The organism is Vibrio sp. 1727 (genome assembly GCF_033344415.1).
Classification (GTDB): domain Bacteria; phylum Pseudomonadota; class Gammaproteobacteria; order Enterobacterales; family Vibrionaceae; genus Vibrio; species Vibrio alginolyticus.
The window spans coordinates 1-57,351 of sequence record NZ_JAWPOT010000013.1 but is presented as its reverse complement, the minus strand read 5'-3'; the positions used below and the strand labels follow the sequence as shown (position 1 = coordinate 57,351).

Below are 57,351 nucleotides of genomic sequence, written 5' to 3'. Positions count from 1 at the left end.
AGCTTCAAAAGCTTCTGTTGAAGAACTACAAGCACAATTCGAAGACGCACGTGTAGCTCTAGTAGCTAAAATCGGTGAAAACATCACTATCCGTCGCGTAGAATACGTTCAAGGCACTGCAATCGCTTCTTACCGTCACGGTGAGAAAATCGGTGTTGTTGTTGCTGGTGAAGGCGACGCAGAAACTCTTAAGCACGTTGCAATGCACGTTGCTGCTTCTAAGCCAGAGTTCGTTAACCCAGAAGACGTACCAGCTGACGTAGTAGAAAAAGAGAAAGCGGTTCAAGTTGAAATCGCAATGAACGAAGGCAAGCCTGCTGAAATCGCTGAGAAGATGGTTGTTGGCCGCATGAAGAAATTCACTGGCGAGATCTCTCTAACAGGTCAAGCTTTCATCATGGAGCCTAAGAAAACTGTAGGCGAAATGCTGAAAGAAAAAGGCGCTTCAGTTTCTACGTTCGTTCGCCTAGAAGTAGGTGAAGGTATCGAGAAGAAAGAAGAAATGAGCTTCGCTGAAGAAGTTGCAGCAGCTCAAAAAGGTTAATCCTTAGAGACTGTATAAAGATTAGACCGTAGCCAAGGCTGCGGTCTTTTTATGAGCAGTGAACGATTAGCCGTGATGAATAGCCATAACTGAAGTTGTGTCTATTCATGACTGTTAATCAACAACTCTCTTTGGAAGGTAAACTCCATGACTACGAACCCTAAACCAGCGTATCAACGTATTCTATTAAAACTGAGTGGTGAAGCTCTTCAAGGTGAAGACGGTTTTGGTATTGATCCTGCGGTCCTTGATCGTATGGCACAAGAAGTTAAAGAACTGGTTGAACTGGGTGTTCAGGTTGGTGTAGTTATCGGTGGCGGTAACTTGTTCCGTGGTGCAGGCCTAGCTGAAGCTGGTATGAACCGCGTAGTTGGTGACCACATGGGTATGCTTGCTACAGTAATGAATGGCCTAGCGATGCGTGATGCTCTTCACCGTGCATACGTAAATGCGCGCGTTATGTCTGCAATCCCTCTAAAAGGCGTATGTGACGACTATAATTGGGCTGATGCGATCCGTGAGCTTCGCCAAGGCCGAGTTGTCATCTTCTCTGCTGGTACTGGTAACCCGTTCTTTACAACGGATTCTGCTGCTTGTTTACGTGGTATCGAAATTGAAGCGGATGTTGTACTAAAAGCGACGAAAGTTGATGGTGTATTTACTGCTGACCCTGTAGCAAACCCAGACGCAGAGCTGTATGATAAGCTATCTTATGCAGAAGTTCTGGATAAAGAGCTGAAAGTTATGGACTTGGCGGCGTTTACGCTAGCTCGTGACCACAAAATGCCAATCCGCGTATTTAATATGAACAAGCCAGGCGCACTACGTCGCGTGGTTATGGGCGAAGCAGAAGGCACGCTCATCAACGAATAAGCTTGGCTTAAGGTGCCACTCCAAAGCGTTAGGGTGGTGCTTGCTTTGCTCAACCGTTTTAGGCTTTCTTCAGGAAAGATGACATTTTTAAGGTGAAACTGTGATTAACGAAATCAAAAAAGACGCGCAAGAGCGCATGGATAAAAGCGTTGAAGCGCTTAAGAACAACCTTTCTAAAATTCGTACAGGTCGTGCACACCCAAGCCTACTATCTGGTATTTCTGTAGAATACTACGGTGCAGCAACACCTCTAAACCAAGTAGCAAACGTTATTGCTGAAGATGCGCGTACACTTGCAATCACGGTTTTTGATAAAGAGCTGACGCCGAAAGTAGAAAAAGCGATCATGACGTCTGACCTTGGTCTAAACCCTATGTCAGCTGGCACTATCATCCGCGTTCCACTTCCACCGCTAACGGAAGAGCGTCGTAAAGACCTAGTTAAGATCGTTCGTGGTGAAGCTGAAGGTGGTCGTGTTGCTGTTCGTAACATCCGTCGTGACGCAAACAACGATCTTAAAGCGCTTCTAAAAGATAAAGAAATCTCTGAAGATGAAGACCGTAAAGCACAAGACGAAATTCAAAAGCTAACTGACGTTGCAGTTAAGAAGATCGATGAAGTTCTTGCTGCAAAAGAAAAAGAGTTGATGGAAGTTTAATACTCCCACACACATCACTGTTGGAAAACGCTGTGCTCACAGCTCAGCGTTTTTTTATGTTAGTCTATCCAACTGATGGAACTCAATTAACTCCCTATGCAAAATTCTCAAGCCTTCTCTGATTCCCTTCCTAAGCATATTGCCATCATTATGGACGGTAATGGCCGTTGGGCTAAGTCCAAAGGAAAACCTCGCGTATTTGGTCATAAAAAAGGCGTTAGTGCCGTTCGTAAGACCGTGGCTGCTGCTTCAAAACTAGGCATTAGAGCCATGACGCTGTTTGCTTTTAGTAGTGAAAACTGGCGTCGTCCGGAGGAAGAAGTGGGTCTTTTGATGGAACTGTTTATCACGGTCCTGTCTAGTGAAGTAAAAAAACTACACAAAAATAACTTACGGTTGCGCGTGATCGGTGATACCAGTCGATTTAGTGAGCGTCTACAAAAGAAAATTGTAGAAGCAGAAAACCTAACGGCAGATAACACGGGTATGGTGATCAACATTGCAGCCAACTATGGCGGTAAATGGGACATCACAGAAGCTGCTAAAACGTTAGCGCTAAAAGCACGTAACGGTGAAATTCGTGTAGAGGATATCAATGAGCAGCTAATCACTGAGCATTTGACCATGGCAGACCTACCGGAAGTGGATCTTTTAATTCGCACCAGTGGAGAGTGCCGCATCAGCAACTTTATGTTGTGGCAAATGGCTTATGCAGAAATGTACTTTACACCAGAGTACTGGCCAGAATTCGATGAAGACAGTTTGGTAGAAGCTGTGACTTGGTTTATCAACCGAGAACGTCGTTTTGGCTGTACAGGTGAACAAATAAAGGCATTGATGGCAGCTCAATAAGGACTAGTTAGTTTGAAACAGAGAATAATAACAGCACTAATTTTAGCTCCCCTGGTTATTTTAGGCATTTTTAAATTACCGCTAATGGGCTTTATTGCCGCTTTAACTGCAATAACGCTATTAGGTTTTTGGGAGTGGACTCAGTTTACAGGAAGCAACTCTCGCATTGCTGCCCTTGTGCCGGCAATCATTATTACCGGACTTAGTTTTCTATACATCTCGCCTGATGCATATAGCCTCAATCACTTAACGACACCTCATTATGTCGTCTTGGGTATTGGTTTTGTTTGGTGGATTATTGCTAGCTTAATGGCGATTACTTACCCCAAAACGACGAAATCTTGGCAAAGTAATTTTGTTTTACGTCATGTATTTGGTTTTCTGACATTAATCCCATTCCTTTGGAGTGTGATTATTCTCAGAGCGTATGACATCACTGTAGATCCATACCACGGCGCAAAGCTTGTGTTGTACGTTTGTTTCTTGGTATGGGCTGCAGATAGCGGCGCCTACTTTGCAGGCAAAAGCTTAGGCAAACGTAAGATGGCTCCTCATGTAAGCCCCAATAAAACCATTGAAGGGTTAATTGGTGGCATTATCACGGCATTAATCGTAGCGTGGGCATTTGCTGATTGGTTCGATATCCAGTTCACTAGCCCTGTCCATATGGTGCTGATTACGCTGGTTACTGTCGTTGTTTCAGTGCTTGGTGATCTGGTTGAAAGTATGTTCAAACGTGTCTCAGGCATTAAAGACAGCAGTAACATTATCCCAGGGCACGGTGGTGTGCTAGATCGTATCGACAGCCTAACCGCAGCATTCCCAGTTTTTGCTCTTCTTTACTACGTATTCTAATTTATCAGGAGCGGCGTCGTCGCTCCTGAGCTTTCTAACGGTCTTACAACATGCAAAAGTTAACGATTCTTGGTGCTACTGGATCAATTGGTGCAAGCACGCTTAAAGTGGTCGAACAAAACCCAGATCTGTTTTCTGTCGTTGCCTTAGCGGCAAGCACTAACGTTGAAAAGATGATCGGTTTATGTCGTCAGTGGCAACCTAAGTATGCGGTCATGGCAGATAAAGCTGCGGCGTCTCAACTTCAAGCTGAGCTACACTCGGTTTCGCCAGGTACCGAAGTGCTAGGTGGTGTTGATGCGCTATGCCATATTGCTTCGCTGGACGAGGTCGACAGTGTAATGGCTGCTATTGTAGGAGCCGCTGGCTTATTGCCTACCATGGCTGCCGTGAAAGCAGGTAAGCGAGTCTTGTTGGCAAATAAAGAAGCACTTGTAATGTCAGGCCAGCTATTTATTGATGCCGTTGAAGAATTTGGCGCAGAGCTACTTCCCGTCGACAGTGAACACAACGCCATTTTCCAATGTTTACCACAGCAAGTACAAACCAATCTGGGTCGTTGCAATTTACAAGAACATGGCATTTCTCATATTTTGTTGACTGGATCTGGTGGCCCTTTCCGTTACACTGACATCGCAGAACTGGAGCAGGTGACACCCGCGCAGGCGATTGCTCATCCAAACTGGTCGATGGGGCCAAAAATTTCTGTTGATTCTGCCACGATGATGAATAAAGGCCTTGAGTATATCGAAGCTAAGTGGCTATTTAATGCTGCTCGCGAACAACTGAAGGTGATTATTCATCCTCAATCTGTGATTCATTCTATGGTTCAGTATCGTGATGGTTCGGTCTTGGCACAAATGGGAGAAGCGGATATGGCGACGCCAATTGCGCTCACCATGTCATACCCGTCAAGAGTAGAAGCTGGGGTTAAGCCGCTAGACTTCACGAAAGTTGGTGAGCTGACGTTTTTGCAGCCTGACTTTGCTCGTTACCCATGTTTAAAACTCGCAATTGATGCTTGTTATGAAGGTCAACACGCAACAACGGCATTGAATGCAGTTAATGAAGTCGCTGTTGATGCATTTTTAAATAACAGACTAGGTTTTACCGATATTGCTCGCATCAATGAGTCTGTGTTGAATAAAATCAACGCAAGCTGCAAAGCTGAGAATGCGAATAGCTTGGAAAGCTTGCTCGAGCTAGATAGAATGGCACGAACTATTGCCCTAGAAACCATACGCGAGCGTAGCTGATGACTGGTATATTGTGGAATCTCATTTCTTTTATCGTCGCACTGGGCATTCTTGTTGCCGTGCACGAATTTGGGCATTTTTGGGTTGCTCGCCGTTGCGGCGTTAAAGTTGAAAAGTTTTCAATCGGTTTCGGCAAGTCTATTTGGAGTAAAGTAGGCAAAGACGGAACGGAGTACAGCATCTCAATGATCCCTCTCGGTGGCTATGTGAAAATGGTTGATAGCCGTGTCGATGAGGTGCCAGAACATGAGAAGCACCTAGCGTTTGATAAGAAGCCGTTATGGAAGCGAACCTCTATTGTTGCGGCTGGCCCCATCTTTAATTTTCTTTTCGCAATTTTTGCCTATTGGCTGGTATTTCTAATTGGTATCCCGGCTGTTAAGCCTGTAATTGGTGAAGTTACGCCCAATTCGATTGTTGCGGAAGCTGGAATTGAATCTGGAATGGAACTTAAATCGATATCTGGTATCAAAACTCCGGATTGGGAATCAGTAAATATGGGATTGATTTCTCATATTGGCGATGATTTGATGACGGTAACACTAACGTCAGCGAATGAAGTTGGTTCAGAAGTAACGAAAACGCTCGATTTACGTGAGTGGAAGTTCGACCCAGAAACTCAGTCAGCGATGCAGTCGTTAGGTTTTGCTCCGTATACACCGGAGGTGTATCGAGTTATCGAGCAGGTCTCGCAAGGTGGAGCGGCGGAAAAAGCCGGTGTGCTTCCAGGTGATGAGGTTGTCGCAATTGGTCAACAACGCGTAACCGAATGGAAGCAAGTGGTTGAAGCGGTTCGTTCTAATCCTGATACACCCCTTGAATTGACGGTGTTGCGTCAGGGTTATGAGCAAACATTGACGCTGACGCCCGGTAGCCGTGAGCTAGCTAACAAAGAAGTCGTTGGTTTTGCAGGTATTGCACCTAAAGTCGCAGAATGGCCAGAAAGTTATCGCTTCGATCTTCAGTTTGGTGTATTCGAGTCAATAGGTAAAGCAGTAGACAAAACTGGCCAAGTCATTGGTTTGACAATCAGCATGCTTAAGAAGCTGATTGTTGGAGACGTTGGTCTGAATAATCTGAGTGGACCAATATCAATAGCCAAAGGCGCAGGCGCGACAGCAGATTATGGTTTGGTCTACTTTTTAGGTTTTCTCGCTCTAATTAGTGTTAACCTAGGTATTATTAATCTCGTTCCTTTACCAATGTTGGATGGCGGTCATTTGTTGTTTTTTGCAATTGAAGCAGTCATTCGACGTCCTGTTCCTGAGAAAGTGCAGGAAATGGGCTTTAGAATTGGTGGTGCGATCATCTTCTCGCTCATGGCGTTAGCGCTATTTAATGATTTTACTCGTCTGTGATAGTTCAGAGACAAAAGCAGTAGCAAGGAATAATTAGAACAAGTATGGCGATTAAGCGAATTCTATTTGCAAGTTTACTGGCGACCAGTGTATCTGCAAATGGAGCAGAGAACTTCGTAGTTCAAGATATTGAAATCGATGGATTGCAGCGTGTAGCACTGGGTGCTGCATTGTTGAAAATGCCTGTACGTGTCGGTGATACCATTGGCCAAGGCGATGTTGCAGAAATTATCCGCGCCCTGTATGCATCTGGTAACTTTGAAGATGTGAAAGTGTTGCGTGACGGTGGTGTTCTGATGGTTCAAGTCAAAGAACGTCCTACCATTGCAAGCATCTCTTTTTCAGGTAACAAAGCAATCAAGGACGAGCAGCTACAAGAAAACCTGAACGCGTCTGGCGTTCGTGAAGGTGAAGCGCTTGACCGCACCACGCTAAGCAACATTGAAAAAGGCTTAGAAGACTTTTACTACAGCGTAGGTAAATACAACGCAACAGTAAAAGCGGTGGTGACTCCACTACCACGTAATCGTTCTGATCTTAAGTTTGTCTTTACTGAAGGTGTGTCGGCAAAAATTCAGCAAATCAACTTTATCGGTAATGAAGTGTTCAGTGATGAAGAACTGCTTTCGCGCTTTAACTTAAATGTTGATGTGCCGTGGTGGAATTTCCTTTCTGATGAAAAGTATCAAAAGCAAGTTCTTGCAGGTGATATTGAAGCACTCAAATCATTCTACCTGGATCGTGGTTACTTAAAATTTAACGTTGATTCGACACAAGTTGCAATCTCTCCTGACAAGAAAGGGGTATACATTACTCTTGGTCTAGAAGAGGGCGAGGTTTACACCGTTAAGGACGTGAAGTTCCGTGGTGATTTGATTGGTGAGGAAGCGACGTTCGAAAGACTTGTGCCATTTGAAGACAATGAGACATACAACGGCTCGTTGGTGACTTCAATGGAAGAAGGGATTAAGCGTGTGCTTGGTGAGTCCGGTTATGCTTATCCTCAAGTGAATACCATTCCAGAGTTTGACGACGAGAATCAAGAAGTTTCTTTGGTCGTTAACGTAGACCCGGGTAACCGAATTTATGTTCGTGATATTCGCTTCACGGGTAATAACTCAACCAAAGATGAAGTCCTTCGTCGTGAAATGCGTCAGATGGAAGGCAGTTGGTTGAACTCGAAATCGATTGAAACGGGTAAAACTCGTCTAAATCGTTTGGGCTACTTTGAAAATGTTGAAGTACAGACGGTTCGAGTTCCTGGTAGTGATGATCAAGTTGACCTAGTTTACTCTGTCAAAGAAGCGAACTCTGGTAGCGTTAACTTCGGTGTTGGCTACGGTACAGAATCGGGTGTGAGCTTCCAGGTTGGCCTGCAACAAGATAACTTTATTGGTAGCGGTAACCGTGTTGGTATCAATGCGATGATGAATGACTACCAGAAAAACATCAGTCTAGATTACCGTGATCCGTACTGGAACTTAGACGGTGTAAGCTTAGGTGGTAAGGTTTTCTATAACGAATTTGAAGCGAAAGAAGCCAATATCGTTGACTATACCAACGAAAGCTATGGCGCGAGCTTAACGTGGGGCTTCCCATTCGATGAGTTGAACCGTTTTGAATTCGGTGTCGGTTATACGCACAACAAGATCGGTAACTTATCGCCTTACTTGCAGGTAGAGCAGTTCTTACGAGCACAAGCAGACAACATTGATTCTAGTGGGGCGTTGAACACAAACGACTTCGACTTCAATATCTCTTGGACACGTAATAACTTAAACCGTGGTTACTTCCCAACGGCAGGTAACCATCAGCGTGCATTCTATAAAATGACCGTACCTGGCTCTGACGTTCAATACTTCAAAATGCAGTACGATGTTCGCCAGTATGTGCCATTGACTAAAAAGCACGAGTTTACCCTCTTGTTCCGTGGCCGCTTAGGTTACGGTAATGGTTACGGTCAAACGGATGGTAACGATAACTTGTTCCCATTCTACGAAAACTACTACGCAGGTGGCTTTACATCGCTTCGTGGCTTTGGCTCAAACTCTGTTGGTCCTAAAGCGGTTTACCGTGATACATCTGGTTCAAACAATGGCGCAGATACAGCAACAGATGACTCTGTTGGTGGTAACGCCGTAGCGCTAGCAAGTGTTGAGTTGATTGTCCCAACACCATTTGCATCAGAAGAAGTACAAAACCAAATTCGTACCAGTATCTTCTTTGATATGGCAAGTGTTTGGGATACGGAGTTTGACTACCGCGATTCAGGTGCGGAATATGGTGACCGTTACTACTACGATTACTCAGATCCAACCAACTACCGCTCTTCTTACGGTGCGGCGTTGCAGTGGATGTCTCCAATGGGGCCACTAGTATTCTCACTAGCGAAACCAATTAAGAAATTTGATGGCGATGATGAAGAGTTCTTCACATTCACTATCGGTAGAACTTTCTAAAGAGGAAAATATTTTGAATAAAATGATCAAAGCGGCTGGGATTGGCCTTCTTGTACTGAGCTCTTCAATGTTTGCAAATGCGGCAGAAGCTGCACAGAAAATTGCTTACGTAAATACAGCTCAAGTTTTTCAAGCTCTTCCTCAACGTGAAGTTGTACTACAAAAAATGCAGAAAGACTTCAAAAGCAAAGCTGATGAACTGAAGTCAATCCAAGCACAAGCTAAAACAAAGATTGAGAAGCTACAACGTGACGGCGAGCTTTTGGGTCAAGACGAAGTTGAAAAGCTACGTATCGATATCGCGAAGCTAGACAGCGAGTACAAAGTGAAAGCACAAGCACTTGAAAAAGCAAGTGCGCGTCGTGAAGCTGAAGAAAAAGCGAAGCTTTTCAAAACGATTCAAGATGCAGTTAAGAAAGTCGCAGACAAAAATGGTTACGATCTTGTGATTGATATCTCTGCTTTGCAGTACGGCAAGCCAGAATACAATATCTCTGAAGACGTAATTAAAGCTCTAAAATAAGAAGTTATGAAGACATTGACATTAGCCGAATTGGCGACAATTACCGGGGGTGAGCTGTTTGGTGACGAGTCTCTCGTTGTAAGCCGTGTTGCCCCAATGGATAAAGCACGAGAAGGTGACGTAACCTTCTTGTCTAACCCAAAATACGCAAAACACCTTTCTGAGTGCCAAGCTACCGTTGTTATGGTAAAGGCTGAGCATAAAGATCAATGCGTTGGAAATGCGCTAGTGGTTTCAGACCCTTATGTCGCATTTGCTCGTGTGGTCCAAGCGATGGATACCACACCAAAACCGGCAGACGATATTGCACCAAGTGCTGTGATTGCCGCTGACGTTAAAATGGGTGAGAACGTTACAATCGGCGCTAACGCCGTGATTGAAACGGGCGTGGAACTCGGCGACAACGTAAGCGTTGGTGCTGGTTGTTTTATCGGTAAGAACGCCAAGCTAGGGAATAACACCAAGCTTTGGGCTAATGTCACTATCTACCATGAAGTGTCATTGGGTGATGACTGTCTCGTTCAATCGGGTACCGTCATTGGCTCTGATGGCTTCGGTTATGCGAATGACAAAGGCGAGTGGATCAAAATCCCTCAGCTTGGTTCAGTGCGTATCGGTAACCGCGTTGAGATTGGTGCTTGTACTACGATTGACCGCGGTGCACTCGAAGATACTATCATTGAAGACAATGTCATTCTGGATAACCAACTTCAAATCGCGCACAACGTGCAGATCGGATATGGTACCGTGATGCCTGGTGGTACTATTGTCGCGGGCAGTACAAAAATTGGTAAGTACTGCCAGATTGGCGGCGCGTCTGTTCTGAATGGCCATATCACTATCGCAGATGGTGTGGCGATTACAGGTATGGGCATGGTAATGCGCAGTATCGAAGAAAAAGGCCTTTACTCATCAGGTATTCCACTACAAACGAACAGAGAGTGGCGTAAAACTGCAACTCGAGTTCACCGTATTGATGAGATGAATAAGCGCCTGAAAGCGGTTGAAAAACAGCTGGAACAGAAAGAAGAAATTTAGAACAAGTTATCTTTCGCTCTGTATTTAACGTGAAAGCTAACAGGCTCTAGTTCCATATTCTGTACGAAGACTCGCGAAATGCGGGTCTTTTTCTTCTATAATGACGCGCTCTAAGTAGATTTAACTCCAAGATGGTGCGTATTTTGCTAGTATATTGCAAAGCGATTCGGCTTTACGACCTGTTGCCACGTTTGCCATCTTGGCGGCAAAAAATTGATATAGGAAGACGACTTTGACTACTGAAAAGAAAACGATGAACATCTCTGAAATTCAAGAGCTACTACCTCATCGCTACCCATTCTTATTGATCGACCGAGTGATAGACTTCCAAGAAGAGAAGTACCTTCACGCGATTAAAAACGTGTCGGTTAACGAACCTCAGTTCACAGGTCACTTTCCTCAACTACCAGTATTCCCAGGTGTTTTGATTTTAGAAGCAATGGCTCAGGCAACAGGCTTACTTGCATTTAAATCATTTGGTGCACCAACAGAAAATGAACTGTACTACTTTGCAAGCGTAGACGGCGCGAAATTCCGTAAACCAGTGGTTCCGGGCGACCAATTGGTTATTGAGGTAGAATTTCTGAAAGAACGTCGCGGCATTGCTGCATTTAGCGGTGTAGCAAAAGTTGACGGCGAAGTGGTATGTTCTGCAGAACTGAAGTGTGCTCGTCGAGAGTTTTAATATGATTCATGAAACCGCTAAAATCCACCCGGCAGCGGTGGTAGAAGAGGGCGCCAAAATTGGTGCTAACGTAACAGTAGGTCCTTTTACGTACATCACCTCTACGGTTGAAATTGGTGAAGGCACAGAAGTGATGTCTCACGTTGTGATCAAAGGTCACACGACTATTGGCAAAGATAACCGTATTTTCCCACATGCTGTCATCGGCGAAGAAAACCAAGACAAAAAATACGGTGGTGAAGACACAACTGTGGTTATCGGTGACCGTAACGTCATTCGTGAAGCGGTCCAAGTTCACCGCGGCACAGTGCAGGACAAAGCAACCACGATCATTGGTGATGACAACTTATTGTGTGTGAATGCACACGTTGCGCATGATGTTGTTATTGGTAACCACACTCATATCGGTAATAACTCGATTCTTGGTGGTCACGTTACTGTTGATGATTATGCCGGTGTGATGGCACTGTCTGCGATTCATCCGTTTTGTACAGTGGGCGCTTACGCTTACATTGGCGGCTGTTCAGCTGTGGTGCAAGATGTCCCAGCTTATGTACTCGCGCAAGGTAACCACGCTACTCCATTCGGCTTGAACCTTGTTGGCTTGAAGCGTAATGGCTTTGAGAAACCAGAGATTCGTGCGCTACAAAAAGCGTATAAAGAAATCTACCGTTCAGGTAAGACGCTAGAAGAAGTGAAGCCTATTCTGGCTGAAATGGCTCAAGAGTGGCCGGCTGTGAAGCGTTTCTCAGATATTCTGGAAACGACGGAACGTGGCATTATTCGTTAATTGGCGAATGAACCAATAAATAAAAAGATCGTGACCGAATTTGAGGTTACGATCTTTTTGTGTTTTATGGATAAGGCAAACCGTTATCCATAGCGCACAGGAAAAATAGCGAAGTAGATATGGAAAGACCATTACGTATTGGCATCATTGCCGGAGAATTGTCTGGCGATACGCTAGGTGAAGGCTTTATCAAAGCAGTAAAGCAGCAATATCCAGACGCAGAGTTCGTAGGCATTGGCGGTCCGAAAATGATAGCCCAAGGTTGCGAGTCTCTGTTTGATATGGAAGAGCTTGCGGTGATGGGATTAGTCGAGGTTTTAGGCCGCTTACCGAGACTTCTTAAAGTGAAAGCTGAGCTCGTTCAGTATTTTACTCAGAATCCGCCTGATGTTTTCATCGGGATCGATGCTCCTGACTTCAACTTACGCTTGGAGCTTGACCTCAAGCAAGCGGGCATTAAAACCGTTCATTACGTGAGTCCGTCTGTTTGGGCTTGGCGTCAGAAGCGCATCTTTAAAATAGAAGCGGCAACGAACTTGGTGCTAGCATTTCTTCCGTTTGAGAAAGCGTTTTACGACAAATTTAATGTACCTTGCGAGTTCATTGGTCATACCTTGGCTGATGCCATCCCACTAGAATCAGAACAAGCGCCTGCACGTGAGTTGCTTGGTTTAGAACAAGATAAAAAGTGGCTTGCTGTCCTGCCAGGCAGTCGTGGTAGCGAGTTAAAAATGCTCTCAGAGCCATTTATTGAAACCTGCAAGTTACTCCATAACAAATTTCCAGAACTGGGGTTTGTTGTCGCGCTTGTTAATCAAAAACGCCGTGAGCAGTTTGAACAAGCATGGAAAGAGCTAGCGCCAGAGTTGGACTTCAAGTTAGTTGATGACACCGCACGCAACGTCATCACCGCATCCGATGCTGTGATGTTGGCCTCCGGTACCGTAGCGTTGGAGTGTATGCTTCTCAAGCGTCCAATGGTGGTGGGTTATCGTGTGAATGCATTTACTGCTTTCTTAGCTAAACGTCTATTGAAAACGAAGTATGTGTCATTGCCGAATATCTTGGCGGATGATGAGCTCGTCAAAGAATATCTACAAGATGAGTGCACACCAGACAATTTGTTTACTGAGGTTTCTCGCTTATTGGAAAGCGACAATAAACCGATGTTAGATAAGTTTACGGAAATGCATCATTGGATCCGTAAAGATGCGGATCAACAAGCCGCAAACGCGGTTCTAAAACTGATTGAAAAATAGAGATTTATCATGGCTGTTAAACCAAAAGCGACCAAAACCAAAGTTGAACTCCCTCCGTTTGAATATCCGCAAGGTTACCAGCTTGTGGCCGGAGTCGACGAGGTAGGACGTGGTCCTTTGGTGGGAGACGTCGTCACCGCTGCGGTTATCCTTGATCCTAACAATCCTATTGAAGGGTTGAACGATTCGAAAAAATTGACCGAAAAGAAACGCATGGCGTTGCTTCCTGAAATCAAAGAAAAAGCATTGGCGTGGGCGGTCGGGCGTTGTTCTCCTGAAGAAATCGATCAACTGAATATTTTGCAGGCGACTATGGTTGCGATGCAGCGTGCAGTGGCGGGGTTACAGGTTCAACCTGATTTGGTGTTGATTGATGGTAACCGTTGTCCGGAGCTGCCAATGGATGCTCAAGCTGTAGTAAAAGGCGATCTACGTGTTGCCGAAATCAGTGCGGCTTCAATTATTGCCAAAGTCGTGCGTGACCAAGAGATGGAAGAGTTGGATAAACTTCATCCACAATTTGGCTTCGCGAAGCACAAAGGTTACCCAACTAAAGCGCACTTTGAAGCGATTGAGCAACACGGAGTGATCAGTGAACACCGCAAGAGTTTCAAGCCAGTAAAAAAAGCGTTAGGCATAGAATAATCAAACGATCTAATTGGTGTTATAAACCCAACCTCTTTAGGTTAGAATCCCCAACAAAATAGAGTTACACGGTACCTGTTAATGTCAGATCCCAAATTCATCCACCTGCGTGTTCATAGTGACTTCTCGATGGTGGATGGCCTCAACAAAGTTCCGCCAATCGTAAAGAAAGTTGCTGAGCTCGGTATGCCCGCAATGGCGTTGACCGACTTTACCAACCTATGTGGTTTGGTGAAGTTTTACGGTACGGCGCATGGCAGTGGTGTTAAACCGATCATCGGTGCTGACTTTAAAATGCAGTCGGACGAGTTTGGTGAAGAGCTGACTCAAGTGACTTTGCTTGCGGCGGATAATGTGGGTTATAAGAACCTGACGTTATTGATATCAAAAGCGTACTTACGTGGACATGTTCAACACCACCCTGTGATTGATAAAGCCTGGTTGGCTGAAATGTCTGAAGGCTTGATTGTATTATCCGGCGGTAAAAGCGGGGAAATTGGCCGCGGCCTTTTGAAAGGCAACCGTCAAATAGTGCAGGGGTGTGTTGATTTTTATAAACAGCATTTTCCAGATCGCTTTTATCTTGAGCTACTTCGTACCGGTCGTCCAGATGAAGAAACTTATCTTCACTTTGCGGTTGAATTGGCAGAGCAGCAAGACTTGCCAGTAGTGGCGACCAATGAAGTTGTATTCCTGAGTCCAGACCTATTTGATGCTCATGAAATACGCGTAGCGATTCACGATGGTTACACATTAGAAGATCCGCGTAGGCCAAAAAACTACAGTCCGCAGCAATATCTTCGTACAGAAGAAGAAATGTGTGAGCTGTTTGCTGATATTCCTGAAGCGTTAGAAAACAGTGTCGAGATAGCGAAGCGTTGTAACGTGACTGTGCGCTTAGGTGAGTACTTCCTACCAGCTTTCCCAACCGAAGGGATGAAAGAGACTGAGTTCCTAGTCATGAAATCCCGAGAGGGGTTGGAAGAGCGTTTAGAGTTCCTATTTCCAGATGAGGAAGAGAGAAAACGTCGCCGACCTGAATATGATGAACGTCTTCAGATAGAGCTAGATGTTATCAACCAAATGGGATTTCCTGGTTACTTCTTGATCGTAATGGAGTTCATCCAGTGGTCAAAAGATAATGGAATTCCTGTCGGTCCTGGACGTGGTTCCGGTGCTGGTTCTTTGGTGGCTTACGCACTAAAAATCACCGATCTGGATCCACTAGAATATGACTTGCTGTTCGAACGTTTCTTGAACCCAGAACGTGTTTCGATGCCCGATTTCGACGTCGATTTCTGTATGGATAAACGTGACCAGGTTATTGACCACGTTGCGGAAATGTACGGTCGCGACGCGGTATCTCAGATCATCACGTTTGGTACCATGGCGGCAAAAGCGGTAATCCGTGACGTTGGCCGCGTATTAGGCCACCCATTTGGTTTTGTTGATCGTATTTCAAAGCTGATCCCGCCCGATCCAGGCATGACGCTAGATAAAGCGTTTAAGGCTGAACCTGCACTACCTGAATTGTATGAGGCCGATGAGGAAGTTAAAGAACTCATCGACATGTGTCATATTTTGGAAGGCTGTACGCGAAACGCCGGTAAACACGCTGGTGGTGTTGTAATTTCACCTACAACAATTACCGATTTTGCGCCAATTTATGCAGACGCTGAAGGTCACTTTCCGGTTACTCAATTTGATAAAAACGATGTTGAGACCGCTGGCCTAGTTAAGTTTGACTTCTTGGGTTTACGTACCTTAACCATTATTGACTGGGCGTTAGGACTGATTAACCCACGCCTAGAGCGAGAAGGGAAAGAACCGGTTCAAATTGAATCCATACCGTTAGAAGACCCTGCCTCTTTCCGTTTGTTGCAAAACTCTGAAACGACAGCAGTATTCCAGCTTGAATCTCGAGGCATGAAAGAGCTGATCAAACGACTTCAGCCAGACTGTTTCGAAGACATTATCGCATTGGTAGCACTCTTCCGTCCGGGTCCTTTGCAATCGGGCATGGTAGATAACTTTATCGACCGTAAACATGGTCGAGAAGCGATCTCTTATCCAGATGAAAAGTGGCAACACGAGTCGCTAAAAGAGACGCTTGATCCAACCTACGGCATCATCCTGTACCAAGAGCAGGTAATGCAGATTGCGCAGATCTTAGCAGGTTACACGCTAGGTGGTGCGGACATGCTTCGTCGTGCAATGGGTAAGAAAAAGCCAGAAGAGATGGCAAAACAACGTGCTATCTTTGAAGAAGGTGCGATAAAGAACGGTATCGATGGCGAGTTGGCGATGAAAATCTTCGACTTGGTAGAGAAGTTCGCCGGTTATGGTTTTAACAAATCGCACTCTGCTGCTTATGCATTGGTTTCTTATCAGACTCTTTGGCTGAAAACACATTACCCTGCCGAATTTATGGCTGCGGTAATGACAGCCGATATGGATAACACGGAAAAAGTCGTTGGCTTGGTCGATGAGTGTTTCCGTATGAAGCTCACCGTGCTGCCACCAGACATCAACTCTGGCTTATATCGCTTTAATGTTGATGAAAATGGCGCAATTGTTTACGGTATTGGTGCGATAAAAGGGGTAGGTGAGGGTCCTATCGATGCGATTCTTGAGGCGAGAAATAAAGGTGGTCACTTTAAAGACCTATTTGATTTCTGTGCTCGAGTTGATCTAAAACGCGTCAATAAACGAGTGATAGAGAAGCTGATTTACGCGGGCGCGTTGGATCGACTAGGCCCACACCGCGCGGCGATGATGGCGTCACTCAATGATGCGGTAAAAGCAGCAAGTCAACATCACCAAGCTGAAGCGTTTGGTCAAACGGATATGTTTGGTGTGCTAACGGATGCACCTGAAGAAGTAGAGCATAAGTATACGCAGGTTCCGCCTTGGCCAGAAAAAGTGTGGTTAGAGGGCGAGCGTGATACCCTAGGTCTATATTTGACAGGGCACCCAATTAACGCCTACGTAAAGGAACTAAACAAATACACCAGTTGTCGACTAAAAGACGCAACGCCCACTCGCCGCGACCAATCTGTCACGGTGGCAGGTCTGGTTATTGCCGCTCGTGTAATGACGACTAAGCGTGGTACACGAATTGGCATTATGACACTGGATGACCGAAGTGGTCGCATGGAAGTGATGTTGTTCTCAGATGCACTGGATCGATACGCTGAACTTCTCGAAAAAGACAGAATTTTGGTCGTTTCTGGACAGGTCAGCTTTGATGACTTCAACGGTGGCCTTAAAATGTCGGCGCGTGAAGTTATGGATCTCGGCAGTGCGCGCGAGAAATACGCTCGTGGTTTGTCGGTATCGATAGATGCAAATCAGATCAACGATCAGTTTTTTGAGCAGTTCAGCCGTATTTTAGAACCGCACAAAGCCGGAACCGTACCCGTCAATGTATACTACCAGCGTGCCGACGCCAGAGCGCGGTTAACATTGGGCACCGAGTGGCGAGTTACGCCAAGTGATACATTACTCGACGATTTAAAACAGTTGCTTGGCAAAAGCCAGGTAGAACTCGAATTTAACTAAAAATTCAGCGCAATATGTTAGACGCTGGTAAACAAGGATTCATAGATGAGCCTAAACTTTCTTGAATTTGAAAAGCCAATTGCAGAACTAGAAGCGAAAATTGAAGCATTACGTGATGTCTCTCGTCACGGTGGTGATTCTGCGATTGACCTGGATAAAGAAATCGAACAGCTTGAGAAGAAAAGCTTAGAGCTGAAGAAAAAAACCTTCAGTGACCTAGGTGCATGGGAAACAGCTCAACTGGCTCGTCACCCACTACGTCCTTACACGCTGGATTACATCCAACACGCTTTTGAGGAGTTTGATGAATTAGCGGGTGACCGCGCGTTTGCAGACGACAAAGCGATTGTGGGTGGCATGGCTCGCCTTGAAGGCCGCCCTGTGATGATCATTGGTCACCAAAAAGGTCGTGAGACCAAAGAAAAGGTGAAACGTAACTTTGGTATGCCGAAACCAGAAGGCTACCGTAAGGCTCTACGCTTGATGGAAATGGCAGAGCGTTTCAACATGCCGATCATCACATTTATTGACACGGCTGGCGCATACCCAGGTGTGGGCGCAGAAGAACGTGGTCAATCTGAAGCTATCGCGAAAAACCTAAAAGTGATGTCTGGTCTTAAAGTACCAGTAATCTGTAACGTTGTTGGTGAAGGCGGTTCTGGTGGTGCACTAGCAATCGGTGTAGGCGACTACGTGAACATGCTTCAGTACTCTACGTACTCAGTAATTTCTCCTGAGGGTTGTGCTTCAATCTTATGGCGTGATTCAGACAAAGCGCCACAAGCGGCAGAGGCAATGGGCCTAACTGCTCCGCGTCTTAAAGAGCTTGAACTGATCGACGAAATCATCGAAGAGCCACTAGGCGGCGCTCATCGCGATCATGTTCAAATGGCAGCGAATATGAAAGCGACACTACTTCGTCAGTTAGAAGATCTAGAACAATTGGATGAAGAGGCGCTACGTGAACGTCGTTACCAGCGCCTAATGAGCTACGGTTACTGTTAATTTCGGTGATTGCTTTTAAGCGTTAGCTGATATCTCAATTGATAACAGTTAAAATAGAAAGGGTTGGATGAGAGTCCAGCCCTTTTTTGCACCTATCGGATCGTTTATGGAATCGCTTTACCTGCATTTTGCTCAAGTTCTCGGCCGCTACTATCAATCAGGCACTAAGGTTGTCTTGGCGTTTAGCGGAGGAGTGGATTCACGTCTTTTACTCGAATTACTCAGTCGCTACCAACAAGCGCACTCTGTAGAGTGTCACGCTGTGTATGTGCACCATGGTTTAAGCTCGAATGCCGATAATTGGGCCGATAAATGCTTACTTTGGGCACAACAAGTGGGGATATCGTGCTCGATCGAGCGAGTGAGCTTAGACATCAGCAATGGTGAAAGTATTGAACTTCTTGCTCGTGAAGCTCGCTACCAAGCCTTAACTAAGTACATTCAAGAAGGCGATATACTGTTGACTGGTCAACATGCCGACGATCAAATAGAGACTTTTCTCCTTGCGCTTAAGCGCGGTAGCGGGCCAAAAGGGTTATCTTCGATGGCGGAGAGTATGCCGTTTTCTTGCGGATCTCTAGTTCGACCATTGCTTACTATCAAGCGGAAGACCATCGAAGACGCCGCTACTAAATTAGGCTTGGAGTGGGTGGAAGACGAAAGCAATCAAGATACCCGTTATGATCGTAACTTTCTTCGTCATTGTGTTGTTCCTGAATTGTCTGGTCGTTGGCCGAGTATCCATCAAGCGGTTCAGCGCAGTGCAAGCTTATGTGCTCAACAAGAAGCACTATTGGATGAACTATTGAGCGCGGTGTTTGAACGCGCTTTACAAACGGATCTAAGTTTGAGTATTGAAGAACTGGCTAAGCACAGTGAATTAGCACGTGCGCGCTTGATTCGTATGTGGCTAGCTAAGCTTAATACTAGTATGCCGACTCAGGTACAACTCAATCTTATCTGGAATGAAGTGGCATTAGCTCAGCAAGATGCCAACCCCAAACTACAACTTAAACAAGGTGAAGTGCGCCGTTTTCGAAATCGTCTCTATTGGGTAAAGGAAACGGCTGATGTCACTAAGTGGCAAAGTACGATTCAAGTTGATGCGACTTTGTCGCTGCCTGAGGGACTCGGGGAGCTGACCTTAACGACGAGTTCTAGCAACGCAACGATTGCGCTTCCGAGTCAGCCAGAATTGCTTCGCGTGACCTTTAATCCGGAAGGCTTATCAGCGCATCCAACCACGCGTAATCACAGTCGAAAACTGAAGAAGTTGTTCCAAGAATACAATGTGCCAAGCTGGCTGCGTCGTCAAATTCCGATTTTGATGTATCAAGACCGAGTCGTTGCTGTGGCAGATCTGTTCGTTGATCAGGCATTTAATGGTCAAGATTGTGAACTTATTTGGCGCAGGTAATGAAAATTCATGCCACAATGTCGATTATAAAATATAAAAATCCTTAAATAATAATTGATTAGGTGAAGCAATGAAGAAAACAATCATGGGTGCAATGGTGGCGTTAACCATGTTCAGTGGGCAGGCTCTAGCTGCGGGAGATGCTGCAGCAGGTCAAGCAAAGTCGGGAGTATGCGCGGCGTGTCATGGCGCTGATGGTATTGCTGTCATTCCGGGTTACCCAAATCTGAAAGGGCAAAATGAGCAATATATTATCAGTTCAATTAAAGCTTATAAAAATAAAGAGCGAACAGGTGGGCTTGCTGCTGTGATGCAAGCTCAAGCTTCATTGTTGTCTGATGAAGATATCGCTAACCTAGCGGCTTACTACGCAAGTTTGAAGTAAACGCGAGTCTGAAAAAGCTTGGACGATTGGGCATTGAGCAGTCCTCATTGGGTTTTATCAACTCACGATATTCGCTATGTTAATTTGCTCAGCCTGGATTTTCGCTGGTGGATCAGAGACAAACATTGAATGTTGCGAAACGCTAAACGATAATAAGCGCAATCGATTGAAGCTTAAGGGATGAACATGAAAAAAATTGAAGCGATTATCAAGCCATTTAAACTGGATGATGTTCGAGAAGCGCTAGCTGAAGTTGGCATTACAGGGATGACCGTCTCTGAAGTGAAAGGCTTTGGTCGCCAAAAAGGTCACACCGAGCTTTACCGTGGTGCAGAGTACATGGTGGACTTTCTACCTAAAGTGAAGCTCGAAATCGTTGTAACGGAAGATGTGGCTGATAAATGCGTAGAGACAATCATTGAAACCGCGCAAACTGGTAAGATTGGTGATGGTAAAATATTCGTCACTGATATTGAGCGTGTGGTTCGTATTCGTACTGGTGAAGAAGACGAAGACGCGATCTAAGGTTTCTTGTCACTTGTTTCGTATTTATTATGCTAAAAGGGAGCCAAGTGGCTCCTTTTTTGTTGTTTGCTTATTAGTGAAATCATTTAACCCGAGATTGGTTGTTCTAGATTTCGGGTGCCTACATTCAGGTTTGTCGTATGTTTAAGCGTTTTTTTCTGGCGTTAGCTTTTCTCGTAATGGCGGTATTGGTTGGCTTCCAGGTTATTTTCACCGTACCAGATCAGCCGCAAATTATTACTCAAACAGGTACCGAGCTGACACAAGATATCAGGTGCATCGAATTTAGCGATTCAAAAGCTCTCGATCATGACGGCAAAATCAATGTGCTTGTCTGGAATATCTACAAACAGAACCGGGCTAATTGGCAACGTGCACTCGATGAGTTTTCTGCTGATAAGCAGTTACTGTTATTGCAAGAAGCCAGCATGACACCATCATTTAAACAGTGGTTGGTGGATGGTCGCTGGGTTAGTAATCAAGTGAGTGCTTTTAAGGCGCTGGGTAGCGGTGCCGGTGTAATTAGTATTGCTCAAGGGCAACCAGAAAAAGCCTGCGCTTACACCTCTAAAGAGCCGTGGCTTCGCTTACCTAAGTCTGCATTATATAGCCAGTATCACTTGAGTAATGGCGAGAAACTCGCAGTGGTGAATGTACATGCGATTAACTTCACCGTGGGTACAAAAGAGTATGTATCGCAGTTAACGGCGCTTGAAATGCTTTTAAAGCATCATGTGGGGCCAATTCTATTTGCTGGAGACTTCAATAGCTGGAGTGAATCTCGCGTTAATGCGATGAGGCAGGCCTTAAAGGCTGCGGACTTACAAGAGGTGACGTTCTTGCCGGATCATCGAGTCCAATTTATAACAGGGTTACCACTGGACCATGTGTTTTACCGAGGTCTGACGCTTAAGTACGCAAAAGCGCCGCAGAGCGACGCTTCCGATCATAACCCATTGTTATTGTCATTTACGTTAAATAACTAGCTTAGGTTACCACAATATAAAGTGCCCAAATAACGTAGAAGAATACCCATGGCAGGCTTGCTATCACCAAAGCTTGGCCACGTTCAAACTCCGTCCACGTCAGTACAACGCCGTAGCCGAGCACAATGTACCAAGGCAGAAGCAAAGGTAACGAGCTAGCGAAATGAGACCATTCGTTAGTAAGAGGCAGCTTTAATAGACCATTGAGGCTATTTAAATCGGCAGCGTAAGTCATTACCTGACCATGCTTGAGTAGCAAGCTCGCGTAGCTTGCTACATCGCCCAATACTGCTGGGAATAAGATAGCACACGATGCGGCAAACCATTTCCAGTAACCGTATTGTTGTTTGCTTGCCTTTGTTGCAAGAAAGAACCAAAGCGCGAGCAATAGTAAGGTGGCAAAGCGGTTGAATACATCATTGATGATCGCGCTTGCCATTAGCGTGTTTGGTTCTAATAGCTCAATCTGCTTCGGGTCGATTTGCTGAAATTGCGCAGCAAGTTGGTCACTGAGCCACGTGAAATCGACATTCGAAAAGTAAGCACCCCAGAATAAAAACGGACTAAGCATCAGGAAGATGAACGGTTGCCATCCCCATCCACCGCGTTGATAAAGCGCAAGAAAACAAGATGTTGGAGAACGAAAAATGTCCAACAGCATCACAAGTGGATTGCTTGATGGGTTCATACACTTACCTTCGTTACGTCAACGTACAACTTAAGCTTTTGACCTGGTTGTAAGTATTTTTTCTTGTGTAGCGAGTTCCATTTCACGATGTCGTTCGTTTTTACTTTGAACTTGCTTGCAATGCCGCTAATGGTGTCGCCAGAGCGAACGTTGTAGAAAACGGTACGGATCACAGAACCTTTGTCTGAGTCTTTCCAAATCACTAGCTTTTGACCCACACGCAATGGATCTTTAGGGCCCATACCATTCCATTTAGCTAACGATTTATACGACACTTTATTGTTACGTGCGATTGACCACAAACTTTCTCCAGACTGAACGACATGGGTGAGCTTGAGTTGACCACGAGCACGAGATTGAGTCTTGTTTAATCGGTTTTGTGCCGTTAATGCATATTTTGCATCGTCTTTTGTTGATGTCGGAATCAATAGGTATTGACCAATACGAATGTTGTTATTCGATAGGCCGTTGGCACGTCGAATGACTTTCGTGGTTGTGCCGTATTTATTAGCTAGCACGCTTAAAGAGTCACCAGATTTCACCTTGTAGCGAGCGACCTTCATCCCTTTACCGCGATTTTTCTCCACCTTGGTGAGAAAAGTCTCTTTTTTCTCTACGGGAATCAAAAGTTGGTGCGGCCCCTCAGGCGCTGTCGACCACTGGTTGTATGCTGGGTTGTAACTCTGCAACTCTTTTACGCTAATGCCGGCATAATCTGCGGCAATAGCCAGATCTAACTGCTCTTCTGGATCAACAAGCGTTAGAACAGGCTTGTTTGGAATTGCAGGAATATTAAGTCCGTACTTGTCTTGGTTTGCGATAACGTCAGCCAAGGCCAATAGCTTAGGAACGTAACTGCTGGTCTCTTTTGGTAAGTCTAATGAGAAGAAATCGATAGGTTTACCGAGCTTTTTATTCTTACGAATTGCGCTAGAAACTCGGCCTCCACCGCTGTTATAAGCGGCGATTGCATGTTCCCAGTTACCATCAAAACGCTCGTTTAGTTGTACTAGGTAGTCCAGCGCTGCATCCGTTGCTGCTGCCACATCTCTGCGACCGTCATACCAGTAGTTTTGCTCTAATCCCATCATTTTTCCGGTGCCTGGGACAAATTGCCACAACCCAGCCGCGCTACCATGTGAGTAGGCAAAGGCATCGAATGAACTTTCCACTACAGGAAGTAATGCAAGCTCCATTGGGAGTCCGCGCTCTTCGATACGTTTTGTGATCATGTATAGAAAAGGAGTCGCACGCTTAGATACCGTGTAAAGGTGATTTGGGTGCTTTAAATACCACGTACGGTAGTAGTCCACTTTCTTGTGGTTTGGGATATCCATGTCCAGCTGCATGGCGATACGTTGCCACACATCTTCTTGTTCTTGGGGGGAGAGAACTTTAGGCGCGTCGTTAGCGGATTTTTTTGCTAGTGACGATTTATTGCCCGGTTGAGCTTTTACTGCATTTTGCTTTGCAGTCTGCTCAGATTTATTGGTTTCTGGTGTAGAAGACGTTGAATCTGACTGAGTCAATTGACAGCCAGATAATAACAACGCCAACGCCCAAGTATACTTCAAACGCATGGATTCAGCCTATTTAGGGCCTGTTTATCTTCACCTGCCTGTCGCGCAACGTAATGTGCGTGGCAGTCGCAAGATAATAGACATCTTTTAAACACTAACTAATTTATAGAGGCAAAGAGCTTCTAATTATGCAATGGGGAGAAATTCAAATAGATTTATATCAACCCCAAACGTAAGAGAAGCGCCAGTGGCGCTTCTCGAAAAATCAGTCCCTGATAATACTGGGGTCTTGCAAACTTACAAGCAGAAAATGGTTAAAATTCGTTCTTCCACTCGCGTAAAGCAGTAAAAACCGAGCATGGATCGCTATTTTTAATGCGACTAGCAACAGATTGAACCACGTCAGGGTTAGAGGTTCGCAAGAACGGATTAATCCACTTTTCTTTGCGTATTGTTGTTGGAAGTGTCGGAATGTTGAGTGCTCGCAGTCGGTTTACATCGTCGCGATATTGGCGAAGTTGCTCATTGTCAGGTTCAACCGCTAGAGCAAACGCCACGTTACTCGCGGTGTATTCATGCGCGCAGAAGACTTGAGTTTCTTCTGGTAGAGACGTTAGTTTGCTCAGTGATTCAAACATTTGCTCAGGCGTACCTTCAAAAATACGACCGCAGCCAGCAGAAAAGAGCACATCACCGCAAAACAGTTTTCCGTCCCCAACGTAACCGATATGGCCCAAAGTATGGCCGGGTAACCCAAGTACTAAGAAAATCTCACCAAACAACTCCAGCTTGTCGCCTTCTTCCATTGGTGTCGTTAGGGTTGGAATTGGCTCTGATTTTGGGCCCACAACGGCGACGTCAGGAAATGCACGCACTAAGTCTGGAACGCCACCAATGTGATCGTTGTGGTGGTGCGTAATTAAAATCGCTTCTAAAGTTAATTCGTTAGCCTGCAGAAATTCTAATACTGGCTTCGCATCGCCCGGATCAACGACTGCGCAGCGCTTATCGCTATTTTGTATCAGCCAGATGTAATTATCATTAAATGCGGGTATGCTTTTGATCTCTAACACGATTCGTTCTCCGTCACCCATTTTAGTCAGGTGGTTAATGAAACCAGCACTCAGCAACAAAACTATACCACACCCGTCGACTTGGTCAGCAATGAACAACGGTCCGTGGGTGCTTGAGTCAATCCAGACCCGACTTGATGAATGGTGCCCGAAACTCTTCGGCTACCATATGCTCAAACTGGGCGGGTTGAGCTGTGAGCTAACCAGCTGTAATTGTAACATTCAACACCAAGTCAACGTAGATATCCAGAACCCGTTGCATAATGTGATTGCAGATGGTTACGAATTACCCTTTTTGGAAAAAAGCTTTGATGTTGTGATACTCGCTCATCAGCTCGACTATGCAAGCGATCCACACCGTTTGTTGCGTGAAGTCGATAGAGTGATGATGGATGATGGCTATGTAATTATTACTGGATTCAACCCATTAAGCTTGACTGGATTAGCGAGTTTGCTTCCATGGCGTAAACATAATTTGCCTTGGAGTGGACGAATGTTTACGTCGAACCGCATCAAAGATTGGTTAGGGTTACTTAATTATCAAGTGATTCATTGTGATCGTTATGCGCTGTTTCCGATGAAACGTTACCGTACGATGTGGACATGGTTGGAAAATAGTCTTGGTGATTGGGCATCACCCGCTGGGAGTTTGTATTACATAGTCGCGCGGAAACGGACATACCCTCTCAAGCCTATCAAACCGCATTGGCGCTTGAAGAAAAAGCTCACACCACTTGGGGTGATGAATCGAGAGGGTAACACTATGAGGAAAGAATCTCGCTAAGAGGGTTGGTAACCTGTATCTTCCTCAGTTGGGTTTTCTGCAGCAGTACGGGCTAGCTCATCACACATTTCGTTCTCACGATGGCCTGCGTGGCCTTTTACCCAATGCCATTCAACTTGATGGCGTGCGGTTTCTTTGTCTAGAGCTTGCCATAAATCGGCATTCTTCACGGGTTTTTTATCCGCTGTTTTCCAACCACGCTTCTTCCAGTTATGGATCCACTGAGTAATACCTTGGCGCACATATTGGCTGTCAGTCGTTAAAGTGACTTTGCAAGGTTGTTTTAACGTCTGCAGCGCGACGACAGCCGCCAACATTTCCATGCGGTTGTTGGTAGTTAACGTATAGCCTTTGGAAAGTGTCTTTTCTACGTCTTTGTAACGCAATACTATGCCGTAACCACCTGGTCCTGGGTTACCTAAACAAGAACCGTCAGTGAAAATCTCAACGTGTTTGGTCATATTTTTTGGTACTATTAGCCGAAACATTTAATAAAGCATAGTCTGACATACATAACCTTATGAATACCAGCAGCAATTCTGAATATAACCGCATTGTCGTTCTCGATACCGAAACCACAGGTATGAACCGCGAGGGTGGTCCTCACTACATGGGACACCGCATTATTGAAGTCGGTGCCGTGGAGATCATCAACCGTAAGCTGACTGGTCGTCACTTCCACGTTTATTTAAAACCCGATCGTGAAATCCAACCAGAAGCGGTTGAAGTTCACGGTATTACGGATGAATTCTTGGTTGATAAACCGGAATACGCGAGCGTGCACCAAGAGTTTCTTGAGTTTATTAAAGGCGCAGAACTTGTTGCCCACAACGCGCCCTTCGATACCGGCTTTATGGATTACGAGTTTGGCATGCTCGATCCTAACATCGGCAAAACGGACGACTACTGCAAGGTGACCGACACCCTTGCTATGGCGAAGAAAATCTTCCCTGGTAAGCGAAACAACCTTGATATCTTATGTGAACGTTACGGTATTGATAACTCGCACCGTACTCTCCACGGAGCTTTGCTCGATGCGGAGATTCTAGCCGACGTTTACCTCTTTATGACGGGTGGTCAAACGAGTCTAGAATTTAACGCGAATAAACAAGAGGGTGGAGTAGAAACCATTCGTCGTATTGAAGGAAGAAAAGCGCTAAAGGTTTTGCGCGCAAGTGCCGATGAACTAGAAGCTCACCAAAAAAGATTAGAGTTGGTGAACGACTGTATTTGGCATCAATAGGAGAAGCTATGTTGAGGGCTTTGTTGGTCGCGTTTTTAGCGATATGGAGTAGTCTCTCGAGTGCTGCGAGTGAATCTACAATGTCTTTGTTAGACAATCGCTTTCGAGTTGATCCAACCATCGAGCAGATCACGTTTTTGGTTTATCGTGAGCAAAGTTCTCAGCCAGTTGTTTTAGTCCGTCCTGACGGTAAAAAATACTATGCTTGGGGCTCTTACGACAATGTACGTTGGTATCAAGAAGCCTCACTCGATATTATTTCCGTTGATAACCCTATGCCAGGTCCATGGCAGGCTGTGGGGAAAGTTACGCCTAAAAATAACATCCGCTTAATTTCTCACCTAAAGCTCAGTACGGATCTGTTCCCAAACCGATTATATAATGGGGAAGCGCTTAAGTTTACAGCTCGCCTGACCTCCGACGGCAAACCTCTTGTACTGCGCGACTTCCTTGATCGCGTGAATCTGCGCGTGACATTTACCAAGTTTGTCGAAAATGAAGATGAGCTGATCAAAGAAGCACGTCCAGTGCCGATGGTTGTGGGTGAGTTTTCTGATGACGGCCGAGGCTTGGATGAAAAAGCAGGGGATGGTGTGTTTACGGTTCAGCTCCCAATAGACGTTGAGCCTGGTAAGTACCGCGCGCGCATCACGTCTGGCAATGGCGTATTCTTACGAGCGCAAGAACAAGTCATCTTGGTTTATCCGAACCCAATCTCTCGTACTTTTATTCAGGCTCGTAATTCCGATAAGCCACACCAATTAGTGGTGAGTGGCGAGCAAGGTATGATTGCACCAGGCTCTATAGCAGTCACAGTGAAAAAGGACGCTCCCGATGGTTTCATTAGTTACAGCCAAGGACAGGTCTCTAAAGATGGAATGAGAGTTACGTTGAACCTCAATAACGATTCTGAACTTGGTAAGTACGCCTGGCGCGGCGAGATCTTTGCCACTGATTTTGCAACCCAGCGCTCGTTGGCGTTTCCTATCCCAGAGCAAACCTTCAGTGTTGTTGATGAAGTTGATCTAGAAGCTGCTCGAATTGCAAAAGAAGCTGAATTAGCCGAGCAGCGTCGTATTGAAATGGAAAAGCAAATTATCGCTGAGCGGGAGGCTGAGCGTAAGCGCAGCATGATTATTATCGCGGTGGGTAATGTGATAATGCTGCTGATTGTGATCATTGCATGGATAGTCTGGCGCAAAATTAAAGCGAAGCGCGATGCCATGCCAGAGATGCAATTAGAAGTACCAAAGAAATAGTAGTAACACACACATAAAGCGAGAAACGGAGCCAATCGGCTCCGTTTTTTTCAGTTTAAGTTTGAGACAGAGTTTGATGTTTCTCATGGTCATTAATCATTTTATTTTAAAGTAACACCATGATTTAACGTTGATTAATCATAATAAAGCTCGCATGATACTGTTTACGTTTCGACTTGATTTTAGTGCGTATAGACGGAGTGAGTTATGACAATTGGAGAGTTAGGACTAGAACATTTACCACGACAAAAGGCCTTGGTTGAGTCAGCTTATGATGCCTTTTATTCTGAAAAAGACGTTGTTGCCGCGGTATTGCTTGGCTCCTTGTCATCAGGACAAGGTGACCGTATTTCGGACGCTGATGCTGTTGTATTTACTCAAAACAACTTCCATAAAGCCTCAGCGCCTTGCTTTACCCAGTTTGAAGCTAATAAAGACATTTTTTATCGCCTTGAGGGAGAGCACAACGAAAATGCGTGTTTCAAAAAATACATTTTTAATGACCTAACCAGTGCAGAGATTCATTGTTTAGATCTCTGTGACCCCTTCAAACTTTCTAAGCCATTTAAGACTTTATTTGATAAAGCTGATGTGATTGCGGGCATGGTTACTGATGAACCTGCGCCAAAGCATGAAGAGTTCCCAGTTTATACCAGTGGTGATCAAGGCCTGATCTGGGAACTCTTTGATTGTATTAAGTGGTTGAGCAGAGATAACCATGAGCTTGCTAAGTCCTACTTGAAAAAACTCTCTAAGAAACTCTAATTTGAGAGTCATCTCCGTTCCTCCCACTGAAGTTAGCTAGGCGGTTAGGTTATGAAATACAAAAAGCGTCAGAAGTATAAATACACTCTCCATTCTGAAGAAAAGATTGAGACTCACATTTCAGTGAGTCAGGCGTATGACAGCCCTTTTCTTAGTTTGTCCAAACAAGGCGTGTTAACGATTAAAAAGGGCTATGCATGGGATGGAGCGAGTGGGCCAGCGTTAGACACAAAAAACATTATGAAAGCTTCTTTAGTGCATGATGCTCTTTACCAACTCATGAGGGAAGAGGTGTTGCCACAAAGTGCTCGAAAGCATGCGGATACGTTGTTGAGAGAAACATGTTTAGAAAAAGGAATGTCTAGCTTCAGAGCAACTTATATCTATTATGGCGTCAGAGTTGTCGGCGGGTTCTTTTCTAGACCCGATACTTTGTGTGCTTAATGGGAACATCTTTCCAACGTTTAACTGTTTATTTATACAGTTTAGTTATGTAAGCTCCAAGGTGATACAAAGGAGTAGTACATAATGACAATAAGATATGAAGAGCATGTGCCAAGCCCGAAAGAATACTGTGATATGCGTATCAAAGCCGGGCTATCACCCAAATCGTTGAAAGCTGCTGAAGTTGGTCTACCCAATTCGTTATATGGCGTATCTGTTCGGGATGAAGGAAAGCTCATTGCAATGGGTCGGGTTGTTGGTGACGGGGCGTGTAACTTCGAAATTGTCGACGTTGCCGTTGATTCTGATTATCAAGGCAACGGTTTAGGTAGAAAAGTCATGGAATACATCGACGGTTATCTTTCTTCTGTTGCACTTGAAGGCTCTTACGTTTCTATGATTGCTGATGAACCGGTCTTTTACGAAAAGCTTGGTTATAGGCTGGTGGCTCCTAAAAGCCAAGGGATGACAAAAAAGTTTAAGCCAAAGGCGTAACACGTATTCAGCTGTGAAGATAAGCACTAGAAAACAGGAGTTTAATTTCCTGTTTTCTATATTAAATTTCTATTTAAGCCACTTCTGGAATTGGTTTGGGTGGCTGCTCTAAATCAGGCTCTTTTTGAACAGTAGGAATTTGTCCCTCACCCACAGCACTGATGTAACAGCCACTAAGTTTAATGGCAAGGTACATATCAGCTCGCAGTAAGATGCCTCCTTCACTGGTGCTGATACCAGTAAGCTCACACCATTGACGAAGACGTCGTTTCCTTCCTGCGAGGATTAAGCGTACGCCTCTCTTTTTCAAAGTATTGTGAATATCTGCCAGTGTTGCCATCACACTGAGATCCAAGTGAGTAAAGCTCGACACGGCGTCGATGACAACGCAACTTGCGTCTTTGTGATGCTCTGCCTGCTCTAACACTCTACGTTTAAAGTAAGGAGCGTTGAAGTAAGTTAGCGGTGAGTTAAAGCGGTAAATCACCATTCCAGGAATAGGCGAAGCTTTTCCTGAGTCGTCGATGGTCCGAATGGTACCTTTTTCATCCAAGCCAAGTAGCTGATCACTCGGTCGCATGACAATCCGTAAAAATTGAAACAGCCCTAGCAATACCGCCAAAGTGATCCCCGGTATTACACCCACGATCAACACAGAAATAAAAGTAATGATGGCCAGATAAAATGCATCCTTGTCACGAGATTTTAATTTCCAAATTGCTTTAAGATCGAGCAGCGATAGGGACGCAATGATCAATACAACACCAAGTGAAGCGATAGGGATGAACTGCAAAGGCTCGTAAATAAATACCGCAATAATGGCAATGGTGATTGCAGCGACAATCGAAACTAATTGAGATTTACCGCCATTTGCATCATTGACGGCTGTGCGTGAGTCAGCGCCGCTTATCGCGAAACCTTGTGAAAACGCTGAGGCAATGTTGGCAAAACCCAACGCCTGAAACTCTTTATTTGCATCAATATCATAACCGTTTTTAGCCGCGAAACTGCGGGCGGTGAGCATCATGCTAACAAAACTGACAATCGCAAGGTTGAGCGCCGGGACTACTAGTTCACGAACTTCACCTAGCTCAAATTCCGGTGTTTGAAACTGAGGGAAGCCACCTTGAGTGAGTCCGACAACCGATACGCCCATCTCTTGTAAATGGAAAAACCAAACTGACGCAGTAGTTACGAGGATCGCCAGCATGGCAGCAGGCCAAGTTGGTCGGTAGCGTTTGGTGAGCAAATAAACGACAACTGTCACGATACTCAGAGTTACAGTAGGCCAATGAAGATCGGTTAATCGTTGTGGAGCTTCCCATAAACGTTCCAGTAAATAACGTTGCTCGTATTTCAAACCGACTACTTTCGCAAACTGACCAACGATAATTGTGAGAGCAACACCGTTGAGTAGACCCAAAAGAATCGGGCGAGAAAGGAAATCTGCAAATACCCCTAGCTTGAAACGACTTGCCAGTACACACCAAATCCCCGTCATCGCTGTCATGGTCATAACCAACTGCCAATGTTTTGTGGGGTCACCTGCGGCAAGTGGTGTCACAACAGCAGCAATCACTGCACAGGTTGCTGCATCGGGTCCGACAATGAGTTGTCGAGATGTGCCCATCATAGCGTAAACCAACATTGGCAGTACACACGAATACAGACCGACAATTGCGGATACACCAGTTAACTGTGCGTAAGCTATGGCAACTGGCAGTGCAACCGCGACAACAGAAAAGGCGGCTCTAAAGTCGTTAACAAACCATTCTTTTTGATAATGCTTAAGCTGAACAAGCCCTGGGAACCACTGTGCGAGTAATATTTTAGCCAACGGATTTACCATATATGTGAGTGAGTTACTTAAAGTATACACCGCTTAGTTGGAACGTCTGTGAGTTAGTTATCACTGGAAATCGGGGGAAAGATTGGAGTGCGAGGATTTTATTGCGCAGGGGGGCTTTGTAGTGTGAGGTGTTATGAATCCGATTCTGGAAGCAATAAAAAACGGGAGCTGATACTCCCGTTTGTGGTCTCAGATTCTAGAGTTACGCGACACTATCCATCTGAGGGTATAGCGGCTTTGCGGCAAGCAGTTCCGGCTCAAAATCGTCAACGTTGATTGTATCTAGACGATGCTGTTCCGCTTCTCTGAGTAGATCGGCTTCTTCTTGCGTGATAAAGCCTTGCTCTAGCCCTTCCTGAGCAATCATATCCAAACGTAAGAATGGGCGACGCTTACCTTGCGCTTTACATACTTTGTCAAACACAGGTTCAGCTTGAAGAATGACTGACAGCGCAAGCTCAATCTTACCTGCTGCGTTGTGCTCGGTTGGTTCAAGGTATTGACCGCGACCAATGCGTGAGCGCGTTGCACTTGGCGTTTGTAGAATGCGCGCCACTTTACTGTCTAGTTTATCGCTTGGCGCTTTGCGTACACGACCGAATGGCATGATTAACACGCGCAGTGCACGACCAATCACTTTGTTCGGGAAGTTTGCTAAGAATTCGTCTACCGCCACTTCCGCTTGTTTCAAACTGTCTTGTAGACCCCAGTGTACTAATGGTAAATCTTCGACTGGGCGGCTATCTTGCTCAAAACGTTTCAACGTCGCAGAGCTTAAATATAGCTGGCTTAGAATGTCACCAAGACGCGCTGATAGACGCTCTTTACGCTTCAAAGAGCCACCTAGCACTGCCATTGAGATATCCGATAGCAGAGCAAGGTTTGCACTGTAACGGTTCAATTGTTGGTAGTAACGCTTGGTTGCATCCCTGGTTGGTGATGAAGAGCCCAGACCGTCGCTCAAACCAAACCAGATACTGCGCACTAGGTTACTCATTGTAAAGCTCACGTGACCAGCAAGCGCTTTATCAAATTTCTCGACAGCATTACTTGCTTCAGAATACGCCGCGTTCATTTCTTCAAGAACGTACGGATGGCAACGGATTGCGCCTTGGCCAAAGATGATCATTGAGCGTGTTAGAATGTTAGCACCCTCAACCGTTACTGCGATTGGCGCACCTTGGTAACCACGAGCTAGGAAGTTAGAAGGTCCCATACAGATACCTTTACCGCCTACGATGTCCATTGCATCGATGATGCTTTGCTGGCCGCGGTGCGTACAGTGATACTTCACGATAGCTGAGATAACTGAAGGTTTTTCACCTAAGTCGATACCCGCAACGGTTAAGTTGCTTGCTGCATCCATCACGTAAGCATTACCACCCAAGCGTGCTAATGGTTCTTCAACTCCTTCCATATGGCCGATCGGCTGTTTGAACTGACGGCGAATACGTGAGTAAGCACCGGTTGCCATTGCCGCAGTTTTGATGCCACCTGTTGAGTTTGAAGGTAGCGTGATACCACGTCCAACCGACAGACACTCAACCAGCATACGCCAACCTTGGCCCGCCATTTTTTCACCACCGATAATGAAATCGATAGGAACAAAGATGTCTTTACCGCGCGTTGGACCATTTTGGAATGGTACATTGAGCGGGAAGTGTCGGTTACCAATCTCAACACCTTTGACATCAGTTGGGATAAGCGCACAAGTGATGCCAAGATCTTCTTTGTCGCCTAGCAAACCTTCAGGATCGCGAAGTTTAAATGCTAAGCCTAGTACCGTTGCGACTGGCGCTAGGGTGATGTAGCGCTTGTTCCAAGTCAGGCGCATACCCAGTACTTCTTTTCCTTCCCATTCGCCTTTACAGACCACACCGTAATCTGGAATAGATCCAGCGTCAGAACCCGCTTCTGGACTTGTTAGGGCGAAACAAGGGATTTCCTTACCTTCAGCTAGACGCGGTAAGTAATGATTTTTTTGATCTTCAGTACCGTAGTGTTGCAGTAGCTCACCTGGGCCCAAAGAGTTAGGAACACCAACGGTAGACGATAGAACGCCAGAAACACCCGTTAGTTTTTGTAGCACCAAAGATTGCGCGTATGCTGAGAATTCCAGACCACCGTACTTTTTCTTAATGATCATGGCGAAGAACTTATGATCTTTCAGGTATTGCCAAACTTCTGGCGGTAAGTCCGCGAGTTCATGGGTCACTTGGAAATCACTCACCATGGCGCACACTTCATTCACAGGGCCGTCTAAAAAGGCTTGTTCTTCCGCACTTAACTTAGGTGCTTGAATTGCGTGTAGCTTTTGCCACTCTGGTTTGCCTTTAAATAGTTCGGCTTCCCACCAGACGGTACCTGCGTCTAACGCTTCTTTTTCGGTTTGAGACATAGCTGGCAGCACTTTCTTGAAAAGCACTAACGCTTTGCGGCTAATTAAAGACTGACGTACGCCAGGAACCGCGAGCACAGCTGCGGCGAGAACGTAAATAGCCCAACCAATAACGCCGACAGTACCAGCTACTGTAAGAGCCAGCATGGCTGCGGTGAGTAAGCTAATAGATTTCACGAGAGACATGCGGTGGTAGAGCGTAATGCCTAGCACGATCGCCATCGTGATGATTGAGAGCAAGATGTCCATATGTATTTTCCTTTTCAGACTTTATAAGTTTTGTACGTCTGTATGTTAGGTAAGAGGTCTAACCAGTTGGTTTAAGTGTAATCAAAATATTAAGGAAATGTAAAACATAAGATTGGATAAAAAGTGATCTAAGTAGAGTTAAAATTCTAAAGTTGAGATTTGAGTGATGGTTTCATGAGCAAGTTGACAAGTTTATTACCATCACTAATCTAAATCTGTTGGTTCACTATCGACACTAATTCTCGTTTGTGGGTAAACTCAGAGTAATCAAACCCGAGTTCAGGTTTATGAAATGTCCGATACCAAATTGGTATCAGAACAATTTGCTCAGTGAGTCAAGAGCTGACTGAAGCCGAAATAATAAAGAGAACGTCTTATGTACCATGATCTGATTAGAAGTGAATTAAACGAAGCTGCTGAAGTGCTCAACAAATTTTTAAGCGATGACCATAACATTGCGCAAATCGAAGCAGCGGCGAAAATGATTGCTGACTCATTCAAGCAAGATGGTAAAGTATTGTCGTGTGGTAACGGTGGTTCTCACTGTGATTCAATGCACTTTGCCGAAGAGCTAACAGGCCGTTACCGAGAAAATCGTCCTGGCTATGCTGGTATTGCTATTTCAGATCCAAGCCACCTTTCTTGTGTGAGTAATGACTTTGGTTATGACTTCGTGTTTTCACGTTATGTAGAAGCGGTTGGTCGAAAAGGTGACGTACTGTTTGGTCTGTCGACTTCAGGTAACTCAGGTAACATCCTGAAAGCGATAGAAGCAGCACAAGCGAAAGGCATGAAGACGATTGCGCTAACAGGTAAAGATGGCGGCAAAATGGCAGGCCTTGCAGATATTGAAATCCGCGTGCCACACTTTGGTTATGCAGACCGCATTCAGGAAATTCATATTAAGATTATTCATATCATCATTCAGTTGATCGAAAAAGAGATGGAATAATCGTTTACGGCCACCGTTTCGAGCTGTGTTGTTAGGGAGTTTTTTAAACCATGTGTGAATTGCTCGGTATGAGCGCTAATGTTCCAACGGATATTTGTTTCAGTTTTACTGGGCTCATGCAGCGTGGAGGTCGAACCGGCCCACACCGTGACGGATGGGGGATCACCTTCTACGAAGGGAAGGGCTTTCGAACCTTCAAAGATCCCAAGCCAAGTTGTGAGTCTAAAATTGCAGAGTTGGTACAAAATTATCCCATCAAAAGTCGTGCGGTCGTTAGTCATATCCGACAGGCGAATCGTGGTGGTGTTAATTTAGAAAATACTCATCCCTTTACACGTGAGCTGTGGGGTAGGTATTGGACGTTTGCGCATAACGGTCAGCTCTCTGGCTATCAAGACTTGCATACAGGTCGACATCGACCTGTCGGTGAAACAGATAGTGAACTGGCATTTTGCTGGTTATTGAAGCAAATGGAAGATCGATATCCTGAGCCACCAAAGGATATGGAGTCGGTATTCTTATATGTTGCTAAATGTTGTGATGAGCTAAGAGAGAAGGGTGTATTTAACATGCTTCTGAGTGATGGTGAGTATGTAATGACGTATTGCACCAATCATTTGTATTGGATCACAAGACGCGCACCGTTTGGAAAAGCCGCGTTGCTTGATGAAGATGTGGAAATTAACTTCCAAGAAGAAACAACGCCACACGACATCGTTTCTGTGATTGCAACTCAACCTTTGACGGGCAACGAAGCTTGGCAGCGTATGAAACCTGGCGAATACGGCTTGTTTCACCTAGGTGAACTAGTCAAAAATAATGCCTCTGAACTGGTAAATGTGCCGTTTGCGGCGGCTAAGCCGGGCAATCAAGCGCCAACCGAACCGTTAGAGTGATGGTCTCTTACTCTGAATATAAAAAATAAAGCTCGCTTAATCGCGAGCTTTATTTTTATGCGTTTTAAACCGAGGGCGGATACGGATGAGCATTCTTACTTTCTAGAGTGCTGGTAGTAGAGTCCTAGTCTCGCTAAGGCTTGCTGTAAAGACGTAACTGATAGAAATTTCTCATAAAACACCTCGTCAGTCTGAACGGTGAAGAACGAACCAGATTCAGAATCTACTTTCCGAGTGTTATGTTACTCAAGTGGTTATGGGATTTTTTAGAATGTTGGGTTTTAGGTTTCTAGTCTCACTACGGCTTTCTTGAATCAAGTTTATAAGTATTAAAACAACCAAGAGCAGCCCTCAGGCTGCTCTTTTGTGCTTGGAGTTTATTATTCAGGGCTACTCATCTGAGGCGTACCCATGTACGCCAAGCTCTGCGCCATCTAAATAGGCTTTACCATCCTTCATGATCAACCGCTCGTCTACCAGCCACTTAGCCACCATAGGGTAGATTCGGTGCTCCTGCGCCTGAACACGTGCCGCAAGTACACTAGCATCATCGTCTTCGAACACAGGAACTTTTGCTTGCAGTATGACAGGGCCACCATCAAGCTCTTCCGTTACAAAGTGCACACTCGTACCATGTTCTTTGTCGCTAGCATCAATTGCTCTCTGGTGTGTGTGTAGCCCAGGATATTTTGGCAGAAGAGAAGGGTGGATATTGATCATCTTACCCATGTAATGAGAAACAAATGCGCTGCTCAGAATGCGCATGTAACCAGCAAGAATAATCACGTCTGGTTGGTATTCATCTATTTGACTCATTAGCTCTGCATCAAAGCTTTCACGCGATCTGAATGCTTTAGGGTCGACAAAGTGACCGTCCACATCAAACTTTTTTGCACGTTCTAAACCAAAAGCATCTGCTTTGTTAGAGAACACGGCTGCCACTCGTGCGTTTGGCATGCTGTCTTCGCAAGCTTCCAAGATAGCTTGCAGGTTACTTCCGTTACCCGAGATGAGGACCACAATGTTTTTTAGGGTATGGTTTTTCATGATGTCGAGAGCGCCTTGGTATTGTAGGTTGGAGTTATGTAGCTTCTAAACTACCTACTAATAGAATGGTTTTTAGTGTCCTAGATAGCAAAATGAGGACCTAGTCATCTAGTGTCCTCATTCTTCTTATCTTTTGAGCTCGATTTGCAAATTATTGGATTTCAACTTGCTCTTCGTTCGCGTCTGCTTGTGCGATTTGACCAATCACCCACGCGTTTTCGCCTTCTTCTTTAAGAAGAGCAACTGCTGCATCTGCCTGGTCTTTCGGTAGTGCGACGATTAGACCTACACCACAGTTGAATGTGCGGTACATTTCGTGTGTGTCGACGTTGCCTTTCTCTTGTAGCCACTTGAAGATAACTGGCCATTCCCAACTGTTACCATCGATAACTGCTTTCGTGCCTTCAGGCAGTACGCGTGGGATGTTTTCCCAGAAACCACCACCAGTGATATGAGAAATCGCATGGATGTCGTGTTTCTCAATCATCTTAAGTGCTGACTTGATGTAAATTTTTGTTGGTTCCAGTAGGTGCTCACCAATAGTGCGGCCTGCTAGCTCTTCGCTCTTATCTGCACCAGATACTTCTAGGATCTTACGGATAAGGGAGTAACCGTTTGAGTGTGGGCCGCTTGAGCCAACAGCGATAAGTGCATCACCAGCAGCGACTTTCGTGCCGTCAATCACGTCTTCTTTTTCTACTACGCCAACACAGAAACCAGCTACGTCGTAGTCTTCGCCTTCATACATGCCCGGCATCTCCGCAGTTTCGCCACCAATTAGGGCACAACCTGCTTGAACACACCCTTCTGCGATACCTGAAACAACATCCGCTGCGGTATCAACGTCTAGTTTGCCTGTTGCATAGTAATCTAGGAAAAACAGTGGCTCTGCGCCTTGCACGATAAGATCATTTACACACATTGCCACTAGGTCGATGCCGATCGTGTCGTGCTTGTTCATATCCAGTGCTAGGCGAAGTTTGGTGCCAACGCCATCAGTACCAGAAACCAGTACAGGTTGTTTGTATTTAGTTGGCAATTCGCATAGCGCGCCAAAACCACCGATACCACCCATAACTTCAGGGCGACGAGTACGTTTTACCGCACCCTTAATACGATCCACAAGCGCGTTGCCTGCATCAATATCTACACCAGCGTCTTTATAGCTAAGAGAAGAGTTGTTACCACTCACAGGGAAGTCCTCGGTATTAAGTTGGATATGAAAACGGCGCTATTCTAACAGTGCTTAAACATAGATAGCAAACGTTTGCGTCTGTTTTTTTCTTTAGTGATTTATCCTGATATCCCTGTGAAAATCATGTATAATCTGAAGGTTTGTTTAAATATTGCCAACTATAGCCGGAGATGGACATGAAAGTTGTTGAAGTAAAGCACCCTCTAGTAAAACATAAAATTGGTCTAATGAGAGAAGGTGACATCAGCACAAAACGTTTTCGTGAGTTAGCGACTGAGGTCGGTAGCCTACTTACTTACGAAGCAACGTCAGACTTTGAAACAGAAAAAGTGACCATTGATGGTTGGAACGGTCCGGTAGAAGTAGACCAGATTAAAGGTAAAAAAGTAACCGTAGTGCCAATCCTACGTGCAGGTCTAGGCATGATGGATGGAGTTCTTGAGCACATGCCAAGCGCACGTATCAGTGTTGTGGGTATTTACCGTGATGAAGAAACGCTTGAGCCAGTTCCTTACTTCAACAAGCTTGCTTCAAACATCGAGGAGCGTATTGCGCTTGTTGTTGACCCAATGCTTGCAACAGGTGGTTCTATGATTGCTACTATCGATCTCCTAAAAGAGAAAGGTTGTAACCAAATCAAAGTGCTGGTACTTGTTGCTGCACCAGAAGGTATTGAAGCGCTAGAAAAAGCACACCCAGATGTTGAGCTATACACTGCGGCAATCGATGAGAAGCTTAATGACAAAGGCTACATCGTTCCGGGTCTAGGCGATGCAGGTGATAAGATCTTCGGTACTAAGTAATTCTTTGATGTATTACTATGACTGAACAGAAAAAGGCTTGGTGAAAACCAAGCCTTTTTTGTATCTACAAGAGGAGAAGAGTAAGACACGCCACCTAATAAAGCGGCGCAAACGAACTATTTAGCGCTTTCTTCTTCCATTTGTGCGTTATCCACAACGTGGTTTTCACCTAAATCGTTTGGTAGCACAAGGTTAAGAATAATTGCCACGATACCGCATAGGCTCACACCTTGTAGACTGAACTCACCAATACCGAAAGCCATACCACCAATGCCAAACACAAGGGTTACGGCAACAATCACTAGGTTACGAGACTTATGTAAATCAACGTTATTCTTGATCAGTGTGTTGAGGCCTACCGTTGCGATGGAGCCGAACAGCAGAATCATGATGCCGCCCATAACAGGAACTGGAATCGTTTGAAGAACCGCACCTAGCTTACCTACCAATGCAAGTACGATTGCGGTGATTGCTGCCCAAGTCATGATCACAGGGTTAAATGCTTTGGTTAGCATTACCGCTCCTGTTACTTCACTGTAAGTGGTGTTTGGTGGAGCACCCACCATCGAAGCTGCGATAGTTGCCACCCCGTCACCTGCGATTGTGCGGTGAAGGCCTGGTTTTTTCAGGTAGTTTTTACCTGTAACGTTTGAGATAGCAAGCATGTCACCTACGTGCTCAACCGCAGGTGCGATAGCGACAGGAATCATGAACAAAATTGCGTTGATATTGAACTCTGGCGCGGTGAAGTTTGGCATGGCTAGCCAAGCCGCTTGTTCTACGGGAGTGAAATCAACCACACCGTAGAATAGAGAAACAGAGTAACCAGCAAGAATACCACCAACAATAGGAACGAGCTTCAAAAAGCCTTTTGCAAAAACGCTAAGTACAATGGTTGTGAGCAGTGAGACCGCCGAGATAATGATCGCAGCATCACCATTAACTAGCTGTGCTGCTCCATCACCAGTTTTACCTACTGCCATGTTCACTGCTGTTGGGGCAAGGCCAAGGCCGATAACCATGATCACAGGGCCAACGACAACAGGCGGGAGAATTTTATGGATAAATCCAACACCGCGCACTTTGATCATCGCCCCTAGAGCCACATAAACTAAGCCCGCTGCCATCAAGCCGCCCATCGTTGCACCGATACCCCAAGTTTGGATACCGAACATAATAGGAGCAATAAACGCAAAAGAAGAGGCAAGGAAGATGGGAACAGAACGTTTAGTCATTAATTGGAAGAGGAGAGTACCGACACCGGCACCAAAGAGGGCTACGTTTGGATCAAGGCCAGTTAGGAGCGGCACAAGCACCAAAGCACCAAAAGCGACAAAGAGCATTTGAGCGCCTTGTAACGCGTTTTTCATAATAATTCCCTATTTTCAAGATACGCAGACAAATCCGGCGAATACTATCATCCTGCAATCGTTTGCAATGTTGCATAGATCAAACTTTCGATTGAATTTTTCCCATAAATAGCACTTTTGAGAGTTTCTTGCTTGCAAATTGTCCTCTTTTACGTGTCTTGCGTGAAGATGAAAAATGGACAGCCTAACTTGTTGAGATAGCTTAATAAGCAATGAGTTTATTATAAAAAATAGCACTGAAGCGCTGGTTGAGGCCCGAGTTAACAAAGCTGGTCATAATACAGACAATTTACTCAGTACTTACCTTGCTCAAGATTTGATAGTTGCTTATTATTCGGGTTCTTGTTCAGAGGATTATAAAAACTATGCGCTATTTAGCTCTCTTACTGATAGGTTGGTTGTCCCTACCAGTATATGCATTAACTCAGGTGGATATCTATCGTGCCGAAGTGGTTATCGACAGTGAGCAGAACGACGGTGAGTCTTTGGCTCGTCAACAAGGTATGCAGGATGTGATTGTTCGAGCGACCGGTTCTCAATCCTCTTTAAGCAATCCAGTGATTAAAAAGGCACTCAGCTCAAGTGCGCGTTACATTTCTCAACTGAGCTATGGGCAGGTTGATGGAAAAGCGAGCCTAAAAATGTTGTTTAACAACGACCAAATCAGCTCTCTTTTAACACAAGCACAATTGCCATCTTGGTCGCCAAATCGTGCCAATATTTTAGTTTGGATGGTTGAAGAACGGGGTTACGATCGTAACATTGCGTGGGAACATTCTGAATCTTCAAATGTTGCAGCACTTCGTAGCGCAGCGAAATTAAGAGGCCTACCAATCACTATCCCGGTTGGGGATTTTGATGATGTGACCGGTGTTAATGTCTCTGATCTTTGGGGCGGCTTTATTGAGCCAATTGGTCAAGCCAGCCAGCGCTACCCAGCTGACGCCGTTTTGGTTGTACGAGCTCAAGGTGAACAAATTCGTTGGACACTCTACGACCAGTCGCCAACGAGAATTGTAGAAGCGCAACGTTCTCCGCGTAGCGGGTCTGCATCAGGTGCTAATGCTATTGCAGAAATGGTGGATGGCATCGCAGACTACTATGCAAGTAAGAGTGCGGTTGTGGTTTCAGGAAAGTCTTCAAAAGCGCTAGCAGTGAAAGTCCTTAATGTAACCTCTGCAACGGACTTCTTCCGTTTAGAGAATGCGTTAAAACAACTTAATTCGGTTGCGGGTACAGAGATTAAGCGTGTTCAAGGGGACGAGTTAACGCTCAACATCCACCTTTTGGCATCACAACAAGCTTTTGAGAAAGAAGCTTCTTCTATTTCTCAATTAATGGTTTTTGAAGATCCTTTAGGTGAAGTTGATGCCCCAGCTTCAACTCAAGAAGAAGAGCCATTGGTTCAGAGTAATGAAGCAAAAGACGCCGCGACGCCAAAAGAAGCGCAGCCTGAAGTACCAGTAGATATTGTGGCAGAAGCAAGTGACGAAACACAGCCAACTCAGCCGATGATTGTGGAGCCTGTCCGAGAACAGTATGACTTGATCTACGAGTGGCGCTCGGCATCGTAATCGCCTTGGTAGCGTTCCAGGCGTGAAACGCAACAATGTGGTAAGCATAAAAAAGAGTCGCAATAGCGACTCTTTTTGTTTTCTAAATTCGTATTCGAACCAATGATCAGTGATTGACTGCAATTGGCGTTATTTATTGAATTTCGCTTTTTCTTCTTTTTCTACTTGAGAGAGGCGTTTCAACTTAAGACCTAGCTCTTTGCCTCTCGCTCTAGCAAACAAAATATTGCCAGCGAAACCGAGTGAAGTCAGTATCAGTTCCACTGCCGCAAGCCAGCGTTCACCCCCATCCACATAAAGGATGGTCAGCGCATGCAAGAAATACAGCATAAGAACAAAGTTAGCCCAAGCATGAGTGTAAGGCTTACCTGCCAAAATACCAGGCAACGGAAGTAGTAGCGGAATACACCAAGCAATAGCAAGTGTTGTGCTGCTGAGGTGAGGGTGAGGGGATAACGCAAGCTGCCAAATAGCGACCCAAGCTAATAATGCTAAGTTGCCAAATAAAGCCAGGTAACGATAGGTTTTAGCCTGTGTACCGAGTGGTGTTTGGTCTAAAGAGTCAGACATCGATTAACTATCCTTGATTTTACTAACAGACTTTTAGTTTTAACGCTGCAGTTGCCAGCCTTTTGCCTAATTGTTGTGCCAGGCGAATCTCTTCACTGCTTAGGGTTGCCTCATGGCCTACACTGCTGGCGCCATACGGAGTGCCTCCGGACTGCGTAGTGTGTAACTCTGGCTCGGAATAAGGAATGCCCAAAACCATCATCCCGTGATGCAATAAAGGGGTCATCATGCTTTGTAACGTTGTTTCTTGACCACCATGCATCGAGGACGAAGAGGTAAAGACACAAGCAGGCTTATCGATTAAGTCACCACTGACCCATAAAGATGTAGTCTGATCCCAGAAGTGCTTTAAAGGCGCAGCCATGTTGCCAAACCAGACGGGACTGCCAAACGCTAGACCGTCGCACGTTTTCAGTTCCTCTAGAGTAACAATTGGATCAGAAGGGGAGTGTGAGTGAGGTGACAATTCTTCAACTGTACGCAAAATTACTTGGCATTGAGGAGTCGATTCGACTCCTCTTGCTATTTGTCTTGCCAGTTGTTTTGTCGAGCCATGACGGCTGAAATACAAAATAAGGATCTGGCAATCCATTTATAAAATATCCAACACTTGCTCTGGTGGGCGACCAATTTTTGCTTTGCCGTTAGCAACGACAACCGGACGCTCAAACAACTTTGGATTTTTCGCCATTGCTTCGAATAATTGCTCATCGCTGACGGAGTCTTCGCCTAAGCCAAGCTCTTTATATTCACTTTCTTTAGTGCGCATCATTTCACGTACAGATGAAAAGCCAAGCTGGGCGTACAGCGCTTTTAGTTCATCCACGTTAAGTGGTGTGTCTAGGTATTTGACGACTTCCGGTGTAACACCATTTTGCTCAAGCAGTTCAAGTGTTTGACGGCTCTTTGAGCAACGAGGGTTGTGATAAATCACGACTGACATGGTTTTCTCCATTTCGTTATTGTAATGCCATGAATCGATCTCTTTGGATCATGAGTTGGTCGATACGGGCATCGTATCGCGCTTGCTCTAAGCTGCCCAACTTGGCCATTTTACTTGCTTCACTATAATATTGAATCGCTTTATTCCAATTTGCTCGCAATGCCAAAATTTCCGCTCGAGCAGCCAACTCTTCATCGCTACGCCCTAGCGCGTGGTAGCTTTTCGATATTAGGTGCCAGCCATTTGTATCTTCAGGATAGTCATGAGTGTATCTTTGAAGAACTCGCGTGGCTTGATCGTTTTTATTGTCCTCAAGTAGTGCATTGGCATAGTTAATGGTCAATACTTTATTTTGAGGGTTCCGAGATAACGCTTTACGGAGCATCTCGGTCGCTTTTTCTGGCTGCTTCTTCTCGATGTATAAATCCGTCATAGCGTCCAAGTAAAACGGGTTACTTGGGTCTTGTTCCAGTAACTTTTTCAAAATTGGTTCCGCTTGAGATAGGCGTTTATTGTCTAAATGCACGAGTGCTCGACCATAATCAAAAGCAGGTGTAATGTCCGCAGAGGCTTTCTTTTGGGTTCTCTCAAACCAGCTCAGGGCGGCTTGTCCATCAATGCCAGCGTAACGAGCGACAATGCGCGCGCGAGCTAGATGATAGTCTATTGAAGGCACAACACGCATTGGAGGATAGGTTCTTGCTCGCGCACGGCTATCGGTAATTCGATCTTCAGGCAGAGGGTGAGTCAGGAGCATTGGTGGCGGTTTACTCGCATAACGATACTCATCAGCAAGACGGCCAAAAAACCTTGGCATTGCTTGAACATCAAAACCGGCTTTTGCTAGTGTCGAAATACCAAAGCGATCCGCTTCTTTTTCGTTTGCACGAGTGTAGTTGATTTGACTTTGCATGTTGCCCGCGGTTGCTGCTGTAATTGCAGCCATCCCCGCTTCGGGTGAGGCAATTGAAAGCAGTAGTGCCCCCGCAAGTGCGGCTAATGTGGCCGGAGAGCGGCGTGCTTGTTCTTCCATACTCCGAGCAAGATGACGTTGTGTGACGTGCGCTATCTCGTGAGCGACAACAGAGGCCAGCTCACTTTCTGAACGAGCATGAAGAAACAACCCAGAATGCAGCGCTACATAGCCACCAAAAAATGCGAACGCGTTGATATTACGGTCGCGAATCATAAAGAAGTGGAACGGCGTTTTTACATCATTCGCATTGGCCACTAATTTGTGCCCAAGAGAGTCAATATATTCATTGATGACAGGGTCATTAACGATAGGTTTACTGGCTCTGAGCATACGCATATAGGCGTCGCCATAAATCAACTCTTGGTCTATTGAAAGCGTGCCACCAGCAGCTGTGCCAATGTCTGGCAAGTCAATGCTATTGGCATAAGTTGTCGGCGAACTGATGGCAGCAGCAAGACATAAGCAAACTAGCGAGCGAGTGCGTTTTAACATACGTTTAAAAGGTTCTCCAAAATACATAAGCATGTGGTTACAGGTCGAGAGCCTATTAACAGCGCCACATACGTTTTGGTTATCCGTGAGGATATAAGCTAGCAGTAAGACCGGAAATAAATGAATTGGTTTCGTAAATTATTTTATATCCGAGCTATTTCAGCATGTGGTTAAATCATGTCAGAAGTGCTAGCACCAGCTCAAAAAGCCGTTACAATACAACCCTATCATAAGTGCAGAGCAATACAATGGAATCCATGTTACTTGATTTGCGTGAGCAACGTTGTCCTATGGCACTGTTACTTGCAAAGCGTCATGCTGCTGAGGTCTTTCAAGGAGAAGCAAAGCAGTATCATCAACTTGTCATTCAAGTGGTGGACAACAGCTCTAAACGAGACATTGTGAACTATCTTAGTGCCCAAGGGTACTCAGTTGATTGCCAATCTACATCAGAGCACTACACATTGACTGTCTTCAATAAGGAATCCGCATAAGATGTTTGAAATGGTTAGTCGTTGGTATAAACGACGTTTCTCTGACCCTCACGCAGTAAGTCTCGTCGCGATCTTGCTGTTTGGCTTTATCACCATTTACTTCTTTGGACACTTGATTGCGCCATTACTTGTCGCGATCGTTTTGGCTTATCTACTTGAATGGCCAGTTGTCAAAATGTGTCGTATGGGCGTGCCGCGCACTTTGTCGGTTATTATCGTGATCTTGGTCTTTGTCGGGTTAATGTTAATTGCGTTGTTTGGCTTGGTTCCGACGATTTGGACTCAGGTCGGTAATCTAATTAACGATATTCCGAACATGTACAACGGGCTACAAAAGTTTATTGTCACATTGCCAGAGCGCCATCCTGAACTAGCCAATTTAGAAATAGTAGAAACCGTGGTGACGAACGCCAAAAACCAAGCACTGGGGCTGGGTGAAAGTGTCGTCAAAGGGTCGCTTGCTTCATTAGTTAGCATTGCAACGCTAGCGGTATATTTGATCTTAGTGCCACTCCTTATCTTCTTTTTGCTTAAAGACAAAGAAGAAATGCTGCGAATCGCAAGCGGTATTCTGCCGAAAAACCGTAAATTGGCGAATAAAGTTTGGCATGAAATGAACGAGCAGATATCAAATTACATTCGCGGTAAAGTGTTAGAGATTTTAATCGTGGGCGGTGTGAGCTACGTAACTTTTGCCCTTTTAGATCTTCGTTACTCGGCGTTGCTTGCCGTAGCCGTTGGTCTGTCGGTTTTGATTCCTTATATCGGTGCGGCGGCTGTTACTGTGCCTGTTGCCATCGTTGGTTTGTTCCAATGGGGCTTAACGCCTCCGTTTTATTGGTTGTTGCTTGCTTACGGTATTATCCAGGCGCTTGATGGTAATGTGTTGGTTCCTGTTCTGTTTTCCGAGGCAGTAAACTTACACCCAGTTGCTATCATTGTGGCTGTATTAGTCTTTGGTGGGCTATGGGGTTTTTGGGGGGTGTTCTTCGCCATTCCTTTAGCGACATTAGTCAAAGCCGTATGGCATGCATTACCAAGCACGGAAGAAAACGAACCTGTCGAACAAGAGTAGTTGTTACCAAAGGTACGATGGTTAAAAGAAAGCCCAGCAGTTTGCTGGGCTTTTTGTTTGTAGAAAAACAATAGCGTTTAAGCGTTTAAGCGTTTTCGTTTAAGTAGTTTAATACGACTTCGTGGTGATCTTTGGTTTTGAACTTGTTGAACACATGTTCGATCACGCCTTCTTCATTGATCAGAAAGCTAATGCGGTGAAGACCGTCGTATACTTTGCCCATGAATTTCTTTTCGCCCCAAACGCCGAACTGGTCAGCAACGGCATGATCTTCATCGGAAAGCAGAGTGAAGTTTAAATCATCGCGCTCGATGAACTTGCCTAGGCGCTTTACAGGGTCGATGCTTACGCCGAGTACCACCACGTTATGTGCATCGAGTTCAGCTTTGATGTCACGAAGGCCTTTTGCTTGTGTAGTACAACCCGGCGTCATCGCCTTAGGGTAAAAGTAGAAAAGTACTTTCTTGCCTTTAAAGTCTTCAAGAGAAACGGTATTTCCGTCTTGGTCGAGCAAAGAGAAGGCTGGCGCTGGCGAGCCTGCTGTCAGCGTATTCATTTTGATTTCCTTTACTTTATAGTGTGTTTTTAATGAAATTCAGAGAACCTTGTACGTTGAGCGACTTACAAAGTTCATCGAAGTCTTCTTGTAACTGCATCAAATTAAAATCCGCGCTTACAGATGCAGTAATCGCAATATGAAACTGGTCAGAATCGAGTTGAATTTTCGACTTGCTGATGGTTTGCGCGCTAAGAGAGTCTAAACCAATCTGCTGATCAGCGAAGAACTTAGTAAATTTTTCAGTTAACCCAGGGCGGTCTTCAGACTCAATAAACACTTCCATGGTGTAGCTGTTATCGAGCAGTTCGTGCGCCGCTGTGCGTTTCATGATCGTAATAAGGTCATGTTCTTGGCCAAGCAGGGGCAATTGCGTTTCAACTCGAGTCACGCTGCTGGCGTTCCCAGTCAGGAGCATGATCAGCGTAAATTCACTGCCAAAGATAGCGATACGGCTATCGACTATGTTACAACCAGCTTGAGTAACGAGCTGTACGACTTGGTTACAAATGCCTGGACGGTCCGTTCCAACTGCTGTAAGTACCAGATGTTGCTTCATAAATGAGCTTCTTGTCCTTTCTTCAATAGAGAGATGTTAGCACAGATATTGCGAAGAAATATCGAGCCAGTTCTTTTTTAGTCTATAAAAAGCAGGAGGATGTTGAGGGGAGCGGTGGGAAATAAACAGTAAATGCAGGCTACAGGATAAACAAAACGTTTGCATGATGTGCTTGCCTATTGTCTGGCCGTTTTATTCACTTAGATCTGACTTGGCTAACAAGACCAAAGAGTATATTTTCCTTGCTTGTGCTCTTCAGTATTTTCCAAATCACTGATAGATTCTAAAGTCACTCGAAAGCCCAACACGATTATCAATATTGCCGTTAATCAAACTAAATAGAGCAATTAAGTTGCTAGACCTCTAACAACTGGTAATTATTCATTCATTTGTACTTTGTAAGCGAGTTTACGCTCTTGTGTTTTTCAATCGCATTACAGTACCATGCAGAAAGAGTTAAATGAGGGAGATAAACATGTTTTCAGGAAGTATCGTAGCGCTGATTACGCCATTCAAAGCAGATGGCGAAGTAGACTTTGACGGTCTGCAAAAGCTAGTAGAGTACCACGTTGAAGCGGGTACAGACGGTATTGTGGCAGTAGGCACAACAGGTGAGTCAGCGACACTGACCATTGAAGAGCATGTAAAGGTCGTTAATAAAACTGTTGAGTTTGCCGACGGTCGCATCCCTGTGATTGCTGGCACGGGTGCAAATGCAACCCATGAGGCAGTAACATTTAGCAAATTACTGGCTGATTCTGGTATTGCTGGCTTCCTGAGTGTGACACCGTATTACAACAAACCAACTCAAGAGGGTTTGTTTCTACATTACAAGGCAATTGCCGAAGCGAGTGATGTGCCTCTAATTTTGTACAACGTACCAGGCCGTACTGCTGTTGATATGCAGCCAGAAACAGTGGCACGCTTGTCAAAGCTTGATAATATCGTAGCTCTAAAAGATGCAACGGGCGATTTGGAACGAATTGCAATTCATCGTGAACTTTGTGGCGAAGATTTTATCTTACTAAGTGGCGATGATGCGACAGGGCTGGATTTTGTGAAACTTGGCGGCAATGGTGTTATCTCGGTAACGAACAATATTGCAGCTAAAGACATGGCAGACATGTTCCATTTGGCAAGTGAAGGTAAGTACGAAGAAGCAGAAGCGATTAACCAACGCTTGATGACTCTACATAAAAACCTTTTCATCGAAGCAAGCCCTATCCCAGTAAAATGGGCAGCGCAAAAGCTTGGTTTGATTGAAGAAGGTGGTTTGCGTCTTCCTTTAACTACGCTTTCTGAAAAATCGCAGCCGATCGTCGAGCAGGCGCTAACAGACGCCCATATTTATTAAGATTGAGCTATTAAGATTGAGTTACTAGGATTGAAGTTCATACTGGGGGCCAAAGCGCCCTCGGTGTTTTAGGAGTATAGATGAAGCTTTCAAGCCAGTTAGTGTTAAGTTCATTAGCTGTATTCGTATTGACTGCCTGTTCAGGTGGTGCCAATCAACGTCGTCAAGCAAAAGATGACTTCGAGTATTTGAACTCCCCCAATTTGGGTGAGTGGAATGTCCCACAAGGCGCACAGCCACAGTTTTATCCGAACTATGAGATCCCTCAGGGTAACTATGCTGGTGGTGTAGGTAAAGATGTCGACATTCGTCCACCTCAACAAGTCCTAGAGCTTATTCCTGGTGCACGTCTGGACCGCAGTAGTGATGGTGAAGTGACCCTTTGGCTACTTCGTCAAGATGAACTAGACAAGGTTTGGCAAACCGTACAAAACATGGTTGCGGCTAACGAGATTCCAGTTGAACGCCAAACAGACTCTCGCATCGAGACAGGATGGGTGACTTGGGATTCGCCAGATGAAGAGCTAGAAATTGGCAGCCGATATGAAATCGTACGCGCTGAAGCAAATGGTCGACACGGCTTTAAGGTGAGCCTTATTGACTGGCGTGAAGGCAATCAAGTGAAAGAAGTAACGGTGACCAACCGTGAGCGCTACAATGTGTTCATGACGAACTTGGTCACCGCTCGCTACGATCAAGAAGTGCGTGAAGAAGCACAGCGTAAAGCGCAAGAGTTGGTTAAACAGATCCCAATCACAATGGGTAAAGACCGAAGCGGACTTCCTGTGATTATCGCGCGTGCGCAATACAACATGCTTTGGCAACGTCTGCCTAATATTCTACCTAAGATGGGCTTTAAGATTGAAGAGCGTAGCCAGTCTCAGGGCACAATCACTGCGAAATATGCGTCTCCGGATGATGAATTCTGGAACGATATCGGCGTTAAACCAGTGGAGTTAGCCGCTGGTAAGTACACATTCTTACTTGGTGATTTAGGCAACCGTACGTCTATCAATATCACCGACTCCTCTGGCAAGCCAGTAGAAGAAGAGTTTTTGAAATCACTAGCGCCTGTATTGGCTGCAACAGTGAAGCAGTAAACAAAGCGAGCTTAACGCGGCGTGTTTACTTAATGATAGAAAAGGGACCTAGTGGTCCCTTTTTTGATGTTTAGATTAAATGTGTCGAGATGAAGCTGGTGAGTAACTAACGAGGCTCGTTTTTGTTTTTATCTTCTTCAGCGTAGCGCTGTTTATCCAATGTGTTCAGCTTATCTAAATCGTTCTTACGGCTTTTATCCATCTGACCAAACTTCATTTTTGCGGTGTATTTGAGTGCGGCAATATTACCAATGACCACGCTCAACACTACAATAATAATGACCCAAGGATTGGTGAGTATTTCTATCATAGAGCCTCCGGCGGCGTGATATTGTGAATAAATTTGGCAACGACGTTATCCAAATTATTCAGTATGACGTCAATCCCTGCAATGTTGTCGGTCTGATTTTGTTTAATCAACTGGCTTCTGAGTACATCAAGCGTCAACTGTTCGAGGCATTGCTGCCCGACAGCGCGGTGACTAATGTGCCAAGGCTCAATCGAAACTCCACCTAAATCATGCTGATAAGGAAAGAAGAAACCGAACCGACCAAGGTTGGCTTTTAACCATTGGTAGAACGCCTGCTGGTGGCCTTCAAGATACTCCCAAGGTTCCAACTTGAGTTTTGTGTCAGCAGGCAATAAATTGCGCGCATAGACATCAAAATCACAACCCCAATGATGACGACTTCCTCCGGGCAATGCCGACCAGCGCAAAATGGCCATCAATTTCTCTTCGTCATTTAACTCTGCTTTATTCAAAGGGCGGGAGTTGATGTCGAGAATTGGCAACTCACCAGAAAACTTCCCGTTCCAGATGGCTTTTTGGCGATTAAAGTCACGAAAACCACTGGCGATTTCCATTTTGAAACCTGCTTCGGTTGCGGCATTAATCATCTTCAATAAGTCATTGACTACTTTAGGGTGAAGCATAAATGCCTTTTGCCCCACTAGTGCGGATTGAAGATGAGAATCAGTGATTCCGGTGAGTTGCTCTGGTGTCATTGTGTTCTCGCTGATTACTTCGCCAATAGGTGTTTCAACGTGTTTTCGTACATGTCCGTCAACTTTTCAAGATCGTCGACTTTCACACACTCGTTCACTTTATGAATCGTAGCGTTAACAGGGCCTAACTCTACGACTTGACCTCCCATTCGAGCAATAAAACGACCATCAGAAGTACCGCCAGTTGTAAGTAGCGCTGGCTTCGTATCATTGACTTCGGCCACAGCAGCTACAACTGCGTCTAGCAGTGCGCCCGTATCGGTCAGGAATGGGTCACCGTTGAATGTCCATTTTAGGTCGTAGTCCAGCTCATGCTTGTCCAATGTTTCGGTAACACGCTGAACAATTGCGTCATTGTTAAGCTCAGTACTAAAACGTAGGTTGAACTGAACATGGAACTCGCCAGGAATAACATTAGACGCACCAGTGCCAGCCGATACATTCGGGATCTGGAAACTAGTCGGTGGGAAGTAATCATTCCCTTTGTCCCATTCTGTCGTCGCGAGTTCATGAATCGCGAGTAGAGACTCGTGCACTGGATTGCTGGCTAGGTGAGGGTAGGCCACGTGACCTTGTGTTCCTTTTACCGTTAAATCACCAGTGATGGATCCACGGCGTCCATTTTTCACTACATCGCCAACCACGTCGGTGCTGGATGGTTCACCAACAATACACATATCGATGTTCTCACCACGTTCCATCAACGTTTCTACAACGCGAACGGTACCATTGATAAATGGCCCTTCTTCATCTGACGTAATCAAAAAGCCAATTGAGCCTTTGTGATCTGGGTTTTCGGCGATAAAGCGTTCGACAGCAACGACCATAGCAGCTAGCGACCCTTTCATGTCAGCTGCGCCGCGGCCATGCAAGTAACCATCAATAATGGTCGGTTCAAACGGATGTGTATTCCAGTGTTCCAATTTGCCAGCTGGTACCACATCGGTGTGGCCAGCAAACGCAAATAGCGGCGCTTCTGAACCACGTCGAGCCCAGAAGTTCGTGGTGTCTTCAAATACCATCACTTCAATTTCAAACCCGAGTGCTTTTAAGCGCTCGATCATCAAATCCTGACAACCTGCGTCTTCCGGCGTTACGGACTGTCTACTGATCAGATCTTTAGCAAGTGCCAATACTGGACTGTCTGTCATCCTTGAGTATTCCTTTATTTAAGAGTTGAAAATGCTAGCGTATTGATCAGCTTTAAAACCGATATGAAGTTGATCATTCACTTTTAAAATTGGGCGTTTAATCATCGCAGGGTTTTCTACCAAAAGAGCGATGGCGTTTTCCTCGTTAAGTGTGTCTTTCTGCTCTTGCGCTAATTGGCGGTAGGTTGTGCCACGTTTATTGAGCACCTGTTCCCAACCTAAAGCGCGACAAAATTCACTTACCATTTCTGCATCAATGCCTTGCTTACGGTAGTCATGGAAGTCGTAAGCAATATCCTCGGCTTCTAACCATTTCTTGGCTTTTTTGATCGTATCGCAGTTGGGAATACCAAACATGGTAATCGACATAGTCTTTCCTTTTTCTTTGTTCTATTTTTCACTGGCGCGGTTAAGACGCACTTAAGTGATTTGGGCTGTTAAAGCATCCTATCAAGAAGCAATCAAACTGACAAAATGCGGTGGAAAATATTTTCAGATAGATTGAGATAACTAATGTCACATAACTTATTTACGATGAATGCGCTATAAATCGAATAAAAATTCGTCTAAATCAAATGGAAAAGTCGAGTTATTGATCAAACGCAACACCTCGCTGAGCAAAAACGAAATAATGAATCAGCACAATTTTAGGAGGTGTCAATGGAATTGAGTCCTGTTTTTGCAAGGCGGCTATATTTGGCCTTGTTGGTGGAAAACCTAGAAAGGCCGAATGTGCCAAAGTTGATCGAAAAAACGGGGTGGCCTCGTCGTACTATTCAAGATGTACTCAAGGCGTTACCTGGGATCGGCATTGAACTCATATTCGTTCAAGATGGCCGACGTCATAATGACGGCTATTATCAACTTTCAGATTGGGGGCCTTTTGATAGCCAATGGGTTCTAGAGCGGGAGAGAGATATCGCTAGCAGTCTTGGATTTCGTGCATAAGCCAGCAATTGCTGGCTTTTTTCATATTCAGGCCTCATCCATTGCAGCGGTAGGCGGAACCCAGTACGCTAAATGAAGTGATAAAATCTTGTGGGGAAACCATAAAAACGGTGTCCGCATCGATAGCCGCTGCATTGTTTTTTAAATCGTTCATCGCGCCTTGCATCATCGCGTCATTAGTCATGAAAATGTAGTTATACCAATGGCCTTCACTTCCGGTGACTTCGCCTTTGTATTCGCATCGCTCAGGGTCGAATTGCGCGTCAATGCGAATATGAACATCTTGACTTTGAGCATGAGTAAGGTGAGAAGGCATCGTGCAACCCGTTAGAAGCACGACAAAAAGTCCAAGTAACAGGCGTTTCATTAGCTATTTCCCCAATACTATGTAAGCAGCAAAGCCAATCCAGCTCAGAACAAGTAGTGTCCAAGGCAGTTTGCTTGATGAATGGTTTGGCGCATCGTCGGTGATATTGTCTTGTTCGATAATCTCTTCATGCTGACGTTGTTTTTCACGTTGCTGTTTTTTCTTCGCTTTATCGGCTTGGCGGTTGCGCTCTTTTTGTTGTTTCTTATATTGCGCGATGCCTTTTTCGATACCTTGAGCGATGAGTTTGGTTTGCTCTTTGGTTTGCCCCGGTTTCTGCGTGGATTTGGCAATTCTCATCGCTTCGGCTTGAGTTTCTTGAGAAGGCACAGGGGTGGCAGGAGTTCTTTTTTTCATGTTTCTCATCAACGTCGCTGTAAATCTTTGTTTAGTTTACCTGTGTAAGGTGCTGAAATGAACTTCAGTTCTCATCTTTGTTGGCTTGCAACTCTGAAACGATAGGTTAAAGTGACGTTTTTATCACATAAAGAAGAAGATGTTGTGCGCTATTCGTTTGACCAATATGACGCTCATGGATTTTTAAAGGCGCCGATCATTTTATGGGTGGGATGGATGTTTCTTGTGCGTTCATGGGTGGTGTTTGCCATGGCTGGTGTAAGTCGTGATAGTGGCAGTAAGCTACTCGCTATTGTTTACCCAGATTCAAGTACGTTGTATTTAGGTTTGGCGATGGGCATTCCAAGTTTGCTTCTTATGTGGTTAATGGGGCTTCGTCATCCCGACAGAGGATGGGTAAACAGAATTACTCGCTATGGTCGCGAGATCACTTTGATCTTGTGCGGTATTCAACTTGCTCAGACCATGTATCATGTGTACCTAGAACATGGAGTGTTTAATTGGGCAAACGCCCTTACCATTACCTTATTAGCTTGGTTTATGATCTATCTTCTAAATGGAAGATGGGTAAAAGACTGTTTTCATGTGCCACAATTGGCGCACGATGAACAGCAGCATTCAAAGAATTAAAAACAATAACTTCCCACTCTGGGGCAAAGTAATAGAGGAAACCTCAATGTCACAAGCTCAAACGGCGATCGTGCCAGAAGCCGGGCCATTTGCACTGTACACTCAACTCAAAGTGAACCAAAACCGTGAAAACGTATTAGAAAAACTGAAAGCACTGCCAAAGTTGGTGGAAGAGTTAAACATTACCCAGCCGGGTGCAGCGCTGACGCTTTCTATCGCATTCACAAAATCGTTTTGGGAACACCTTAATGTAGACGCGCCAGAAGAGCTTATTGATTTTACTCAACTTGGCGAAGGTGACATCGTTGCTCCAGCAACAGACATAGATGTGCTGATTCACTGTCACTCGACTCGTCACGACTTGCATTTTTACGTGTTGCGTAAGTTCCTAGAAGAGACGGCACAAGATGTCACCATTGTGGACGAAACATATGGGTACCGTTACCTTGATGCTCGTGATATGACAGACTTCATTGATGGCACAGAAAACCCGAAAGGGGAGGCTCGCGCTGATGTGGCTCTAGTAAAAGAGGGCCCATTTGCTGGAGGCAGTTATGTTATGGCTCAGCGCTTTGAACATAACCTTGCCGCTTGGAATCGATTGAATGTCAAAGCGCAAGAAAAAGTGATTGGTCGTACCAAGCCAGACTCTATCGAGCTAGAAGACGTTCCTGCTGCATCACACGTTGGTCGAGTTGATATCAAAGAAGAAGGTAAAGGTTTGAAGATTGTTCGCCACAGCTTACCATACGGGACGGTAACAGGGCCTCATGGCCTGCTGTTTATTTCTTACTGCAATACACTTCATAACATTAAAGTGATGCTAGAAAGTATGTACGGCGTGACAGATGGTAAAACAGACCAAATGCTTCGTTTCACAAAAGCGGTAACTGGTGCGTACTTCTTCGCTCCTTCACAAGAAATGCTCGCAGAGCTAGCCATCAAGTAAGTTCTCAGACTTTATTTCTTAAGCCCTCCAATTGGAGGGCTTTTGTTTTCTATTTCTATTCCAATCTCTTTTCAAAAAACACTAAACTTTTCTGTTACTTGGTCGATAAGTACTCAAAGCCTTAATTTTAGGACTCTTTATTCGTGGCGATCACCGTTAATACCAATGTTGCAGCACTTGTCGCACAACGTCATTTGACCAGTGCAACGGATATGCTGAATCAATCCATGGAGCGTTTGTCTTCAGGGAAGCGTATTAATAGCGCAAAGGATGACGCTGCGGGTCTGCAAATTTCCAACCGCTTGCAATCACAAATGCGTGGTTTAGATGTTGCGGTTCGCAACGCGAATGACGGCATTTCCATCATGCAAACTGCGGAAGGCGCGATGAATGAGGTGACCAATATCATGCAACGTATGCGTGATTTGTCGCTACAGTCAGCCAATGGTTCAAACAGCAAAGCGGAGCGCACTGCACTGCAAGAAGAAGTCTCTGCTTTAAATGATGAGTTAAGTCGTATTGCAGAAACCACATCTTTTGGTGGACGTAAATTGCTGAACGGCACATTCGGTACATCGTCTTTTCAAATCGGTGCAACGGCTGGTGAAGCGGTACAAATTGGCCTGCGGACCATGCGGCCGGAATCTTTAGGTAGCTTTTCAATGAGCTCATATCAAAGAGTCAGTTCAGATTGGACGGTTCAAAACGGAAATAATGAAATTGTTATCAGCTACCGTGATAACAATTTTGAAGAGCAGGAGATCCGTATTGAAGCTAAAGCTGGCGACGATATAGAAGAACTCGCGACTTACATTAACGGGCAGACCGATAAAGTGAAAGCGTCTGTTAATGAAGAGGGGCAACTGCAGTTACTCATGTCCCACAAGGACGCCATAAAATACCCTGGACCAACCTTCAGTGGTGGCCTGGCTGATGAGTTAGAACTTGGCAAGTATGTCACCGTAAATAGAACGGTAGATAGTATTGATATTAGCACGGTCGGTGGCGCTCAGATGGCGGTCGGTATTTTAGATGATGCTTTGAAAACGGTAGATGGCAGTCGTGCGGAGTTAGGCGCGTATCAAAACCGCTTTAATCACGCGATCAATAATCTAGATAATATCCACGAAAACTTAGCCGCTTCCAACAGTCGTATCCAAGACACTGACTACGCGAAAGAAACCACGCAAATGGTGAAGCAACAGATTTTACAACAGGTCAGTACTTCTATTCTGGCGCAAGCAAAACAAGCGCCAAACCTAGCATTGACCTTGCTTGGCTGATGAACGGCCTTGCCCGAATTTAACGTAAAACCTGCCTGTATCGACAATTCGAAAAGAAGCTTTAGCGAAAAATGAAAGTTTTTTTGCTTTTTTATCCGCTTTGTCACGATTACCCCTCCAAACGAATTATTTTCAAAAAAATCCAAAATTTTCTCTAAAGAAAACAGGGCATGCGCCGTTAATAAAAGTAACTTTGAGAGAACTACTTGGTTTTCCGAGACGTCGGAAACCGCTACACCGGAAAATCAATTGGAGAAATCACCA

At 45.1% G+C, this 57,351-nt stretch carries 59 protein-coding genes (1 of these 59 only partly in view); 38 read left to right on the top strand and 21 right to left on the bottom strand.

Annotation, left to right across the window (positions count from 1 at the left end; all coding sequences use genetic code 11):
- From tsf to R8O10_RS13475, 20 genes are all read left to right on the top strand, one after another.
- Positions 1-544 carry the 3' portion of a translation elongation factor Ts gene (tsf, locus tag R8O10_RS13570; RefSeq protein ID WP_005380328.1) on the top strand. The gene continues 302 nt to the left of window position 1, outside the view, so the window shows 544 of its 846 coding nt (coding positions 303-846); its start codon lies off the left edge, out of view; the stop codon is at positions 542-544.
- Positions 545-691: 147 nt separating this feature from the next.
- Positions 692-1,417: a UMP kinase gene (pyrH, locus tag R8O10_RS13565; RefSeq protein WP_005380329.1), complete on the top strand. Its 726-nt coding sequence runs from the start codon at positions 692-694 to the stop codon at positions 1,415-1,417.
- A 100-nt stretch (positions 1,418-1,517) separates the two neighbouring features.
- Positions 1,518-2,075: a ribosome recycling factor gene (frr, locus tag R8O10_RS13560; RefSeq protein WP_005380330.1), complete on the top strand. Its 558-nt coding sequence runs from the start codon at positions 1,518-1,520 to the stop codon at positions 2,073-2,075.
- Between the two features lie 96 nt (positions 2,076-2,171).
- Positions 2,172-2,927 carry an isoprenyl transferase gene (locus R8O10_RS13555; RefSeq protein ID WP_005380331.1) on the top strand — a complete coding sequence of 252 codons (756 nt, stop codon included), beginning with the start codon at positions 2,172-2,174 and terminating at the stop codon, positions 2,925-2,927.
- A gap of 12 nt (positions 2,928-2,939) precedes the next feature.
- Positions 2,940-3,782 (top strand): phosphatidate cytidylyltransferase, encoded by an 843-nt coding sequence (locus R8O10_RS13550; protein ID WP_031779042.1) that lies wholly within the window; start codon positions 2,940-2,942, stop codon positions 3,780-3,782.
- 50 nt (positions 3,783-3,832) lie between these two features.
- On the top strand, positions 3,833-5,038 hold the full coding sequence (ispC, locus tag R8O10_RS13545; protein WP_238843869.1) for a 1-deoxy-D-xylulose-5-phosphate reductoisomerase: 1,206 nt from the start codon (positions 3,833-3,835) through the stop codon (positions 5,036-5,038).
- A complete protein-coding gene (gene rseP, locus R8O10_RS13540) occupies positions 5,038-6,396 on the top strand; it encodes a sigma E protease regulator RseP (protein WP_005380334.1) in 1,359 nt (452 codons plus the stop codon). Before ispC ends, rseP begins: the two co-directional genes overlap by 1 nt.
- 44 nt (positions 6,397-6,440) lie before the next feature.
- Positions 6,441-8,855, top strand: coding sequence for an outer membrane protein assembly factor BamA (gene bamA / locus R8O10_RS13535; RefSeq protein WP_005391802.1), 2,415 nt, complete (start codon positions 6,441-6,443; stop codon positions 8,853-8,855).
- A gap of 13 nt (positions 8,856-8,868) precedes the next feature.
- Entirely contained in the window at positions 8,869-9,378 is a 510-nt protein-coding gene (locus R8O10_RS13530) for an OmpH family outer membrane protein (protein WP_005391804.1), read from the top strand.
- Between the two features lie 6 nt (positions 9,379-9,384).
- Positions 9,385-10,416 (top strand): UDP-3-O-(3-hydroxymyristoyl)glucosamine N-acyltransferase, encoded by a 1,032-nt coding sequence (gene lpxD / locus R8O10_RS13525; RefSeq protein WP_054577588.1) that lies wholly within the window; start codon positions 9,385-9,387, stop codon positions 10,414-10,416.
- Positions 10,417-10,648: 232 nt separating this feature from the next.
- Entirely contained in the window at positions 10,649-11,101 is a 453-nt protein-coding gene (fabZ, locus tag R8O10_RS13520; protein ID WP_005380349.1) for a 3-hydroxyacyl-ACP dehydratase FabZ, read from the top strand.
- Position 11,102: 1 nt separating this feature from the next.
- On the top strand, positions 11,103-11,891 hold the full coding sequence (lpxA, locus tag R8O10_RS13515; protein WP_005380357.1) for an acyl-ACP--UDP-N-acetylglucosamine O-acyltransferase: 789 nt from the start codon (positions 11,103-11,105) through the stop codon (positions 11,889-11,891).
- A 119-nt stretch (positions 11,892-12,010) separates the two neighbouring features.
- A complete protein-coding gene (lpxB, locus tag R8O10_RS13510; protein WP_053306717.1) occupies positions 12,011-13,150 on the top strand; it encodes a lipid-A-disaccharide synthase in 1,140 nt (379 codons plus the stop codon).
- Positions 13,151-13,159: 9 nt separating this feature from the next.
- A complete protein-coding gene (gene rnhB, locus R8O10_RS13505) occupies positions 13,160-13,795 on the top strand; it encodes a ribonuclease HII (RefSeq protein WP_005380361.1) in 636 nt (211 codons plus the stop codon).
- 81 nt (positions 13,796-13,876) lie between these two features.
- On the top strand, positions 13,877-17,356 hold the full coding sequence (dnaE, locus tag R8O10_RS13500) for a DNA polymerase III subunit alpha (RefSeq protein WP_005385364.1): 3,480 nt from the start codon (positions 13,877-13,879) through the stop codon (positions 17,354-17,356).
- Between the two features lie 45 nt (positions 17,357-17,401).
- Complete coding sequence (gene accA / locus R8O10_RS13495) at positions 17,402-18,361, top strand: acetyl-CoA carboxylase carboxyl transferase subunit alpha (RefSeq protein ID WP_054577592.1); 960 nt, start codon at positions 17,402-17,404, stop codon at positions 18,359-18,361.
- A 106-nt stretch (positions 18,362-18,467) separates the two neighbouring features.
- A complete protein-coding gene (gene tilS / locus R8O10_RS13490) occupies positions 18,468-19,778 on the top strand; it encodes a tRNA lysidine(34) synthetase TilS (protein WP_213874844.1) in 1,311 nt (436 codons plus the stop codon).
- A gap of 70 nt (positions 19,779-19,848) precedes the next feature.
- Complete coding sequence (locus R8O10_RS13485) at positions 19,849-20,163, top strand: c-type cytochrome (RefSeq protein WP_017636043.1); 315 nt, start codon at positions 19,849-19,851, stop codon at positions 20,161-20,163.
- 186 nt (positions 20,164-20,349) lie between these two features.
- On the top strand, positions 20,350-20,688 hold the full coding sequence (glnB, locus tag R8O10_RS13480; RefSeq protein ID WP_005380372.1) for a nitrogen regulatory protein P-II: 339 nt from the start codon (positions 20,350-20,352) through the stop codon (positions 20,686-20,688).
- Between the two features lie 140 nt (positions 20,689-20,828).
- Positions 20,829-21,674 carry an endonuclease/exonuclease/phosphatase family protein gene (locus R8O10_RS13475; protein WP_025768251.1) on the top strand — a complete coding sequence of 282 codons (846 nt, stop codon included), beginning with the start codon at positions 20,829-20,831 and terminating at the stop codon, positions 21,672-21,674.
- 1 nt (position 21,675) lies between these two features.
- On the opposite strand, the gene R8O10_RS13470 is transcribed toward R8O10_RS13475, so the two are convergent.
- The 3 genes from R8O10_RS13470 to gloB all read right to left on the bottom strand — a co-directional run bounded on the left by R8O10_RS13470 (position 21,676) and on the right by gloB (position 24,955).
- On the bottom strand, positions 21,676-22,362 hold the full coding sequence (locus R8O10_RS13470) for a YIP1 family protein (protein WP_005380375.1): 687 nt from the start codon (positions 22,360-22,362) through the stop codon (positions 21,676-21,678).
- Entirely contained in the window at positions 22,359-23,942 is a 1,584-nt protein-coding gene (locus R8O10_RS13465) for a LysM peptidoglycan-binding domain-containing protein (RefSeq protein WP_017820746.1), read from the bottom strand. Before R8O10_RS13465 ends, R8O10_RS13470 begins: the two co-directional genes overlap by 4 nt.
- Before the next feature lie 254 nt (positions 23,943-24,196).
- A complete protein-coding gene (gene gloB / locus R8O10_RS13460) occupies positions 24,197-24,955 on the bottom strand; it encodes a hydroxyacylglutathione hydrolase (protein ID WP_017636045.1) in 759 nt (252 codons plus the stop codon).
- Positions 24,956-24,992: 37 nt separating this feature from the next.
- Here gloB and R8O10_RS13455 point away from each other — a divergent pair, with 37 nt between their 5' ends.
- Positions 24,993-25,739 (top strand): class I SAM-dependent methyltransferase, encoded by a 747-nt coding sequence (locus tag R8O10_RS13455; protein WP_017636046.1) that lies wholly within the window; start codon positions 24,993-24,995, stop codon positions 25,737-25,739.
- On the opposite strand, the gene rnhA is transcribed toward R8O10_RS13455, so the two are convergent.
- Positions 25,736-26,200 (bottom strand): ribonuclease HI, encoded by a 465-nt coding sequence (gene rnhA, locus R8O10_RS13450; protein ID WP_005380384.1) that lies wholly within the window; start codon positions 26,198-26,200, stop codon positions 25,736-25,738. The two genes, R8O10_RS13455 and rnhA, sit on opposite strands and share 4 nt — an antisense overlap.
- A 59-nt stretch (positions 26,201-26,259) precedes the next feature.
- Here rnhA and dnaQ point away from each other — a divergent pair, with 59 nt between their 5' ends.
- The 5 genes from dnaQ to R8O10_RS13425 all read left to right on the top strand — a co-directional run bounded on the left by dnaQ (position 26,260) and on the right by R8O10_RS13425 (position 29,945).
- On the top strand, positions 26,260-26,982 hold the full coding sequence (gene dnaQ / locus R8O10_RS13445; RefSeq protein ID WP_318191472.1) for a DNA polymerase III subunit epsilon: 723 nt from the start codon (positions 26,260-26,262) through the stop codon (positions 26,980-26,982).
- An 8-nt stretch (positions 26,983-26,990) separates the two neighbouring features.
- Positions 26,991-28,241, top strand: a complete 1,251-nt coding sequence (locus tag R8O10_RS13440; RefSeq protein ID WP_176311132.1) for a TIGR03503 family protein — start codon at positions 26,991-26,993, stop codon at positions 28,239-28,241.
- Between the two features lie 207 nt (positions 28,242-28,448).
- Positions 28,449-29,006, top strand: a complete 558-nt coding sequence (locus tag R8O10_RS13435) for a hypothetical protein (protein WP_238970039.1) — start codon at positions 28,449-28,451, stop codon at positions 29,004-29,006.
- A 51-nt stretch (positions 29,007-29,057) separates the two neighbouring features.
- Positions 29,058-29,450 carry a DUF1353 domain-containing protein gene (locus tag R8O10_RS13430; RefSeq protein ID WP_137282304.1) on the top strand — a complete coding sequence of 131 codons (393 nt, stop codon included), beginning with the start codon at positions 29,058-29,060 and terminating at the stop codon, positions 29,448-29,450.
- Positions 29,451-29,534: 84 nt separating this feature from the next.
- A complete protein-coding gene (locus R8O10_RS13425; protein WP_169628595.1) occupies positions 29,535-29,945 on the top strand; it encodes a GNAT family N-acetyltransferase in 411 nt (136 codons plus the stop codon).
- 73 nt (positions 29,946-30,018) lie between these two features.
- Here the strand turns inward: R8O10_RS13425 and R8O10_RS13420 are convergent, their stop codons facing one another.
- Together R8O10_RS13420 and fadE are read right to left on the bottom strand one after the other, a co-directional pair.
- The gene (locus tag R8O10_RS13420; RefSeq protein ID WP_005380390.1) at positions 30,019-31,794 is read right to left on the bottom strand and encodes a SulP family inorganic anion transporter; all 1,776 of its coding nucleotides are present in this window, start codon (positions 31,792-31,794) and stop codon (positions 30,019-30,021) included.
- Between the two features lie 202 nt (positions 31,795-31,996).
- The gene (gene fadE / locus R8O10_RS13415) at positions 31,997-34,441 is read right to left on the bottom strand and encodes an acyl-CoA dehydrogenase FadE (RefSeq protein ID WP_238970038.1); all 2,445 of its coding nucleotides are present in this window, start codon (positions 34,439-34,441) and stop codon (positions 31,997-31,999) included.
- 376 nt (positions 34,442-34,817) lie between these two features.
- Here fadE and lpcA point away from each other — a divergent pair, with 376 nt between their 5' ends.
- Positions 34,818-35,393: a D-sedoheptulose 7-phosphate isomerase gene (gene lpcA, locus R8O10_RS13410; protein WP_005380392.1), complete on the top strand. Its 576-nt coding sequence runs from the start codon at positions 34,818-34,820 to the stop codon at positions 35,391-35,393.
- Between the two features lie 50 nt (positions 35,394-35,443).
- Complete coding sequence (locus tag R8O10_RS13405; RefSeq protein ID WP_005380394.1) at positions 35,444-36,289, top strand: class II glutamine amidotransferase; 846 nt, start codon at positions 35,444-35,446, stop codon at positions 36,287-36,289.
- Positions 36,290-36,679: 390 nt separating this feature from the next.
- On the opposite strand, the gene purN is transcribed toward R8O10_RS13405, so the two are convergent.
- Both purN and purM read right to left on the bottom strand, forming a co-directional pair.
- Positions 36,680-37,336 (bottom strand): phosphoribosylglycinamide formyltransferase, encoded by a 657-nt coding sequence (gene purN, locus R8O10_RS13400; protein WP_053349812.1) that lies wholly within the window; start codon positions 37,334-37,336, stop codon positions 36,680-36,682.
- A gap of 151 nt (positions 37,337-37,487) precedes the next feature.
- Positions 37,488-38,528 carry a phosphoribosylformylglycinamidine cyclo-ligase gene (gene purM, locus R8O10_RS13395; protein WP_005389861.1) on the bottom strand — a complete coding sequence of 347 codons (1,041 nt, stop codon included), beginning with the start codon at positions 38,526-38,528 and terminating at the stop codon, positions 37,488-37,490.
- A 179-nt stretch (positions 38,529-38,707) separates the two neighbouring features.
- Here purM and upp point away from each other — a divergent pair, with 179 nt between their 5' ends.
- Complete coding sequence (gene upp / locus R8O10_RS13390) at positions 38,708-39,334, top strand: uracil phosphoribosyltransferase (RefSeq protein ID WP_005380401.1); 627 nt, start codon at positions 38,708-38,710, stop codon at positions 39,332-39,334.
- A 116-nt stretch (positions 39,335-39,450) separates the two neighbouring features.
- On the opposite strand, the gene R8O10_RS13385 is transcribed toward upp, so the two are convergent.
- A complete protein-coding gene (locus tag R8O10_RS13385; protein ID WP_005389855.1) occupies positions 39,451-40,704 on the bottom strand; it encodes a uracil-xanthine permease family protein in 1,254 nt (417 codons plus the stop codon).
- A gap of 365 nt (positions 40,705-41,069) precedes the next feature.
- On the opposite strand from R8O10_RS13385, the gene R8O10_RS13380 reads away from it, so the two are divergent.
- Positions 41,070-42,278, top strand: a complete 1,209-nt coding sequence (locus R8O10_RS13380; protein ID WP_042521428.1) for a DUF2066 domain-containing protein — start codon at positions 41,070-41,072, stop codon at positions 42,276-42,278.
- 129 nt (positions 42,279-42,407) lie between these two features.
- Here R8O10_RS13380 and R8O10_RS13375 read toward each other — a convergent pair whose 3' ends face one another.
- From R8O10_RS13375 to R8O10_RS13360, 4 genes are read right to left on the bottom strand one after another with little or no spacing between them, the layout of a single operon-like run.
- Positions 42,408-42,848 (bottom strand): DUF2069 domain-containing protein, encoded by a 441-nt coding sequence (locus tag R8O10_RS13375; RefSeq protein WP_005380407.1) that lies wholly within the window; start codon positions 42,846-42,848, stop codon positions 42,408-42,410.
- A gap of 22 nt (positions 42,849-42,870) precedes the next feature.
- Positions 42,871-43,440 carry an NAD(P)H:quinone oxidoreductase gene (gene wrbA / locus R8O10_RS13370; RefSeq protein ID WP_017820823.1) on the bottom strand — a complete coding sequence of 190 codons (570 nt, stop codon included), beginning with the start codon at positions 43,438-43,440 and terminating at the stop codon, positions 42,871-42,873.
- Positions 43,441-43,791, bottom strand: coding sequence for an arsenate reductase (glutaredoxin) (gene arsC / locus R8O10_RS13365; RefSeq protein WP_005380410.1), 351 nt, complete (start codon positions 43,789-43,791; stop codon positions 43,441-43,443). It lies immediately after the preceding gene.
- A 16-nt stretch (positions 43,792-43,807) separates the two neighbouring features.
- Entirely contained in the window at positions 43,808-45,259 is a 1,452-nt protein-coding gene (locus R8O10_RS13360; protein WP_005394337.1) for a tetratricopeptide repeat protein, read from the bottom strand.
- A gap of 257 nt (positions 45,260-45,516) precedes the next feature.
- Here R8O10_RS13360 and R8O10_RS13355 point away from each other — a divergent pair, with 257 nt between their 5' ends.
- Both R8O10_RS13355 and R8O10_RS13350 read left to right on the top strand, forming a co-directional pair.
- Complete coding sequence (locus R8O10_RS13355; protein WP_005380414.1) at positions 45,517-45,753, top strand: sulfurtransferase TusA family protein; 237 nt, start codon at positions 45,517-45,519, stop codon at positions 45,751-45,753.
- Between the two features lies 1 nt (position 45,754).
- Positions 45,755-46,828: an AI-2E family transporter gene (locus tag R8O10_RS13350; protein ID WP_005389843.1), complete on the top strand. Its 1,074-nt coding sequence runs from the start codon at positions 45,755-45,757 to the stop codon at positions 46,826-46,828.
- 85 nt (positions 46,829-46,913) lie between these two features.
- On the opposite strand, the gene bcp is transcribed toward R8O10_RS13350, so the two are convergent.
- Together bcp and R8O10_RS13340 are read right to left on the bottom strand one after the other, a co-directional pair.
- Entirely contained in the window at positions 46,914-47,384 is a 471-nt protein-coding gene (gene bcp, locus R8O10_RS13345) for a thioredoxin-dependent thiol peroxidase (RefSeq protein WP_005380418.1), read from the bottom strand.
- 16 nt (positions 47,385-47,400) lie between these two features.
- Complete coding sequence (locus tag R8O10_RS13340; RefSeq protein WP_005380420.1) at positions 47,401-47,943, bottom strand: glycine cleavage system protein R; 543 nt, start codon at positions 47,941-47,943, stop codon at positions 47,401-47,403.
- A 475-nt stretch (positions 47,944-48,418) separates the two neighbouring features.
- Between R8O10_RS13340 and dapA the strand changes: the two genes are divergently transcribed.
- Both dapA and bamC read left to right on the top strand, forming a co-directional pair.
- The gene (gene dapA, locus R8O10_RS13335; protein WP_005380422.1) at positions 48,419-49,297 is read left to right on the top strand and encodes a 4-hydroxy-tetrahydrodipicolinate synthase; all 879 of its coding nucleotides are present in this window, start codon (positions 48,419-48,421) and stop codon (positions 49,295-49,297) included.
- 80 nt (positions 49,298-49,377) lie between these two features.
- Positions 49,378-50,397, top strand: coding sequence for an outer membrane protein assembly factor BamC (gene bamC, locus R8O10_RS13330; protein WP_318191471.1), 1,020 nt, complete (start codon positions 49,378-49,380; stop codon positions 50,395-50,397).
- Positions 50,398-50,503: 106 nt separating this feature from the next.
- On the opposite strand, the gene R8O10_RS13325 is transcribed toward bamC, so the two are convergent.
- From R8O10_RS13325 to R8O10_RS13310, 4 genes are read right to left on the bottom strand one after another with little or no spacing between them, the layout of a single operon-like run.
- Positions 50,504-50,707, bottom strand: a complete 204-nt coding sequence (locus R8O10_RS13325) for a DUF2897 family protein (RefSeq protein ID WP_005380425.1) — start codon at positions 50,705-50,707, stop codon at positions 50,504-50,506.
- A complete protein-coding gene (locus R8O10_RS13320; protein WP_318191470.1) occupies positions 50,704-51,402 on the bottom strand; it encodes a M15 family metallopeptidase in 699 nt (232 codons plus the stop codon). Before R8O10_RS13320 ends, R8O10_RS13325 begins: the two co-directional genes overlap by 4 nt.
- Positions 51,403-51,416: 14 nt before the next feature.
- On the bottom strand, positions 51,417-52,553 hold the full coding sequence (dapE, locus tag R8O10_RS13315; RefSeq protein ID WP_033907099.1) for a succinyl-diaminopimelate desuccinylase: 1,137 nt from the start codon (positions 52,551-52,553) through the stop codon (positions 51,417-51,419).
- A gap of 18 nt (positions 52,554-52,571) precedes the next feature.
- Entirely contained in the window at positions 52,572-52,922 is a 351-nt protein-coding gene (locus tag R8O10_RS13310; protein ID WP_005380431.1) for an ArsC family reductase, read from the bottom strand.
- A gap of 291 nt (positions 52,923-53,213) precedes the next feature.
- Here R8O10_RS13310 and R8O10_RS13305 point away from each other — a divergent pair, with 291 nt between their 5' ends.
- Positions 53,214-53,501, top strand: coding sequence for a winged helix-turn-helix domain-containing protein (locus R8O10_RS13305; protein WP_005380433.1), 288 nt, complete (start codon positions 53,214-53,216; stop codon positions 53,499-53,501).
- Positions 53,502-53,535: 34 nt separating this feature from the next.
- On the opposite strand, the gene R8O10_RS13300 is transcribed toward R8O10_RS13305, so the two are convergent.
- On the bottom strand, positions 53,536-53,868 hold the full coding sequence (locus R8O10_RS13300) for a DUF4156 domain-containing protein (protein WP_005380435.1): 333 nt from the start codon (positions 53,866-53,868) through the stop codon (positions 53,536-53,538).
- 3 nt (positions 53,869-53,871) lie between these two features.
- On the bottom strand, positions 53,872-54,225 hold the full coding sequence (locus tag R8O10_RS13295) for a DUF2956 domain-containing protein (protein ID WP_005380437.1): 354 nt from the start codon (positions 54,223-54,225) through the stop codon (positions 53,872-53,874).
- Positions 54,226-54,369: 144 nt separating this feature from the next.
- Here R8O10_RS13295 and R8O10_RS13290 point away from each other — a divergent pair, with 144 nt between their 5' ends.
- From R8O10_RS13290 to R8O10_RS13280, 3 genes are all read left to right on the top strand, one after another.
- Positions 54,370-54,855 carry a DUF2919 domain-containing protein gene (locus R8O10_RS13290; protein ID WP_025768263.1) on the top strand — a complete coding sequence of 162 codons (486 nt, stop codon included), beginning with the start codon at positions 54,370-54,372 and terminating at the stop codon, positions 54,853-54,855.
- 46 nt (positions 54,856-54,901) lie between these two features.
- Complete coding sequence (locus R8O10_RS13285; protein ID WP_025768264.1) at positions 54,902-55,804, top strand: Dyp-type peroxidase; 903 nt, start codon at positions 54,902-54,904, stop codon at positions 55,802-55,804.
- A gap of 143 nt (positions 55,805-55,947) precedes the next feature.
- On the top strand, positions 55,948-57,087 hold the full coding sequence (locus R8O10_RS13280; RefSeq protein ID WP_136976113.1) for a flagellin: 1,140 nt from the start codon (positions 55,948-55,950) through the stop codon (positions 57,085-57,087).
- The last annotated feature ends 264 nt before the right edge of the window (positions 57,088-57,351 follow it).

Bases quoted from the DNA above. Each gene is read 5' to 3' on its own strand.
- R8O10_RS13320 (WP_318191470.1), bottom strand. From the start codon at position 51,402: ATGACACCAGAGCAACTCACCGGAATCACTGATTCTCATCTTCAATCC.
- dapA (WP_005380422.1), top strand. From the start codon at position 48,419: ATGTTTTCAGGAAGTATCGTAGCGCTGATTACGCCATTCAAAGCAGAT.
- R8O10_RS13385 (WP_005389855.1), bottom strand. From the start codon at position 40,704: ATGAAAAACGCGTTACAAGGCGCTCAAATGCTCTTTGTCGCTTTTGGT.
- R8O10_RS13405 (WP_005380394.1), top strand. From the start codon at position 35,444: ATGTGTGAATTGCTCGGTATGAGCGCTAATGTTCCAACGGATATTTGT.
- lpcA (WP_005380392.1), top strand. From the start codon at position 34,818: ATGTACCATGATCTGATTAGAAGTGAATTAAACGAAGCTGCTGAAGTG.
- R8O10_RS13475 (WP_025768251.1), top strand. From the start codon at position 20,829: ATGTTTAAGCGTTTTTTTCTGGCGTTAGCTTTTCTCGTAATGGCGGTA.
- R8O10_RS13295 (WP_005380437.1), bottom strand. From the start codon at position 54,225: ATGAAAAAAAGAACTCCTGCCACCCCTGTGCCTTCTCAAGAAACTCAA.
- rseP (WP_005380334.1), top strand. From the start codon at position 5,038: ATGACTGGTATATTGTGGAATCTCATTTCTTTTATCGTCGCACTGGGC.
- R8O10_RS13310 (WP_005380431.1), bottom strand. From the start codon at position 52,922: ATGTCGATTACCATGTTTGGTATTCCCAACTGCGATACGATCAAAAAA.
- R8O10_RS13470 (WP_005380375.1), bottom strand. From the start codon at position 22,362: ATGAACCCATCAAGCAATCCACTTGTGATGCTGTTGGACATTTTTCGT.
- R8O10_RS13435 (WP_238970039.1), top strand. From the start codon at position 28,449: ATGACAATTGGAGAGTTAGGACTAGAACATTTACCACGACAAAAGGCC.
- arsC (WP_005380410.1), bottom strand. From the start codon at position 43,791: ATGTCAGTCGTGATTTATCACAACCCTCGTTGCTCAAAGAGCCGTCAA.
- R8O10_RS13360 (WP_005394337.1), bottom strand. From the start codon at position 45,259: ATGTTAAAACGCACTCGCTCGCTAGTTTGCTTATGTCTTGCTGCTGCC.
- R8O10_RS13375 (WP_005380407.1), bottom strand. From the start codon at position 42,848: ATGTCTGACTCTTTAGACCAAACACCACTCGGTACACAGGCTAAAACC.
- bamA (WP_005391802.1), top strand. From the start codon at position 6,441: ATGGCGATTAAGCGAATTCTATTTGCAAGTTTACTGGCGACCAGTGTA.
- fadE (WP_238970038.1), bottom strand. From the start codon at position 34,441: ATGGACATCTTGCTCTCAATCATCACGATGGCGATCGTGCTAGGCATT.
- R8O10_RS13555 (WP_005380331.1), top strand. From the start codon at position 2,172: ATGCAAAATTCTCAAGCCTTCTCTGATTCCCTTCCTAAGCATATTGCC.
- rnhB (WP_005380361.1), top strand. From the start codon at position 13,160: ATGGCTGTTAAACCAAAAGCGACCAAAACCAAAGTTGAACTCCCTCCG.
- R8O10_RS13285 (WP_025768264.1), top strand. From the start codon at position 54,902: ATGTCACAAGCTCAAACGGCGATCGTGCCAGAAGCCGGGCCATTTGCA.
- R8O10_RS13340 (WP_005380420.1), bottom strand. From the start codon at position 47,943: ATGAAGCAACATCTGGTACTTACAGCAGTTGGAACGGACCGTCCAGGC.
- lpxA (WP_005380357.1), top strand. From the start codon at position 11,103: ATGATTCATGAAACCGCTAAAATCCACCCGGCAGCGGTGGTAGAAGAG.
- dapE (WP_033907099.1), bottom strand. From the start codon at position 52,553: ATGACAGACAGTCCAGTATTGGCACTTGCTAAAGATCTGATCAGTAGA.
- purN (WP_053349812.1), bottom strand. From the start codon at position 37,336: ATGAAAAACCATACCCTAAAAAACATTGTGGTCCTCATCTCGGGTAAC.
- bcp (WP_005380418.1), bottom strand. From the start codon at position 47,384: ATGAATACGCTGACAGCAGGCTCGCCAGCGCCAGCCTTCTCTTTGCTC.
- R8O10_RS13355 (WP_005380414.1), top strand. From the start codon at position 45,517: ATGTTACTTGATTTGCGTGAGCAACGTTGTCCTATGGCACTGTTACTT.
- R8O10_RS13305 (WP_005380433.1), top strand. From the start codon at position 53,214: ATGGAATTGAGTCCTGTTTTTGCAAGGCGGCTATATTTGGCCTTGTTG.
- accA (WP_054577592.1), top strand. From the start codon at position 17,402: ATGAGCCTAAACTTTCTTGAATTTGAAAAGCCAATTGCAGAACTAGAA.
- R8O10_RS13300 (WP_005380435.1), bottom strand. From the start codon at position 53,868: ATGAAACGCCTGTTACTTGGACTTTTTGTCGTGCTTCTAACGGGTTGC.
- R8O10_RS13420 (WP_005380390.1), bottom strand. From the start codon at position 31,794: ATGGTAAATCCGTTGGCTAAAATATTACTCGCACAGTGGTTCCCAGGG.
- dnaQ (WP_318191472.1), top strand. From the start codon at position 26,260: ATGAATACCAGCAGCAATTCTGAATATAACCGCATTGTCGTTCTCGAT.
- dnaE (WP_005385364.1), top strand. From the start codon at position 13,877: ATGTCAGATCCCAAATTCATCCACCTGCGTGTTCATAGTGACTTCTCG.
- glnB (WP_005380372.1), top strand. From the start codon at position 20,350: ATGAAAAAAATTGAAGCGATTATCAAGCCATTTAAACTGGATGATGTT.
- upp (WP_005380401.1), top strand. From the start codon at position 38,708: ATGAAAGTTGTTGAAGTAAAGCACCCTCTAGTAAAACATAAAATTGGT.
- R8O10_RS13455 (WP_017636046.1), top strand. From the start codon at position 24,993: ATGAAACCAGCACTCAGCAACAAAACTATACCACACCCGTCGACTTGG.
- R8O10_RS13440 (WP_176311132.1), top strand. From the start codon at position 26,991: ATGTTGAGGGCTTTGTTGGTCGCGTTTTTAGCGATATGGAGTAGTCTC.
- R8O10_RS13430 (WP_137282304.1), top strand. From the start codon at position 29,058: ATGAAATACAAAAAGCGTCAGAAGTATAAATACACTCTCCATTCTGAA.
- rnhA (WP_005380384.1), bottom strand. From the start codon at position 26,200: ATGACCAAACACGTTGAGATTTTCACTGACGGTTCTTGTTTAGGTAAC.
- tilS (WP_213874844.1), top strand. From the start codon at position 18,468: ATGGAATCGCTTTACCTGCATTTTGCTCAAGTTCTCGGCCGCTACTAT.
- R8O10_RS13485 (WP_017636043.1), top strand. From the start codon at position 19,849: ATGAAGAAAACAATCATGGGTGCAATGGTGGCGTTAACCATGTTCAGT.
- R8O10_RS13350 (WP_005389843.1), top strand. From the start codon at position 45,755: ATGTTTGAAATGGTTAGTCGTTGGTATAAACGACGTTTCTCTGACCCT.
- wrbA (WP_017820823.1), bottom strand. From the start codon at position 43,440: ATGGATTGCCAGATCCTTATTTTGTATTTCAGCCGTCATGGCTCGACA.
- R8O10_RS13425 (WP_169628595.1), top strand. From the start codon at position 29,535: ATGACAATAAGATATGAAGAGCATGTGCCAAGCCCGAAAGAATACTGT.
- lpxD (WP_054577588.1), top strand. From the start codon at position 9,385: ATGAAGACATTGACATTAGCCGAATTGGCGACAATTACCGGGGGTGAG.
- R8O10_RS13380 (WP_042521428.1), top strand. From the start codon at position 41,070: ATGCGCTATTTAGCTCTCTTACTGATAGGTTGGTTGTCCCTACCAGTA.
- R8O10_RS13465 (WP_017820746.1), bottom strand. From the start codon at position 23,942: ATGCGTTTGAAGTATACTTGGGCGTTGGCGTTGTTATTATCTGGCTGT.
- bamC (WP_318191471.1), top strand. From the start codon at position 49,378: ATGAAGCTTTCAAGCCAGTTAGTGTTAAGTTCATTAGCTGTATTCGTA.
- ispC (WP_238843869.1), top strand. From the start codon at position 3,833: ATGCAAAAGTTAACGATTCTTGGTGCTACTGGATCAATTGGTGCAAGC.
- pyrH (WP_005380329.1), top strand. From the start codon at position 692: ATGACTACGAACCCTAAACCAGCGTATCAACGTATTCTATTAAAACTG.
- lpxB (WP_053306717.1), top strand. From the start codon at position 12,011: ATGGAAAGACCATTACGTATTGGCATCATTGCCGGAGAATTGTCTGGC.
- R8O10_RS13325 (WP_005380425.1), bottom strand. From the start codon at position 50,707: ATGATAGAAATACTCACCAATCCTTGGGTCATTATTATTGTAGTGTTG.